General features: G+C 74.8%; 42 protein-coding genes and 3 pseudogenes (1 of these 45 running past the window's edge). 20 read left to right on the top strand and 25 right to left on the bottom strand.

The features are described 5' to 3' along the window. Window positions 1-518 precede the first annotated feature (518 nt). Complete coding sequence (locus ABZ923_RS11340) at window positions 519-821, bottom strand: DUF4235 domain-containing protein (protein ID WP_361469834.1); 303 nt, start codon at window positions 819-821, stop codon at window positions 519-521. Window positions 822-849: 28 nt separating this feature from the next. Continuing rightward, window positions 850-1,866, bottom strand: a complete 1,017-nt coding sequence (locus tag ABZ923_RS11345; protein WP_361469837.1) for a glutathione S-transferase C-terminal domain-containing protein — start codon at window positions 1,864-1,866, stop codon at window positions 850-852. Window positions 1,867-2,182: 316 nt separating this feature from the next. Between ABZ923_RS11345 and ABZ923_RS11350 the strand changes: the two genes are divergently transcribed. Further along, window positions 2,183-3,109 carry a cation diffusion facilitator family transporter gene (locus ABZ923_RS11350; protein ID WP_361469937.1) on the top strand — a complete coding sequence of 309 codons (927 nt, stop codon included), beginning with the start codon at window positions 2,183-2,185 and terminating at the stop codon, window positions 3,107-3,109. A 79-nt stretch (window positions 3,110-3,188) separates the two neighbouring features. Here ABZ923_RS11350 and ABZ923_RS11355 read toward each other — a convergent pair whose 3' ends face one another. Further along, window positions 3,189-3,638, bottom strand: coding sequence for a nitroreductase family deazaflavin-dependent oxidoreductase (locus tag ABZ923_RS11355; protein WP_361469840.1), 450 nt, complete (start codon window positions 3,636-3,638; stop codon window positions 3,189-3,191). A gap of 374 nt (window positions 3,639-4,012) precedes the next feature. Here ABZ923_RS11355 and ABZ923_RS11360 point away from each other — a divergent pair, with 374 nt between their 5' ends. After that, window positions 4,013-5,242, top strand: a complete 1,230-nt coding sequence (locus ABZ923_RS11360; RefSeq protein WP_361469843.1) for a cytochrome P450 — start codon at window positions 4,013-4,015, stop codon at window positions 5,240-5,242. A gap of 12 nt (window positions 5,243-5,254) precedes the next feature. Further along, a complete protein-coding gene (locus tag ABZ923_RS11365) occupies window positions 5,255-5,455 on the top strand; it encodes a ferredoxin (RefSeq protein WP_030344622.1) in 201 nt (66 codons plus the stop codon). A 75-nt stretch (window positions 5,456-5,530) separates the two neighbouring features. Here ABZ923_RS11365 and ABZ923_RS11370 read toward each other — a convergent pair whose 3' ends face one another. Continuing rightward, the gene (locus tag ABZ923_RS11370) at window positions 5,531-6,382 is read right to left on the bottom strand and encodes an endo alpha-1,4 polygalactosaminidase (protein ID WP_361469845.1); all 852 of its coding nucleotides are present in this window, start codon (window positions 6,380-6,382) and stop codon (window positions 5,531-5,533) included. Window positions 6,383-6,521: 139 nt separating this feature from the next. Here ABZ923_RS11370 and ABZ923_RS11375 point away from each other — a divergent pair, with 139 nt between their 5' ends. After that, window positions 6,522-7,490 carry an aldo/keto reductase gene (locus ABZ923_RS11375; protein WP_361469847.1) on the top strand — a complete coding sequence of 323 codons (969 nt, stop codon included), beginning with the start codon at window positions 6,522-6,524 and terminating at the stop codon, window positions 7,488-7,490. A gap of 44 nt (window positions 7,491-7,534) precedes the next feature. On the opposite strand, the pseudogene ABZ923_RS11380 reads toward ABZ923_RS11375, so the two are convergent. After that, window positions 7,535-7,612 (bottom strand): annotated as a pseudogene (locus tag ABZ923_RS11380) (phytanoyl-CoA dioxygenase family protein); the annotation flags it as partial. Window positions 7,613-7,664: 52 nt separating this feature from the next. On the opposite strand from ABZ923_RS11380, the pseudogene ABZ923_RS11385 reads away from it, so the two are divergent. Together ABZ923_RS11385 and ABZ923_RS11390 are read left to right on the top strand one after the other, a co-directional pair. Further along, a pseudogene (locus tag ABZ923_RS11385) lies at window positions 7,665-7,808 on the top strand (AraC family transcriptional regulator); the annotation flags it as partial. A 319-nt stretch (window positions 7,809-8,127) separates the two neighbouring features. Further along, on the top strand, window positions 8,128-10,122 hold the full coding sequence (locus ABZ923_RS11390; protein ID WP_361469848.1) for a ricin-type beta-trefoil lectin domain protein: 1,995 nt from the start codon (window positions 8,128-8,130) through the stop codon (window positions 10,120-10,122). A 2-nt stretch (window positions 10,123-10,124) separates the two neighbouring features. Here ABZ923_RS11390 and ABZ923_RS11395 read toward each other — a convergent pair whose 3' ends face one another. The 5 genes from ABZ923_RS11395 to ABZ923_RS11415 form a co-directional block, all read right to left on the bottom strand. After that, a complete protein-coding gene (locus ABZ923_RS11395) occupies window positions 10,125-10,616 on the bottom strand; it encodes a universal stress protein (protein ID WP_361469850.1) in 492 nt (163 codons plus the stop codon). A gap of 30 nt (window positions 10,617-10,646) precedes the next feature. Beyond that, the gene (locus tag ABZ923_RS11400) at window positions 10,647-11,939 is read right to left on the bottom strand and encodes an SLC13 family permease (protein WP_361469852.1); all 1,293 of its coding nucleotides are present in this window, start codon (window positions 11,937-11,939) and stop codon (window positions 10,647-10,649) included. 23 nt (window positions 11,940-11,962) lie between these two features. Then, entirely contained in the window at window positions 11,963-13,192 is a 1,230-nt protein-coding gene (locus ABZ923_RS11405; protein WP_361469854.1) for a hypothetical protein, read from the bottom strand. A gap of 260 nt (window positions 13,193-13,452) precedes the next feature. Then, entirely contained in the window at window positions 13,453-14,151 is a 699-nt protein-coding gene (locus tag ABZ923_RS11410) for a DUF4232 domain-containing protein (RefSeq protein ID WP_361469856.1), read from the bottom strand. Window positions 14,152-14,312: 161 nt separating this feature from the next. Continuing rightward, window positions 14,313-15,704 carry a serine/threonine-protein kinase gene (locus ABZ923_RS11415; RefSeq protein WP_361469857.1) on the bottom strand — a complete coding sequence of 464 codons (1,392 nt, stop codon included), beginning with the start codon at window positions 15,702-15,704 and terminating at the stop codon, window positions 14,313-14,315. Window positions 15,705-15,750: 46 nt separating this feature from the next. Here ABZ923_RS11415 and ABZ923_RS11420 point away from each other — a divergent pair, with 46 nt between their 5' ends. Beyond that, window positions 15,751-16,299, top strand: a complete 549-nt coding sequence (locus ABZ923_RS11420; RefSeq protein ID WP_361469859.1) for an RNA polymerase sigma factor — start codon at window positions 15,751-15,753, stop codon at window positions 16,297-16,299. Between the two features lie 15 nt (window positions 16,300-16,314). Here ABZ923_RS11420 and ABZ923_RS11425 read toward each other — a convergent pair whose 3' ends face one another. After that, entirely contained in the window at window positions 16,315-18,714 is a 2,400-nt protein-coding gene (locus ABZ923_RS11425; RefSeq protein ID WP_361469861.1) for a SpoIIE family protein phosphatase, read from the bottom strand. 102 nt (window positions 18,715-18,816) lie between these two features. Here ABZ923_RS11425 and ABZ923_RS11430 point away from each other — a divergent pair. Beyond that, window positions 18,817-19,053: pseudogene (locus ABZ923_RS11430) on the top strand (hypothetical protein); the annotation flags it as partial. A gap of 24 nt (window positions 19,054-19,077) precedes the next feature. Here the strand turns inward: ABZ923_RS11430 and ABZ923_RS11435 are convergent. Then, window positions 19,078-19,800: a 2OG-Fe(II) oxygenase gene (locus tag ABZ923_RS11435; RefSeq protein ID WP_361469863.1), complete on the bottom strand. Its 723-nt coding sequence runs from the start codon at window positions 19,798-19,800 to the stop codon at window positions 19,078-19,080. 175 nt (window positions 19,801-19,975) lie between these two features. On the opposite strand from ABZ923_RS11435, the gene ABZ923_RS11440 reads away from it, so the two are divergent. From ABZ923_RS11440 to ABZ923_RS11450, 3 genes are all read left to right on the top strand, one after another. Then, window positions 19,976-20,215 carry a hypothetical protein gene (locus tag ABZ923_RS11440; protein ID WP_030344647.1) on the top strand — a complete coding sequence of 80 codons (240 nt, stop codon included), beginning with the start codon at window positions 19,976-19,978 and terminating at the stop codon, window positions 20,213-20,215. A 3-nt stretch (window positions 20,216-20,218) separates the two neighbouring features. Next, complete coding sequence (locus ABZ923_RS11445; RefSeq protein WP_361469864.1) at window positions 20,219-20,596, top strand: toxin Doc; 378 nt, start codon at window positions 20,219-20,221, stop codon at window positions 20,594-20,596. Window positions 20,597-20,912: 316 nt separating this feature from the next. Continuing rightward, on the top strand, window positions 20,913-22,445 hold the full coding sequence (locus ABZ923_RS11450; protein ID WP_361469866.1) for an RICIN domain-containing protein: 1,533 nt from the start codon (window positions 20,913-20,915) through the stop codon (window positions 22,443-22,445). A 99-nt stretch (window positions 22,446-22,544) separates the two neighbouring features. On the opposite strand, the gene ABZ923_RS11455 is transcribed toward ABZ923_RS11450, so the two are convergent. After that, the gene (locus tag ABZ923_RS11455; RefSeq protein WP_361469868.1) at window positions 22,545-23,723 is read right to left on the bottom strand and encodes a lactate 2-monooxygenase; all 1,179 of its coding nucleotides are present in this window, start codon (window positions 23,721-23,723) and stop codon (window positions 22,545-22,547) included. Between the two features lie 355 nt (window positions 23,724-24,078). Here ABZ923_RS11455 and ABZ923_RS11460 point away from each other — a divergent pair, with 355 nt between their 5' ends. Beyond that, complete coding sequence (locus ABZ923_RS11460; protein ID WP_361469870.1) at window positions 24,079-24,513, top strand: protease inhibitor; 435 nt, start codon at window positions 24,079-24,081, stop codon at window positions 24,511-24,513. 209 nt (window positions 24,514-24,722) lie between these two features. Here ABZ923_RS11460 and ABZ923_RS11465 read toward each other — a convergent pair whose 3' ends face one another. The 5 genes from ABZ923_RS11465 to ABZ923_RS11485 all read right to left on the bottom strand — a co-directional run bounded on the left by ABZ923_RS11465 (window position 24,723) and on the right by ABZ923_RS11485 (window position 28,624). Next, window positions 24,723-24,887 carry a CDGSH iron-sulfur domain-containing protein gene (locus tag ABZ923_RS11465; protein ID WP_358641469.1) on the bottom strand — a complete coding sequence of 55 codons (165 nt, stop codon included), beginning with the start codon at window positions 24,885-24,887 and terminating at the stop codon, window positions 24,723-24,725. Between the two features lie 55 nt (window positions 24,888-24,942). Continuing rightward, window positions 24,943-25,584, bottom strand: coding sequence for a HemK2/MTQ2 family protein methyltransferase (locus ABZ923_RS11470; protein ID WP_361469872.1), 642 nt, complete (start codon window positions 25,582-25,584; stop codon window positions 24,943-24,945). 33 nt (window positions 25,585-25,617) lie between these two features. After that, window positions 25,618-26,670 carry an iron-containing redox enzyme family protein gene (locus ABZ923_RS11475; RefSeq protein WP_361469874.1) on the bottom strand — a complete coding sequence of 351 codons (1,053 nt, stop codon included), beginning with the start codon at window positions 26,668-26,670 and terminating at the stop codon, window positions 25,618-25,620. A 136-nt stretch (window positions 26,671-26,806) separates the two neighbouring features. Then, window positions 26,807-26,983 carry a hypothetical protein gene (locus tag ABZ923_RS11480; RefSeq protein ID WP_361469875.1) on the bottom strand — a complete coding sequence of 59 codons (177 nt, stop codon included), beginning with the start codon at window positions 26,981-26,983 and terminating at the stop codon, window positions 26,807-26,809. Between the two features lie 135 nt (window positions 26,984-27,118). Further along, window positions 27,119-28,624 (bottom strand): MFS transporter, encoded by a 1,506-nt coding sequence (locus ABZ923_RS11485; RefSeq protein WP_361469877.1) that lies wholly within the window; start codon window positions 28,622-28,624, stop codon window positions 27,119-27,121. 270 nt (window positions 28,625-28,894) lie between these two features. Between ABZ923_RS11485 and ABZ923_RS11490 the strand changes: the two genes are divergently transcribed. From ABZ923_RS11490 to ABZ923_RS11500, 3 genes are read left to right on the top strand one after another with little or no spacing between them, the layout of a single operon-like run. Next, window positions 28,895-29,737, top strand: coding sequence for an SDR family NAD(P)-dependent oxidoreductase (locus ABZ923_RS11490; protein WP_361469879.1), 843 nt, complete (start codon window positions 28,895-28,897; stop codon window positions 29,735-29,737). Window positions 29,738-29,742: 5 nt separating this feature from the next. Beyond that, complete coding sequence (locus ABZ923_RS11495) at window positions 29,743-30,666, top strand: DMT family transporter (RefSeq protein ID WP_361469881.1); 924 nt, start codon at window positions 29,743-29,745, stop codon at window positions 30,664-30,666. A gap of 7 nt (window positions 30,667-30,673) precedes the next feature. Beyond that, on the top strand, window positions 30,674-31,450 hold the full coding sequence (locus tag ABZ923_RS11500; RefSeq protein WP_361469883.1) for a polysaccharide deacetylase family protein: 777 nt from the start codon (window positions 30,674-30,676) through the stop codon (window positions 31,448-31,450). A gap of 320 nt (window positions 31,451-31,770) precedes the next feature. Here the strand turns inward: ABZ923_RS11500 and ABZ923_RS11505 are convergent, their stop codons facing one another. Then, complete coding sequence (locus ABZ923_RS11505; protein ID WP_361469885.1) at window positions 31,771-32,877, bottom strand: galactosyldiacylglycerol synthase; 1,107 nt, start codon at window positions 32,875-32,877, stop codon at window positions 31,771-31,773. A gap of 191 nt (window positions 32,878-33,068) precedes the next feature. On the opposite strand from ABZ923_RS11505, the gene ABZ923_RS11510 reads away from it, so the two are divergent. Next, window positions 33,069-33,902 carry a ribonuclease BN gene (locus ABZ923_RS11510; protein WP_361469887.1) on the top strand — a complete coding sequence of 278 codons (834 nt, stop codon included), beginning with the start codon at window positions 33,069-33,071 and terminating at the stop codon, window positions 33,900-33,902. Here the strand turns inward: ABZ923_RS11510 and ABZ923_RS11515 are convergent. The 5 genes from ABZ923_RS11515 to ABZ923_RS11535 form a co-directional block, all read right to left on the bottom strand. Further along, window positions 33,899-36,715: an NHLP bacteriocin export ABC transporter permease/ATPase subunit gene (locus tag ABZ923_RS11515; protein WP_361469888.1), complete on the bottom strand. Its 2,817-nt coding sequence runs from the start codon at window positions 36,713-36,715 to the stop codon at window positions 33,899-33,901. The genes ABZ923_RS11510 and ABZ923_RS11515 overlap by 4 nt on opposite strands. 1 nt (window position 36,716) lies before the next feature. Beyond that, window positions 36,717-38,939: an NHLP family bacteriocin export ABC transporter peptidase/permease/ATPase subunit gene (locus tag ABZ923_RS11520; protein WP_361469890.1), complete on the bottom strand. Its 2,223-nt coding sequence runs from the start codon at window positions 38,937-38,939 to the stop codon at window positions 36,717-36,719. Beyond that, window positions 38,936-39,742: an HlyD family efflux transporter periplasmic adaptor subunit gene (locus ABZ923_RS11525; protein WP_361469892.1), complete on the bottom strand. Its 807-nt coding sequence runs from the start codon at window positions 39,740-39,742 to the stop codon at window positions 38,936-38,938. Before ABZ923_RS11525 ends, ABZ923_RS11520 begins: the two co-directional genes overlap by 4 nt. Before the next feature lie 101 nt (window positions 39,743-39,843). Beyond that, a complete protein-coding gene (locus tag ABZ923_RS11530; protein ID WP_361469893.1) occupies window positions 39,844-40,062 on the bottom strand; it encodes a type A2 lantipeptide in 219 nt (72 codons plus the stop codon). 476 nt (window positions 40,063-40,538) lie between these two features. After that, window positions 40,539-40,952 (bottom strand): PaaI family thioesterase, encoded by a 414-nt coding sequence (locus ABZ923_RS11535; protein ID WP_361469895.1) that lies wholly within the window; start codon window positions 40,950-40,952, stop codon window positions 40,539-40,541. A 215-nt stretch (window positions 40,953-41,167) separates the two neighbouring features. Here ABZ923_RS11535 and ABZ923_RS11540 point away from each other — a divergent pair, with 215 nt between their 5' ends. Then, window positions 41,168-42,649 (top strand): S1 family peptidase, encoded by a 1,482-nt coding sequence (locus ABZ923_RS11540; protein WP_361469939.1) that lies wholly within the window; start codon window positions 41,168-41,170, stop codon window positions 42,647-42,649. A 106-nt stretch (window positions 42,650-42,755) separates the two neighbouring features. Here ABZ923_RS11540 and ABZ923_RS11545 read toward each other — a convergent pair whose 3' ends face one another. Continuing rightward, window positions 42,756-44,885, bottom strand: a complete 2,130-nt coding sequence (locus ABZ923_RS11545; protein ID WP_361469896.1) for a SpoIIE family protein phosphatase — start codon at window positions 44,883-44,885, stop codon at window positions 42,756-42,758. A 1,225-nt stretch (window positions 44,886-46,110) separates the two neighbouring features. Here ABZ923_RS11545 and ABZ923_RS11550 point away from each other — a divergent pair. From ABZ923_RS11550 to ABZ923_RS11560, 3 genes are all read left to right on the top strand, one after another. Continuing rightward, entirely contained in the window at window positions 46,111-47,319 is a 1,209-nt protein-coding gene (locus tag ABZ923_RS11550; RefSeq protein WP_361469898.1) for a cytochrome P450, read from the top strand. A gap of 98 nt (window positions 47,320-47,417) precedes the next feature. After that, entirely contained in the window at window positions 47,418-48,770 is a 1,353-nt protein-coding gene (locus ABZ923_RS11555; RefSeq protein ID WP_361469899.1) for a serine hydrolase domain-containing protein, read from the top strand. A gap of 295 nt (window positions 48,771-49,065) precedes the next feature. Continuing rightward, a protein-coding gene (locus tag ABZ923_RS11560; RefSeq protein WP_361469901.1) for a non-ribosomal peptide synthase/polyketide synthase crosses the window boundary here: on the top strand, window positions 49,066-57,671 show its 5' portion. It continues 10,099 nt past the right edge of the window; the window shows 8,606 of its 18,705 coding nt (coding positions 1-8,606); its start codon is at window positions 49,066-49,068; its stop codon lies off the right edge, out of view.

Consider the following 57,671-nt stretch of genomic DNA (forward strand, 5'->3'; position numbering starts at 1 on the left):
CCCTCCGCCTGGTACCGCCGACGGCACCCAAACAGGGCTGACGCGGCCCGGTGACACCGAGGCGGACCGGCGGAGGCACTCGGGCGGGGCCGCGCCCGGCGAGACCGTGACCAGGCCGGCCGACGGTACGGGGACGGCCCTGTCCGGTGGTACCGCGGCGGCCCTGCCCGGCGGCACTCGGCCGAGACCGCCTGGCTGCACCGGGGCGGGGTTGCCCGGTGGTGAGGGGACGGGCGTCCCCGGTGGTGCGGGGACGGGCGTGCTCGGTGGGGGCGAGGCGGACCCGCCCGGTGTCGCCGAGGCGGCCCTGCCCGGTGGCGCGGTGGCGGGCCCGGGCGGTGGTTCCGAGAGACCGGGCCGCCCGGTGGTATCGAGAGACCGCGCCGCCCGGTGGTTCCGAGAGACCGGTCGGCCCGGTGGTACCGCGAGACCGGGCCGCCCGGTGTACCGACAGACCGGGCGGCCCGGTGTCGCTGGGACGGGGCCGCCCGGTCGTGGGGAGGTGCGGATGGGCGGGGTCAGTCGCGGCCGCCCTTGTCGGTTGCCGGCCATACGCCCGTCGTGCGGGCGATGGCCTTGGCGCCGGTGCGGTCCACGGCGCTGCGTACGACCGCGAAGATCGCGCCCTGCACCGCCGCGGCCAGCAGGATCTCGCCCCAGCTGCGGTCCGGGTCCAGGGCGTCGGGCGCGTCCTCCTCGTGCCGGATCGCCGTCCACGCCTTGCGGAAGGCCATGCCGGCCAGTGCGCCACCCGCCCAGCTGAGCACGAATCCGACCGGCTGGTAGGCGAGAGGGAGCTTCTTCTTCTTGTTCTTGGCCATGTGTGACTACTTCCTCGTCAGCCGTCCCTCATGCGGGGCGTCCTTGCGGGGCCACTCGTTCGCCCGGGCGCACCGGCCCCGGCGGCGTCCCGTCCCCGAACGGCCGGCCACCCAGCTCCGCCCGGCCGTGCGGGCTCAGCCAGCCGGCGAGATCCGGGCCGAGCGGCACGATGCCGGTGGGGTTGATGCCGGAGTGCACCTGGTAGTAGTGCCGCTTGATGTGGTCGAAGTCGACCGTGTCGCCGAACCCCGGCGTCTGGAACAGGTCCCGGGCGTACGCCCAGAGCACCGGATGCTCCGCCAGCTTCCAGCGGTTGCACTTGAAGTGGCCGTGGTAGACCGCGTCGAACCGGACCAGCGTCGTGAACAGCCGGATGTCCGCTTCCGTGAGGGTGTCGCCGACCAGATACCGCTGCCCCGACAGCCGCTCACCGAGCAGTTCCAGCCGCCGGAAGACACCCGCGCACGCCTCCTCGTACTCCTGCTGGTGCGTGGCGAACCCGGCCCGGTACACCCCGTTGTTCACGTCCCGGTAGACCTCGGCCATCACCTGGTCGATCTCCGCGCGCCGCCCGTCCGGGTACAGGTCCGGCGCCCCGGCGCGGTGCAGCGCCGTCCACTCGGTGGCCAGGTCCAGGGTGAGCCGCTGGTAGTCGTTGGTGACCAGCCGCCCGCTGGGCACGTCCACCACCGCGGGCACGCTCACCCCGCCCGGGTAACCGGTCTCCCGCCGGTCGTAGGCCTCGCTCAGGAACCGGATGCCGAGCACCGGGTCCCGGCCGCCGGGATCCAGGGTGAACCGCCAGCTGCGGTCGTCCTGGATCGGGTCGGCCACCGCCATCGGCAGGGCCTCCTCCAGCCCCAGCAGCCGGCGGGAGATCACCGCCCGGCTCGCCCACGGGCAGGCGCGGGACACCACCAGCCGGTACCGGCCCGCCTCCACCGGCCAGCCGTCCCGGCCGTCGGCGGTGATCCGGTCCGTGAAGTGGCTCCTGGACCGGGTGAAGCCGCGGTGTCCGTAGGCGCGGTTGCCGTCGCCGCCCATGTCTCCTCCTCGCCGCCCGGGCCGTCCGGGACCTCCTCGCCCCGCGTTCCCCGTTTGGCGCGGACCGCACGGTGTGAGCGGTCCGGTCGAGGGCAGTCGGCGAAGGGTGAGTGAGACATCCTCGGAACGGGAGACGGCCGCACGGACGGCCGAGGACAGCGCGACAGGACCGGCGCACGCCGCGGGCCCGGGAACGGCACCGGCGCGCCAACCGGACAGCGGAGCCCGGACGGCCCGCGCCCCCGCGGGCGCCGACGGCGAGGGCCGGGGCGAGCCCGGCGGCCGGGCCGAGGCCGGGGCCGACCGGCACACCAAGATCACCGTCCTCGTGGCGCTCGCCGCCAACCTGGTGATCGCCGTCGCCAAGGCGGTCGGCGGTGTCCTCGCGGGCTCGCCCGCCCTGCTGTCGGAGGCCGCGCACTCGGTCGCGGACAGCCTCAACGAGGTCTTCCTGCTGGCCGCGCTGCGCCGCAGCCGCCGCCCCGCCGACACCCGGCACCCCTTCGGCTACGGCAAGGAACGCTTCTTCTGGTCGCTCCTCGCCGCCGTCGGCATCTTCGTCATGGGCGGCTGCTTCTCCTTCTTCCAGGGCTTCGAGGCCCTCCACAGCGGCGCCGAGGAGAAGTTCAGCGGCTATGTCGCGGGCCTGATCGTGCTGGGCGTGGCGCTGCTCGCCGAGGGCGCCTCGCTGCTGCGGGCCCTGCACCAGGTGCGCCGGCAGGGCGGGGGCCTCAGCGCGCTGCGCGATCCCGCGCTGCGCACGGTGGTCGCCGAGGACGGCACCGCGGTGCTCGGTGTGACCCTCGCGCTGGCCGGCATGGCCCTGCACATGGCGACCGGTCAGGTCGTGTGGGAGGCGTCCGCCTCGCTGGCGATCGGCGCGCTGCTGGTCTACGTCGCCTACCGGCTCGGCCGCGACGCCCGCACCCAGCTGATCGGGGAGGCCGCCGACCCGGAGCTGAGCGGCAGGATCCGGGCGCAGCTGGGGGCCCAGCCGGAGATCGACAGCGTGGAGGCGCTGTTCACCATGAAGATGGGCCTCGACTCCATGCTGGTGGCCGCCCGCGTCGACCTGGTGCCGGGCCTGGACAGCGAACGCGTCGAGGAGGTGGCCGTACGCATCAAGCGGACCCTCGCCCGGACGTTCCCGGAGGCCGACCAGATCTTCCTGGACGTCACCGACCGTCCGGCGGGCGAGGCACAGGAGAGCCCCGCCGCGACGGGGGAACGCGGCGGGGCCTGACGCACCAGTGCCCGCCCTCGGGCCGGTTCACACGCCCCCGGAACAGATTTTTCTGAAATGGAGCCGTGTCCGGCCTGAATCAGCTCTCGTCGAGCGGCTCCAGCACGAAGACCGGGATCTCCCGGGAGGTCTTCTCCTGGTAGTCGGCGTACGGCGGGTACGCGGCAACCGCCCGCTCCCACCACGCGGCCTTCTCCGCCCCGGTGACCTCCCGGGCCCGCATGTCCCGCTTCACCGGTCCGTCCTGCAGCTCGACATGCGGGTCGGACTTCACGTTGAAGTACCAGACGGGGTGCTTGGGCGCACCGCCGAGGGAGGCGACCGCCGCGTACCGGCCCCCGTGCTCCACCCGCATCAGCGGCGTCTTGCGGATCTTCCCGCTCTTCGCACCGCGGGTGGTCAGCACGATCACCGGCATCCCGGTGTCGCGCAGCGTCGTCCCCTCCTTCCCGCCGGACCTCTCGTACAGCTCGACCTGCTCGCGCACCCACTGCGTCGGGCTGGGCTCGTACTCGCCCTCAAGAGGCATGGGATCCGCTTCCTTTCGTCGGTCCACGGTCTGTCCGCCACCGGCGTCACCACCGGTGGCCGCCGGACCCATCCGTACCGCGCACGGCGACCGCCGACGCGGCGATCACCCCAGGGGTCATCGCGCCGCTCCGGCCCCGCACGGCACAGTGGTCCGCGTCCCGATCACTGCCCACCCGGGGAGGGAACGACCCCTGCCTACCTCTCGTCGGCTCCGTGGCACGGCACGGTGGCCGGTTCCCGCGCCCGGACCGCGCGTGCTTCGGCCAGATCACGAGCGTCACCGAAGTGGCCGAACTTGACGTCGCCCCATAGGTGCCTGGGGCATCTAATGAAGATCGGCACGACGCACTTCTTCGTCTGCGAGGTCTTTCCATGACGGAACTGACGGACACCACCGGCCCGGCTGCCCCGGCCGCACCCGTCGCCTTTCCCCAGGACCGCACCTGCCCCTACCACCCGCCCACCGGCTACGACCCGCTGCGCGACGGGCGACCCCTGTCCCGCGTCACCCTCTACGACGGCCGCGAGGTCTGGGTGGTCACCGCGCACTCCACCGCCCGCACCCTGCTCGCCGACCCCCGCCTGTCCACCGAGCGCCGCCGCCCCGGCTTCCCCGTGCCCACGGCCCGGTTCGAGGCCGCCCGCAACCGCAAGGTGGCCCTGCTCGGCCTGGACGACCCCGAGCACCACCAGCAGCGGCGGATGCTGATCCCGTCGTTCACCGTCAAACGCGCGGCGGCCCTGCGCCCCTGGATCCAGCGGATCGTGGACGACCTGCTGGACACCGTCATCGACCAGGGGCCGCCCGCCGAACTCGTCTCCGCCTTCGCGCTGCCCGTGCCGTCGATGGTGATCTGCGGGCTGCTCGGCGTGCCGTACGCCGACCACGAGTTCTTCGAGGAACAGTCCCGCCGGCTGCTGCGCGGCCCGACCGGCGCCGACACCGTGGACGCCCGCGAACGGCTGGAGGAGTACCTCGGCGGGCTGATCGACGCCAAGGCCGAGGAGGCCGAGCCCGGCGACGGCATCCTCGACGAGCTGGTCCACCAGCGGCTGCGCACGGGCGAGCTGGACCGCGCCGACGCCGTGTCGCTCGCCATCATCCTGCTGGTCGCCGGGCACGAGACCACCGCCAACATGATCTCCCTCGGCACCTACACCCTGCTCCAGCACCCCGACCGGCTGGCCGAGCTGCGCGCCGACCCCGCACTGCTGCCCGCCGTCGTGGAGGAGCTGATGCGGATGCTGTCCATCGCGGACGGGCTGCAGCGGGTGGCGCTGGAGGACATCGAGATCGCCGGCAGCACGATCCGGGCCGGCGACGGCGTGATCTTCGCGACCTCGGTGATCAACCGCGACACGACCTTGTACGACGACCCCGACGCCCTGGACTTCCACCGCTCCGAGCGCCACCACGTGGCCTTCGGCTTCGGTATCCACCAGTGCCTCGGCCAGAACCTGGCCCGGGCGGAGCTGGAGATCGCCCTGGGCAGCCTGTTCACGCGGCTGCCCGGGCTGCGGCTGGCCGCCCCGGCGGAGGAGATTCCGTTCAAACCGGGCGACACGGTCCAGGGGATGCTGGAACTCCCCGTGAGCTGGTAAGAGGCTCTGCTCATGCACATCGACATCGACAAGGACGTCTGTATCGGCGCCGGGCAGTGCGCGCTGGCCGCCCCGGGCGTCTTCACCCAGGACGACGACGGCTACAGCTCCCTCCTGCCCGGCAGCGAGGACGGCGCGGGCGACCCGATGGTCCGGGCGGCGGCCCGCGCCTGCCCGGTGAGCGCGATCACCGTACGGGACAGCACCGGCTGACCGCGGTCCGGCGGTACGGCGTCCCGGGCCGCCGTACCGCCGGACGGGCACCGTGCGAGTTGGACACGACAGGGCCTAGCGCACCCTGCGCACGTACCCGGCGCTGCCCGGGACGGACACGTCCCGGTCGCGGCGGACGATGCTCAGGCGGTCGCCCCAGCGGGCGCGGGCCGCGCGCAGGCCGCCGTCGGTGTACTCGATGTCCACCACCCGGTCGTCGAACGCCTTCGCGTACACCTCGCACTCGTCGTACTGCCCGCACTCCTCCGTCACCGCGAAGTCCAGCCCCGCCCGGCCGCGCCGCCCGGCCAGCTCGGCGGTGTTCTTCTGCCCGATCGCCAGGTGCCGGGCGTGCGCGTGCCGGGACAGCAGGCCCATGAACGCCGTCGCGTCGGACGCCGTGAGCAGCCCGTGGGAGCGGGTGTAGCTGTCGTAGTTGTCCGGCTCGACGGCGTCGTACCCCTTGTCCGCGCAGCCGTCGATCCACCGGTTCACCCGCCGCGCCACCCGTTCCCGCCTGGCCGGGGTGCCGATGTCGAGCAGCGGCTCGTTCCAGTCCTCGTCGACGACGACCCTGCCCCGCGCGTCGCGCAGCAGCAGCTCGGCCGGCCACGAGGAGCGCTCGGCGGGCTGCGCCTGGAACGCGTTGACGTAGCAGATGTTGTACAGCCCCGGCGCGGGGGAGTCGGACCGGTCGCGGCTGACGATCCGCACGCCCGCGGGCGGGCGGTAGGCGCCGCCGATCTGGTAGTCGAACCCGGCGTGCCGGGGCGGCAGCCGCAGCGCGGCGGCCGTCGGCCCGCCGCCCTCCTCCCGCTCGCCCGCGGTGCAGCCGGCCAGTGCCGACACCGCGACGACCAGTGCTGCCGCCAGCGCGCCCGGGGCCGTGCGCGACCCCGCGGCGCGGTGCACATCCGTGGGGGGCACGTCCGCTCCGTCCTGTGCGCGCCGGGCGGCGCGGCACGTCCCATGATCACATCCTCCGCACGGCGGAGGCGTCAAGTCGGTCCCCGGCCCCCGTCGTAGGCTCTGTCCTGACCATCGTCGGAAGGCGGGAGCAGCAACGATGCAGTACGTGAAGCTCGGTTCGACGGGCCTGGACGTCTCGCGGATCTGTCTGGGCTGCATGACCTACGGCCTGCCCGACCGTGGCGTCCACGAGTGGACCCTCGACGCGGAGGCGTCCCGTCCGCTGATCCGGCAGGCGCTGGAGGCGGGCATCAACTTCTTCGACACCGCGAACGTCTACTCCGACGGCACCAGCGAGGAGATCGTCGGCAAGGCCCTGCGGGACTTCGCGCACCGCGACGAGATCGTGCTGGCCACGAAGGTGAACGGCCGGATGCGGCCGGGGCCCAACGGGGCCGGGCTGTCCCGCAAGGCCATCATGAGCGAGATCGACCACAGCCTGCGCCGGCTCGGCACCGACTACGTCGACCTCTACCAGATCCACCGCTACGACCACGCGACTCCGATCGAGGAGACGATGGAGGCGCTGCACGACCTGGTCAAGGCGGGCAAGGTCCGCTACATCGGGGCGAGTTCGATGTACGCGTGGGAGTTCTCCAAGGCGCAGTACACCGCCGAGCGGCACGGCTGGACGAGGTTCGTGTCCATGCAGAACCACTACAACCTGCTCTACCGCGAGGAGGAGCGGGAGATGCTGCCGCTGTGCGCGGACCAGGGTGTCGGCGTGCTGCCCTGGAGCCCGCTCGCCCGCGGCCGGCTCACCCGGGACTGGGGCACGGTCACCGAGCGCAGCGCGAACGACGACTTCGGCAGCCGGCTGTACCTGGAGGGCGACCGCGCGATCGTCGAGGCCGTCGGCCGGATCGCGGGCGAGCGCGGCGTCCCGCGCGCCCGGGTGGCCCTCGCCTGGCTCCTGCACCAGGACACCGTGGCGGCCCCGATCGTCGGCGCCGCCAAGCCGCAGCACATCGAGGACGCGGTGGCGGCGGTCGAACTGGAACTGACCGACAAGGAGATCGAGGAGCTGGAGCAGCCGTACACCCCGCACGCGATCAGCGGCCACTGAACCGCGCACCCCAACGAGCGCGGGGAACCGCGGGACCCGTCACGGGTGCGCCGGAAGCGGTCGGCGCTGCGGTTGGGCCCCGAGCCGTGCACCAGGCTGCCGTTGGAGAACAGCACGTCCCCTCGTGGTGCTTCGCGAACGCCAGCAGGTTCGTCAGGTTGGACACCGGCGGCAGCAGCGACGCCGTCCCGCTTCGCGCACCTGCTCGCCCAGCGGGCCGGCCGGTCCCCGATGCGGGCAGTGCGCGAGGCCCGGCTGCTGGAGGTCACCGATCTGACCGTGGAACGGGTGGCGGCGGCCTCCGGATTCCCCAGCCCGGGGTGCCGCCCGGCGCCTACCGGGCGGGCGAACGGCAGTAAAGGGAGGAAAAGGCTGCCGTTGACGAGATGTCAATGAAGAAAACACGGCGGGGAATCCCGGACATCGGGAGATCTCTTGTTCGGACCTGTTCAGCTGTGTAAAAGTGTGCGCTGTCGGCGCGCAGGAAAATACATTCCCTCTGTATGCGCCAGGCCGCTCCCGTACACCCCCACGCTTCACAAGAGCCGCCTCAGGTGGACGTCCGAGCTGCCCATATGCCCTCGCCGTACCCATTGGTATGGACTAATTCCGGTAGTGCGTCGGGAGGAATTCGGCCGTGACCGAGGCAGGTCTGTCGGACGAGCAGCTGAGCGCCGAACTGAAAAAGTGGACGGGCGCGTCACCCGCCCTGCACCCCGTCGGCGAACTCCTCGACCGGCACTGGGCGGCGGCCTTCGCCTACGCCCGGCTGTGCACCGACGGGCCGCGCGCCGCCGGCATGCTCACGACGGCCGCGTTCACCCGGCTCTTCGGCGCGTCCCTCCGGCAGACCGGCCCGACCGCCGCCTGGCGGCCCCAGGTCCTGGTCGCCGTCCGCCGGATCGCGGCCGAGTGGGACACCGACGGCCGCCGGGAACTCCTCCATCCCGGCCTGCGCTCCGGCGACGGACCCGGCGAGCGCGCCGCGTTCCGGCTGCTGCCACCGCCCGAGCGGCGGTTGCTCGCCCGCGCGTTCCAGCGGATCCCCGAGACCTCCCGCGCCGTGCTGTGGCACGCCGAGGTCGAGGCCGAACCGCTGGCCGTGCCCGCCGCGCTGCTCGGCCTGGACGAGGAGGACACCCGCGTCGAACTGGGCCGCGCCCGCGAGCGGCTGCGCGAGGAATGCCTCCAGGTGCACCGCGAGCTGGCCCCCGAGGCCGAGTGCCGGCGCTATCTGCGCATGCTGGACGTGACGTTCCGGCGCGGCGGCACCGACATCGACCCGGACCTGCGACAGCACCTGTCCGGCTGCGCCCACTGCGAGCGGACCGCCGGCCAGCTCGCCGAGTTCAACGGGGACGGCCTGGGCCCGGGCCTCGCCGAGGCGGTCCTCGGCTGGGGCGCCCACGGCTACGTGGAGTCCCGGGCGGTCCGCGCCGAGGAGCCCGCCGCACCGGCCCCGGCCGCCGCAGCCGTCGTGCCCCAGGGCGGCGAGGCCTTCACCACCGAGGAGCCCGCCGCACCCAGGGGAACCACCGCACCCACCGCACCGGCCGAACCGGCCGCTCCCGCACCCACCGTGCCGGACCCGGGCACCGCTCGCCGCCGGGCGGCCGGCCGTGGCGCCGCGTCCGCCCGCCGCCGGGCGGCCGGCGCCCCTTCCCCCGCCCGGGGAACCACAGGCACCGGAGGAACCGAGGGCGGGCAGACCGCCGAGGGAACCGACACCGCCCCCGCCTCCCCCCGCTCCGCGCACCGCGCCGCCCGGCGGGCCCGGCGCCGCACCCTCGCGCTGGCCGTCGGCACCGCCGGCGGTCTCGTCGTCCTGCCCCTGGTGCTGTGGTCGGTGCTCGGCTCCGGCGACGGCCCGGCGCCCGGTGCCATCCGCACGCCCTCCCGCACCCCGGGCAAGGACGCGCCCTCCCCGGGCGCCTCCTGGGCCGGCCGCAACGCCCCGGGCCAGGGCGCCCTGCACGGCAGACTGCGCAACCTCGCCTCCGGCCTGTGCGTCGGCGTCGTCGGCGGGAAGGCGGTCGAGGGCGCCGAGACGGAACTCGCCGACTGCTCCGCCACCCCGGCCCAGCAGTGGACGTACGAGACCGACGGACTGCTGCGCAACGCCGCCGCCCCCGACCTGTGCCTGGACTCCCACCTCGGCTACTCCGTGCGCCTCGCCCCGTGCACGGCCACCGGCAAGGCGGCCCGCGACATCCGCTACGACTTCACGCTCCAGGGCGCCCTGGTGCCGCAGGCCGACCAGCAGCTCGCCCTCACCCCGGCCGCCACCGACGGCTCCGGCGCCCTCGTGCTCAAGATCCGCGCCGCGGGCACCGTCCAGCGCTGGTCCGTCGACACCGCCCACCCGGACCTGCGGATGGAGAACGTCAACTGGGACCGGGACAGCGCCCTGGCGACCACCCGGGCCGCACCGCCCACGACCGCCGAGCCGGTCGCCCCCACGCCGTACCGGACGGCCGGGCCGACGCCCACGCCGTCCGCGACGACTTCTGCGACGACCTCCGCCCCGGCACCGTCGCCGACCGCCACCGCAGACCCGTGCGCGAGGTACCCGCAGTACTGCGGCCGGGACGGCGGCGGCTGGGACGGGGACGGCGGCCGCCACCGCCGCTGACGTCAGGGGTGGTGCGGCGGCGGGGGCGGGATCGTCCCCAGGCCCGGGGCCGGTTCCGGCCACACCAGCAGCACCGGGCACGGCGCGTGGTCGACGGCGAACCGCACGGCCGGGCCCAGGCTCCTCGGGCCGAGCCGCGATCGGTCCCCGTCCCGGGCCAGCACCAGCAGTTCGGCCCCCTCGGCGGCGGCCACCACCTCCCGCTCGACCCGCCCCGACCGCTCCTCGCGCGCACAGGGCCGGCCCAGCCGCTCGGCCGCCGCGGCGAGCAGCGAGGCCGCCGACGTGCCGCCCAGCGCCTCCAGCCGGTCACCCGGGTCCGCCTCCCGGTGCCCGCGGCCCAGCAGGCCGGCGAAGGCCCCGTGCGCCACCGCCGGCACATCGGGCCCGCTCACATGGAGCAGCACCACCTCGGCGTCGTCCGGAGCATGGGCGCGCACCGCGTCCACGCAGGCGGGCCAGGTGCCCTCCACCAGCCAGGCGATCACCCGCATCCCTCGGCCTCCCTCGACGCACGAAACCCGTCACAGAACCTGCAGCGACCCCCACAGTGCCACCACCGCGACCGCGAGGGAGGACGGCACGGCCAGCAGACCGAGCCGGGTGAACTCCCCGAGGTCCACGTCGTGCTCGTGCTGGTGCACGATCCGCCGCCACAGCAGCGTGGCCAGCGACCCGGCGTAGGTGAGGTTCGGGCCGATGTTCACGCCCAGCAGCACGGCGAGCACCGCACCCGGCCCGGCGGGCGCCGCCAGCGGCAGCAGGACCAGCACCGCGGGCAGGTTGTTGATCAGGTTGGCCAGCAGCGCGGCCAGCGCGGCCGTCCCCAGCAGCGCGGGCAGCCCGGTGCCGCCCGGCAGCACGTGTCCGAGCACGTCCGCGAGCCCGTTGTCGACCACCGCCCGCACCACGATGCCCAGCGCCAGCACGAACGCGAGGAAGGCCGGGGCCGCCGACCGCACCACGGTCAGCGGGCTCGCCTGCCGCCGTACCAGCGCCCGCCCGGCCAGCACCAGCGCACCGGCCGCCGCCACCCAGGCGGGCTCCACGCCGAACGCCGACGCCACCACGAACCCGGCCAGCGTGCAGCCCACGGTCACCAGCGCGAACAGCGGCAGCGCGGGCGCCTCGCCGGTGTCCCGGCCCGCCGGGGCCGCCGCCGTGAGATCCCGGGCGAAGAACCGCCGGAACACCAGGTACTCGGCGCCGATCGCGGCCAGCCACGGCAGCGCCATCAGCCCCGCGAACCGGGTGAAGCTCAGCCCGCTCGCCGCGAACGCCAGCAGGTTCGTCAGGTTGGACACCGGCAGCAGCAGCGACGCCGTGTTCGACAGGTGCGTGCAGGCGTACACATGCGGTTTGGGCCGTACGCCCGTCCGCGCGGCCGTGGCGAAGACGACCGGGGTGAGCAGCACGATCGTCGCGTCCAGGCTGAGCACGGCGGTGATGGCCGAGGCCAGCGCGAAGACCGCCGTCAGCAGCCGCACCGGCCGGCCCGCCGCCCACCGGGCCATCCACGCCCCGCACGCCTGGAACAGCCCCTCCACATCGCAGAAATGGGCGAGCACCAGTACCGCGGCGAGGAACCCGACCACCGGGCCCAGCCGTTCGGCCTCGGCCCGGGCATGGCCGAGGGAGATCGCGCCGGTGGCGACCGCGACGGCGGCGGCGGGGACGGCCATGACCGCCTCCGGCCAGCCGAAGGGCCGTACGACGGCCCAGGCCAGCACGGCGACCAGCAGGACGGCGGACAGGGCCTCGGCGAGCGGGGTGTTCAGGGCGGTTCCTTCCGGAGTCGGGCACGGGGTCCCGCCCATGAAAACAGACCAGGTCGAACGCGCTACGACGACCGGCTGCCCGCCGCACCCAGGAACTCCGCCCAGCCGCCCGCCGGAGCCTGACCGGGCGGCAGGGTGCGCAGCCGGCGCAGCACCGCCTGGTCCTGCGCCTCCAGCCAGGCGACGAGCTGCTTGAAGGACACGAAGCGCACGTCGTCGTACGCGGCCATCTTGCCGATGGCCTCCTCCACGGCGTCCATGTAGATGCCGCCGTTCCAGCGTTCGAAGTGGTTGCCGATGAAGAAGGGGGCGCGGTTGGACTCGTAGGCCCGCCGGAAACCGGCCAGATAGGTGTCACGCGCCTGGGCCCGCCAGGTGTCGTACCGGCCGCGATCGCCGAGCGGGTTGCCGCCGGACTGGTTGAACATCAGGTTGTAGTCCATCGAGAGGACCTGGAAGGAGTGCCCGGCGAAGGGTATGGACTGCAGCGGGAAGTCCCACAGCTTGCCGCCCTGCACCTTTCCCGGCCAGACCTGCAGGCCGCCGGGGGAGCTGGCGTCGTACTTCCAGCCGAGCGCGGCGGCGGTCGGCAGCAGGTTGGCCTGGCCCTCCAGGCAGGGCGTACGGCCGCCGGTCAGCTCCTTGCGGTAGTCGAAGGGGAGCGGGTCGAGGTCGGTGAAGCCGGTGTTGGTCTTCCACTTCGTCACGAAGCCCACGGCTTGGTCGATCTCGCTGCGCCACTCGGCCGGGGACCAGTTGCGCACGCCGGTCGCGCCGCAGAAGTGCCCGTTGAAGTGGGTGCCGATCTCGTGGCCCTCCAGCCAGGCCGCGCGCACCTGCTGGAGCGTGGCGTGGATGTGCCGGTCGGCGAGGTAGCCGATCGCGGAGGCGCCGACCGGGTGCTGCGGCGGCCGGTAGAGGTGCTTCCTGGACTCGGGCAGCGTGTAGATGCCGCTCAGGAAGAACGTCATCTTGGCGCCGTGGTCGGCGGCCACCTTGCGGAACCGCGAGAACAGCCCGTTGCTCAGCTCGCCGGCCCCGTCCCAGGAGAACACCACGAACTGCGGCGGCTGCTGGCCCTCCTTCAGCCGGTCCGGCTTCGGCTGGTGCGGCTGGGCGCCGGTGTCGGCGGTGGAACCGTCGCCGATCGGCTTCACCGGCCGGGCCTGCGCCGTGCCCCGGCCGCCCGCCGGGCCCGGCCCGCCGCTGCCGGAGGAGCAGGCGGCCAGTGTTCCGAAGGCGCCCGCCGCCGCCCCAGCCGTCAGCACCCGCCTGCGTGAGATCCCGCTCATCGTCTCCCCGATTCCCTGGTCATGGCCCCCGCGGGGCCCGTTCGCCGTGCGGTCGACCGGGTTCGATGACCGCGGTCCGGGGAAAGATCGCGACCGACGGCGCCTGTTGCCGTCCTGTGACGGTTGTGGCGCCGCTATGACCAACGGGGGTTTCGCGGGGCGGTTTGGCGGACGGGCGCCCCACGGGGCCGGGCATGACGAACCCCGCTGCCTCGGGGGCCGGCAGCGGGGTTCGCGTGGAGGGGGTGGAGAGGGCGGGGTCAGGGACCGGTGCCCGGGGCGAGCACCGTCAGGCGGACGGACGAGGAGTTCCCGGAGACCGGCACCGGCCCGCCCGACCAGGCCGCCTTCAACGGGGCCCGCTCGTCCGGCGGAGTGACCAGCAGCGCGGCCGGCCTGGCCGTCTTCGCCCCGCTGATCTCCGGGTTGGAGAAGGTCAGTCCGGCCCAGGCGCTCCGCCCGGGCTTGAGCGTGACGGTCACCGGGGTGCCCGGCTCACGCCGGGGGTCCGGGCCGAGCTGGCGGCCGGAGGCGTCGACGAAGGCCGCACCCGGATAGCCGCGCACGGTGCAGGTCCGGGCGGACGTGTTGGTGAGCACCACCGGGAAGTTCTCCTGGCCCGCGCCCGGGTCGTTGCGGCCCACGGAGGCGCGCAGTTCGGAGGTGTGGCAGCGGGAGCTCGCCGCGGCCGGGGTGGTGGTGGCCGCGGGGCCGCCCGCGGTGCCCGTCGCCTTCGGCGCGGACGACGAGCCGGTGCCCGCGGGGGAGGAGGCCGTGGCCGTGGGGGACGCCGGGGGTGGTTCCGAGGTGTCCCGCGCGGGGGCGGCCGTACCGGAGACGGTGGCCGGGCCGGCGCTGTGCGCGCCGGAACCGTCACCACAGGCGGTCAGGAGGCCCAGCACGGCGACCGTGCCCACGAGCAGGGCACCGTGCCGCGCGGACCGGGGGGTGTACACCATGTCGCTCAAACTCCTGGAGGTCACGGCACGCGACCGGGACGCGTGCCTACGGCGCCGGGTGCGCCGTCCTCTCCGTCCGATGCACGGACCGCCGGAAAAGTTCGGGACGCGCCGGGTTCTGTCCGGTTCTCTTCCCCGCCGGGCCGCCCGGCAGGCCTCGGTCAGGTCACCCGCAGCGAACGGAGCACGCCGTCGGTCGCGTCGCCGCCGTCCCGCTGACGCAGCTGCACGTACACCTGCGGCCGCGCGGCGCCGTCCGCCGGGACCAGAGCGGACTCGGTGACCGAGCCGCCGTCGGGACAGCCCTTCCAGGACCGGACCAGCCCGTGCCAGTCGGCGTCCGTGAAGGCGCGGGCGCCCGCGTACCGGCAGCCGGAGTGCGCCAGCGCCTTCACCTTCGCGGTGACGTCCCCGTGCCCGCCGACCCCGACGAACACCCCGTCCACGGGGGCCTTCGGGTCGGACCAGTGGGACAGGTCGCCGGCCACCACGAGACCCGGCTGGTGCCCGGCGGCCAGCCCGAGCTCCCGCGGGTCCCAGCCGGAGTCGCGCAGCTCGCGGCCGAAGCCGTCCGGCACCCGCAGGCTCACCCGCCCGGTGGCGTCCGTGACCCGCACCTCCTCGTCCGCGGTGCCGTCCCGGTGGAGCGCCGCGGTCACCGTGACCGCGGCGGCCCCGGCGGCGAGGACCGCGGCGAGCACCAGCGTCAGGGGAGTGAGCCGGCCGCGCACCCCGTCCAGGCGCCGCGCGGACCGCACCGGCGGCGCCGCGGCCAGCCGGTCCAGCTCCGCAGCGAACGCCGGGGCGCCCGGCCAGCGTCGCGCCCGGTCCGGCTCGAGCGCGCGCAGCAGCGCCCGCTCCACGCCCGCGTCCAGCTCCGGCCGCAGCCGCCGGGGCGGTATCACATGCCCGGGCGGGCCCGGCACGGTCCCGGTGAGCAGTTCGTAGCCGACCGCGCCGAGGCTGTAGACGTCCGCGCGCTCGTCGATGCCGGCGCCGGGTTCGGCCTGCTCGGGCGGCCGGTAGCCCGCCGAACCCGCAGCCAGGGTCAGCACCGAGGCCTGCGCGAGGCTCTTGGCCAGCCCCAGGTCGGCGAGCAGCACCCGCCGGGTGCCGTCCGGGGCGGTGTGCAGCAGCACGTTGGTCGGCTTGATGTCGCGGTGCACGATGCCCGCCTCGTGCAGCGCGGCGGCGCCGCGCGCGGCCTCGGCCGTCAGCGCGAGCGCCTCCCGCACCGGCAGCGGACCGCCGGCCAGCAGATCGGCGAGGGTCCCACCGCCGGCGTACTCCATCACGAAGTACGGTCTGCCGTCCGGGAGTTCGCCGATGTCGTAGACCTGCACTACCCGGCTGGACCCGGCCCGGCGCAGCAGCCGCGCCTCGGACAGGAACCGCTCCCTGATGTCGAGCCGGTGCGCCCAGTTCTCGGCGAGCACCTTCACCGCCACCGGGGCGTGGAGCTCGGGGTCGTGGGCGAGCCACACCGTGGCGAAGGCGCCGCTGCCCAGCGGCCGTTCGAGGCGGTGGCGGCCGATCCGCTCCAGGGGGTGCATACGACTATCATGCCTGGCCTGAGATCTACTCGGAGGGGGGCCGTTCGTGCAGGACCAGGCGCTGACGGAGGAGTTCGCCCGGCGTGCCGCCGCCGGTGACGGCACGGCCCTGGACCGGCTGCTGACGGAGATACGGCCGGAGGTCGTGCGCCGCTGCGCGCGCTTCCTGCCCTGCCGGGAGGACGCCGAGGAGGCCGCCCAGGACGTGCTGCTCCAGGTGGCCCGGCACATCTCCGGCTTCGAGGGCCGCAGCCGCTTCGGGACCTGGCTGTACACCGTCGTCGCCAACTGCTGCCGGCAGAAGTACCGCGAGCTGAAGCGGCGGGCCGCCGAACAGCCCGCGGCCATCGAGCCGGGGCACGCCGTCGACCCGCGCACCACCAGCGTCATCGCCGGCTCCCGGGTGGATCTGCTGGAGGCCCTGGAGCGCCTGGAGCGGGAGCATCCGCACCTGGTCGCGCCGCTGGTCTACCGGGACATCTGCCAGCTCGACTACGCCGAGGCCGCCGAGCGCGCCGGCATTCCGCTCGGCACCCTCAAGTCCCGGCTGCACGAGGCTCGCAGGCAGGTACGGCCGTGGCTGACGGCCTCCTGAGAGCCGCGCCGGGGCCTATTCGTCCTCCTCGAACAGCGGCAGCTCCGCCCAGATCGTCTTGCCCTCCGGATGGTGCCGGCTGCCCCAGCGCTGGGTGAGCTGGGCGACCAGCAGCAGACCCCGGCCGCCCTCGTCGTAGGTCTTGGCCCGGCGCAGGTGCGGGGCGGTGGGGCTGGTGTCGGAGACCTCGCAGATCAGCGTGGCCGCGTCGTGGATCAGCCGGAGCCGGATCGGGTGCGCGCCGTACCGGATGGCGTTGGTGACCAGCTCGCTGACCACCAGCTCCGTCGTGAACGACGCCTCGCGCAGCGACCAGGTGTCCAGCTGCTCCACCACCTGCTTGCGGACCGGCGCGACCAGCGCCGGGTCGGCGGGGATGTCCCAGGTCGCCACCTGCCCGGCGGGCAGGCCCCGGGTGCGGGCCAGGAGCAGCGCCACGTCGTCGGGGGCGCCGCCGGACGGCAGCAGGGTGTGCAGGACGCGGTCGCAGGTCTCGTCCAGGGAGTCCGCGTACGCCCCGAGCGCCGCGTGCAGCATCTCCCGGCTCGCCTCCGGGTCGCGGTCCCGGGACCACACCAGCCCGTCGGTGTACAGCGCGAGGACGGTGCCCTCGGGCAGTTCCACCTCGGTCGACTCGAAGGGCAGCCCGCCCAGGCCGAGCGGGGGACCGGCGGGCACCTCCAGGGCGTGGGGCGTGCCGCCCGGCCGCAGGACCACGGGTGGCGGATGCCCGGCGCGGGCCAGGGTGCAGCGCCGGGACACCGGGTCGTAGACGGCGTACAGGCAGGTCGCGCCGACCTCGCCGGGGCTGCCGTCCTCGCCGGGGCTGACATCGCCGCCGGACTCCTCCGACAGCCGGACGACCAGGTCGTCGAGGTGGGTGAGCAGCTCGTCCGGGGCCAGGTCGATGTCGGCGAGGGTGCGTACGGCGGTGCGCAGCCGGCCCATGGTGGCCGAGGCCTGGATGCCGTGCCCGACGACGTCCCCGACGACCATCGCGACCCGCATCCCGGACAGCGGGATCACGTCGAACCAGTCCCCGCCCACGCCGGCCCGGGCGGCCGGCAGATAGCGGGAGGAGGCGTCCAGCGCGGCCGTGCGCGGCAGCGACCGGGGCAGCAGGCTGCGCTGGAGCGCGAGCGCGGTCTCCCGCTCGCGCGAGTAGCGGCGGGCGTTGTCGATGCAGACGGCGGCGCGTGCGGTGATCTCCTCGGCGAGCAGCACGTCGTCCGGGGTGAAGCCGTCCGGGCGGCGGTGCCGGGTGAGCACCGCGACGCCGAGGGTCAGCCCGCGCGCCTGGATCGGCACCGACATCGAGGAGTGGATGCCGAACTGCCGCACCCGCTTGCCGCGTTCCGCGTGCCAGGTCAGCCACTGGTCGATGTCGCCGGCGGCCACCGAGGTGGCGATCGTGCGGCCCGCGGTGAGCGAGTCGGCCTGCGGCGAGAAGTCCGGGTACTCCTCCGCCGTGCCGGGATCGACCACGGCCTCGGGCACGCCGGGCAGCACGGACCGGTGGGCGGTGCGGCGCAGCCGCACCGGGGCGGTGATGCGGGCGGGCGGCTCGCCGCCGTACTCCTCCGGGTCCAGCAGGTCGATGGTGACGAAGTCGGCGAGCGCGGGCACGCACACGTCCGCCAGCTCCTGCGCGGTCCGGGTGACGTCGAGCGTGCTCCCGATGCGCACGCTGGCCTCGTTGACCAGCTGCAGCCGCTGTCGGGCCCGCTGGTTGTCGGTGATGTCGTGCGCGGCCAGGCACACGCCCCGCACGCGGCCCGCCGTGTCCCGGACCGGTGCCATGCGGGCGAGCCAGGCGTGGTCCCGGTCGTCGCGGCCGGTGGGCGCGGAGGTCTGCACGTCCAGCGGGCGGCCCGTGGCCAGGACCCGGAGCATGCCCTGCTCCAGCTCCTCGGTCTGCCGTCTGCCGCTGATCTCCGCGAGCCGCAGCCCGCGCAGCCGCTGCTCCGGCAGCCCGACGACGTCGGCCATCGCCTCGTTCATCCGGTGCAGCCGCAGCCGGTCGTCGTACACCGCGATCGCGCACGGCGACTGGACCAGGCCCGCGGTGGTGAGCGGGTCGTCACCGGGCGGCGGGTCGTCGCCGGGGAGCGGGGTGACCACGAGCCAGTCGTCGGGGTGCTCGTCGTCCGGCGGGCGGCGGTGGGCGAGCAGCCACACGGCGACGGTACGGCCGTCCCGGTGGCGCAGTCCGACCGTGCCCGCCCAGCGGGTGCCGGCGGGCGGGGCCGGGGGGCCGGCGTCGGCGAGCAGCTCGGCGGCGGGGCGGCCCAGGACGGCGGCGGCCGGGTGGCCGAGCAGGCGGCGGGCGCCCTCGTTCCACTCCGTCAGCGTTCCGTCGGCGCCGATGACGGCCCGGGCCGTGGCCGCATCGTCGAACGGATAGACCCGGCTCATCCTCGCCGCTCCCAAGCGCACACTCACAGTGAACGGGTGGCTCCACCCGCTGGTCCAGCGTAGTGCTTCACGCCCGCCCGCGAACGACGGTCGAGGGGCCACCTGGCCGACACGGTCGACGCCGGCCACAGCCTGCCCGCCCGGGCCGAGGTGGCGGTGTGGGACGAGCACGCCTACGTCCCGGTGACCGGGGCGACGGTGGAGTGGGCCACCGCCTCCGACGCTCCCACCGTCATCACCTTCGACGCGGTGCGCGGCTCCCGGCTGCGGCTGACGCTCACCAGCGCCCACCCGGGCCGGCCCGAGGGAGCGGTGCGCATCAGCCGGCTGGACGCGTGAGGGTACGGGCACGGCCCGGGGCGGTCAGGCGGCGTCGTGGAAGACCAGGCCCAGCGTCCGCCGCCGCCCGGACCGCACGGTGCTCACCCCGTGCCGCATCGCCCCGGCGGACCAGCCGCGGCGCGTGCGCACGGGCCGGTCCCGGGTGGTGAACACCAGGCCGTGCCCCTGCCGCAGGACGCTCGCCGTCCCCCGGGACTGGGCGCGAGGGCGCTGTTCCACCATGAGGAACTCGCCGCCGGTGTAGTCGGTGCCGTACGCGTCCAGCGCCACCACCACCTGGAGCGGGAAGACCAGTTCGCCGAAGACGTCCCGGTGCAGGGCGTTCCAGTCGCCCGGCCCGTAGCGGAGCAGGATCTGCGCCGACCGGTCCTGGCCGGCCTCGTGGCAGCGGGCCAGCCATGCGTCGAGCGAGTCGGGCCAGGGGGCCGGGCGGCCCAGCCGGGCCGCCCAGTCCCGGGCGACGGGCAGCAGCCGGGGATAGAGCGCTGCCCGCAGCGCGGCCACCGGTGCGGGCAGGTCGTGGGTGAAGTAGCGGTACTCGCCGGAGCCGAACCGGTGCCGGCCCAGGTCGACCGTGGTGCGGAACAGCTCCGGCTCGTCGTACAGGGCGGCCAGGTCCGCGCACTCGGCCGGCGTCAGCAGCGGGCCGGTGGGCGCGCTGCCCTGCTCGTCCAGCTCGGCGGCGAGCGCGGCCCAGTCGGTGCGGGCCGCCCGGCGGCGGGCCTCGGCCCGGGTCGGCGTCATGCGTCCTCCTCTTCCCGCCCCTCCGGCTCGGTGCGTCGCTGTCGAGTCTGCCCCGCCGCGCGGTGCGCGACCGGCGGAAACCGGACACCGTCCTCGGAGTCTGCTGGTACCGCGATGATTCCGTGCTGACCTGCGCATATTTACGCGTGAGTACCCGCGCGGTACCGTGTGGCACATGCCAGCTCTCAACGTGGAGTTCAGCGAACGGGAACTCGAGGACCTGCGGCAGATCGCCAAGGAGCGCGGTACGTCGATGAAGGCCCTCGTCCGCGAGGCCGCCGCCGCCGACATAGCCCGGCACCGGGCCCTGCAGGAGGGCGCCGAGGCCTTCCGCCGCTTCTTCGCCGGCCACGCCGAGGAGTTCGCGGCGGCCTTCCCCGACGACGAGCGTCCCGCCAAGGGCGAGGCCGCCTGACCGATGCCCTCCGTCATCCATATCGACGTCCCGTGGCTGCTCCAGCGGCATGAGGAGGTCCTGCCCGACCAGCCCGCCGTGGACGACTTCTCCGCGCTGGTCGCCGCCGTCGCCCGGCACCGGGTGGACCCGCCCCGGCTCGGCGTGGACTCCGACCCGGCCTGGCGTGCCGCCGCGCTGCTGCACACCCTCGCCGTGCTCAAGCCGCTGCCCGCGGCCAACGCCCGCTTCGCCTGCGCCACCGCCGTGGCCTACATGTTCGTCAGCGGCGCCGGCATCGACCCGCCCTACGGCGCCCTGGTCGACCTGGCCCGCGACCTGATCTCCGGCAAGGCCGACGTGTACGGCGCCGCCGACCGGCTCCGCTCCTGGCAGATCTGACCCGCCCGGCCGGCGGGGGGAAGCCGCCGGGACCGCCGGCCGGGGACGGGCCGTCCGAGGAGGACCGGCTCCCAGTCCACTACCGGCCCGCGGGCTCCGGGAGCGTGCGCGCCCGGCCGGTGCGTGCGCACGCTTCACACGGGGCGCATCAGGAATCCGGCCGCTTTTCCGCCAAGGCCCGGTCGGCAGCCTGTTTCTGACTTTCTTTCAAACCGGCTGAAGTCGTACGTGCGCCTTGTTGCTCGTGTGGAAGTTGTGCAAGGGTTCAAACGCGGTGAATTTCCGCTCGCACCACGCGTCAAAAGGAATCCGCTCCGTGCTCACCCCCCACCCCCCTCGTCCTTCCTGGCCGCCGTCCGGCGCCGAACCCGGGGAATCCGACGAGTTCCTCGCGGGCCCGCTGCGGGCCGGCTCCGACGCCGAGGCCTCCCGGTCGGCCGCCCTGCTGATGGCCCGCCACTGGCAGCCGGCCCACGCGTACGCGGTCATCTGCCTGGCCGCCCCCGGCCCCCTCGCCCACATGGTCACCGCCACCGCCTTCCACCAGGTCCTGGGCCGGCTGGCGCTCGGCGAACCCGGCGACGCGCTGCGGCCCCGCCTGCTGGTGGCCGTCCGGGACACGGTCCTGAACTGGTCCGCCACGGACCGGATCACCGCCGTACTGCCCGAACTCGGAAAACCCGCCGGGGGCCGCGGGATGCGCACCGCGCCGGCCCTGATACCGGAGAACCGCGTCCTTTCCGACCACTCGTTCCACGCCCTTTCCCGACTGGAACAGGCACTGCTGTGGCACACCGAGGTCGAGGCGGAACCGCCCGCCGTGCCCGCCGGACTGCTCGGCTTGGACATACGGAGCGCGACGGCCGCGCTGGAACAGGCCCGGGAGAAATTCCGCGAGGGCCTGGTGCGCGCCCACCGGGAACTCGCGCCCGGCAAGGAGTGCCGTTACTACAACCGCCTGCTCGACGTGCCGATCCGCCGGGGCGGCACGCTGCTGCCCGACGTCCAGGACCACCTGGCCGGCTGCGCCTACTGCCGGCACGCGGCCGAGCAACTGGGCCATGTCGACGCCGCCCTGGGCGTCCTGCTCGCCGAGGCCGTCCTCGGCTGGGGCGCCCGCCGCTACCTCGACTCCCGCCCCGGCCGCCGCCAGGGTCCCGCCCGCGGCGGTTCCCGGCGCTCCGGGGGACGCCGGCGCGGCGGCGGGCGGCGCCGCGCCGGCGACGGCGGAGCCGGGTTGCCGGCCCGGATCCTCGCCGCCGTGTCCGCGCGCCGTTCGCCGGGCGCCTGGTCGTCCCGGACGCTGCTGACGGGCGTCGGCGTGGCCTCGGCCGGGCTGCTCGCGACGGTCCTCGCGGTCAGCGCGTGGCCGGACGGCGGCGACGGCACCGAGCCGGTCGCCACCAACGCGGTGCCCGGCGCGTCGGCTTCGCCGGGCGCCACGGGCCTGCCCGCCGCCGGCCGGCCGGGTCCGCTGCGCAACGCCGCCGGACGGTGCCTGGACGTCAAGGGCACGCCGGAGGCCGGGGCGAGTGCCGTGCTGGCCGCCTGCTCCGGCTCGGCCACGCAGCGGTGGACGTACGAGACGGACGGGCAGCTGCGCAGCGACGCCGACACCGGTCTGTGCCTGGACTCGCACGCCGACGCGGGCGTGGTGCTCCTCGGCCGCTGCGCCGGCGCCGGGTCGGAACGGGCCGACGACGTGCGCTACGACCTGACTCCCGAGGGCGAGTTGCTGCCGCGGTGGGACCGGACGCTCGCGCTCGCCGCCGGCGGTGACCAGGCGGGCGCCGATCTCGTCGTCAAGGTCCGGAACGGGTCCGCCGGTCAGCGGTGGACGGCGGCGTGACGCCCCCGGCCCCCAGGGCCTGTCGTTGGGATCACGCCGGGCTCACGGGCCCTGGCACCGGACCCCGCTCCCTGATCCGCCCTGACCCGGCGAAAGTCCCTAGCGGGTCGCGCCGCCGTCGTCCTCCAGGTCCGACCGCGTCACCGTGCCCGGCCGGGCGTGGCCCGACAGGGCCAGGGTGAGGTCGAACTCCGCCAGCACACAGCGGATGACGTGTTCGACGCCGGCCCGGCCGTCCAGGCCGAGGCCGTAGACGTACGGGCGGCCCAGCAGGACCGCCCGGGCGCCCAGGGCGAGGGCCTTGAAGACGTCGGCGCCGGTCCGCACGCCGCTGTCGAACAGGACCGTCAGCCGGTCGCCGACCGCGTCCGCGACGCGGGGCAGCGCGTCGGCCGCCGCGACCGAGCCGGCCACCTGCCGGCCGCCGTGGTTGGAGACCACCACGCCGTCCATGCCGGCGTCCGCGGCGAGCCGGGCGTCGTCCGGGTGCAGTACGCCCTTGAGGACGATCGGCCCGTCCCAGTGCGCGCGCAGGAAGGCCAGGTCGGGCCAGGTGTGACCGGCGTCCCCGAACAGGCCGAGGAAGTGCAGCACCGCCGCGTTCGGGTCCTCGTGCACCGGCTTGGCGAGCCCGGCCTGGAACGCGGGATCGGTGAAGTAGTTGGCGGTGCCCACGCCGTGCAGGAACGGCAGGTACGCCTGGTCCAGGTCGCGGGGCCGCCAGGCCAGCAGCGGGGTGTCCAGCGTGACGACCAGCACCGAGAAGCCGGCCGCCCGGGCGCGGGCGAGGAAACTCCGGGTCACCTCGCGGTCCTTGCCCCAGTACAGCTGGAACCACCGCTCGGCGTCGCCCATCGCCTCCGCCACCTGCTCCAGCGGCGTGCTCGACGCCGACGACAGGACGAACGGCACGCCCTGCGCGGCGGCGGCCCGGGCCGCGGCGGTCTCGGCGTCCGGATGCATGATGGACAGCACGCCGACGGGCGCCAGCGCGAGCGGCGCCGGCAGTGCGCGCCCGAGCACCTCGGTCGTGAGGTTCCGCTCGTGCACGTCCCGCAGCATGCGCGGCACGATCCGGCGCCGGTCGAGGGCCTCCCGGTTGGCGCGGGCCGTGCCGCCGTCGCCCGCGCTGCCGGCCACGTAGCCCACCGGGCCGGGGCCGAGCCGGTGCTCGGCCAGCTCCTCGAGCCGGGTCGGATCGGTGGGGAGCCGGGGCACCGCCCCGGTCATCCCGTTCAGATAGATCTCGTACTGGAAGTCCGCCCAGTGCTGTGCCATCCGTCAGCTCCCGCCTGTCGTCGGCCGCGCGCACCCGACGATACGTGATCACTTCATGAACACAAGGAGTCATGAAGGGACTTGTGGCGGGCTCAGCCGGAATGTTTCAGGACGATTAACGAACAGCTGATTTTCGGCCAGCTGGCCGCTTCGGCGACGGGGGAACGGCTCTGTTCCGCGGTCACGGCGTTCGATTTCCGTGACTTCACGCCACTGCTTCAACACGAAAGGTTACTGAAACCCGTGGGTTCGATGTGAGTTTCGCCGGTGGAGTCGGCAGAGTGGCGCTCGCCGCTCCGGCACCCGACCGGACCGGAGCCGGCACCTCGTCAGTTCGAGCGGAAGGATGCACACAATGCGGAACACCGCGCGCTGGGCAGCGGCCCTCGGCCTCACGGCCGCCGCCGTTTGCGGACCCCTGATCGGGGCCGCCGTCGCTGCACCGGGCGCCGCCCCGTCGTCGCTCTACGCCCCGTCGGCACTGGTGCTCACCACCGGCCACGGCAACGACGCGGCCACGGCCACACCGGAGCGCGCCGTCACCCTGAACTGCGCCCCCACGGCTTCGGGCACCCACCCGGCCGCCGCCCAGGCCTGCGCCGAACTGCGCGCCGTCGGCGGCGAGCTGGACGCCCTGAAGCCCGCCGGCGACGTGATGTGCACCAAGGTGTACGACCCCGTCGTCGTCACCGTCCAGGGCGTCTGGCAGGGCAAGCGCGTCTCCTACGAGCGCACCTTCGGCAACGCGTGCATGAGGGATGCCGCCGGCGGCAGCCTCTTCGCGTTCTAGGACCGGGATCGCAGGGGTGCCCCGTGGACACCGGATCAGGCTCGCAACTGGGGAGTGCGGCCCCTGGAGCGGGGAACCTGCGATCTCGCGCCGGGGCCGGCGGGCGGAGTGGGGCCGCCCGCCGGGCCCGGGCACACAGCCGCTCCCCGGGTCGGTCCGGGGGGGACCGCCCGGGGAGCGGCGAAAAACAATCTGTTTCAACGGCGTGCTCAGGCCTTGCGCCGGTGACTCGTGTCGCACCAGGGGTAGCGGCGACTGCGCCGGCAGGTACACAGAGCGACGCGGAACCGGTCCGAGAAGACCGTGCTCCCGTCCTCCAGTTCGATCTCCACGGGCCCTTCCACCAGGAGGGGCCCGCGCCGTTGCACGGTGATCCGGCGGGCCCGGCCGGCGTCGGGCGCCGGGCCGGCGGAGTCGTGCGCCGCGCTGTCAGATGGGTCGTTCGGCACGGATGACCACCAGTTCCTCCCTGTCCTCGGCCGGTGCGAGCAGCCCGCTCCGGCGCAGCCAGTCCTCCCGGGAGCGCAGCACCGGCCCGAAGGGGACCCAGCGGCGCCGCACCACCGCGGCCTTCAGACCGGCGTCCCGCAGCAGCTCCAGGGTGCGCTCGGGACCGCTCAGTGCCGAGTGCACGATCAGCAGCATGCCTCCGGGGCTCAGCAGGGCCGGCGCCTCCTCGCAGATCCGGTCCAGCAGCAGCCGCCCGTCGCGCCCCGCGTCCCAGGCCACGGCCCGGCCGCGCGGCCCGCGCCCGGTCTCGGGCGCCGGTACATAGGGCGGGTTCGCCAGGATGAGGTCGTACGTGCGGCCGCGCACCGGCGCGAACAGGTTGCCGCGCCGGGTGCGCACCGGCAGCCGGGACAGCCACGCGTTCAGCCGGGCCGTCCACACCGCCCGGCGGGACACGTCCACCGCGGTCACCTCGGCGCCCCGCCGGGCCGCCGCCAGGGCCAGCGCACCGCTGCCGGTGCCCACGTCCAGCACCCGGGTGCCGGGCGGCGGGGCCACCTCGTCGAGGGCCTCGGCCAGCAGCTCGGTGTCGTCCTGCGGGGCGTACACACCCGGAAGCATCACAGCGATCACACCGTCCGAATACCCGGGGACTCAGGATGTATGGGACAGCTGCTGTTCCAGGGGTGCCTGCGGGGACGGGGACGATCCCCGCAGTGCGAGGGGCGTCCGCAGGCAGGTCCGTCCCGCGCGCCAGGAGGCGAGCAGCCGCCGGCCCAGCCGCTCCTCCAGGTACTCGGTCGCGTCGATGCCGAAGGCGATGTCCGGCGCCAGCTCGGGCTCCTCCTCCAGCAGTCCGCCGATCACCTCGTGCCGGACGACCTGCTCGTGCACCGCGTCCGCCGTCACGTGCTCGTCGTAGAAGAACTCCGCCGCCGGTCCGGCGCCGGTGCGGCGCATCGCCTCGGCCAGCCGGCGGGAGCCGGGCGAGGAGGTGATCTCCACCTCGGCGAAGTGGCCGACCAGCGCGCCGCGCAGCTCGCGGTGCAGGCCGGACAGGGACATCAGGTTCACCACGGCGAGCATCTCGGCCGGGGCCGCGTCCAGGTACCGGCCGTACGTCGTGTCCAGGTCCAGGTCCCGCATCAGCTCGGCGAACAGGTGCGCGTGGACCCGTTCGGCCCGGCCGCCGCCGAACTCGTCGTACTCCACCGCGGCCATCGCCGCCTTGGCCCGGCCCCGCAGCCGCGGCAGCACCCAGGCGTGCGGGTCGGCCTCCTTCAGGTGGTACAGCGAGCGCACCGCCGCGTACTCGCGCAGCTGCCACAGCTCGCCCTCGGCGGACAGGAAGTGGGAGACGCCCGTGCCCTCGGCCGGCTCCACCAGGAGGGCGGCGAGCGCCTCGTCCAGGCTGTCGTGGACCGGGGTGTCGGCGCGCAGCGCGGACCGGAAGCGCTCCTCCAGCGCGGCCCGGACGCGCAGCAGCTCCGGGTCCCACTCCAGCTCCGGCGGGACGCCGGCGAAGCCGCGGTAGTGCAGCTCGTAGCACAGGTACAGGGCGAGCTGGAGGTCGTCGCCGTACGGGTCGGCGGCCGCGGCGTCCGCGGGGTGGGGGAGCGGGCCCGCGCCGCGCAGGCGGGCCGTGACCGCGGCGGAGAGCGGGCCGCGGGACGGGGGCAGCAGGGGGTCGCGCAGATCGTCGTTCATGCGGCTCGGGTACCCGGCTCGGACGAAAGCACTGGTGCGACCGGGTCACCTGCGACGAGAGCGGCGCCCACCAGCGGGCTCCGGGCGCCCCCGGTACGGGAACCGGGCCCGCCCCGGTGGGCGCGCGCCGCCCGGTTCAGTCGCCGTTCGCCTGCTCCTGTGCCCCGGTGTTCGGGGTGATGGCGTCCCCGGCCTCGCCCGGGGCGGACGTGTCCTCGTCGCGCTTCTCGGCCTCCTCGACCTCCCGGAGCACCTCCTCCAGGGCCGTCTCCGGCCGGTCCTCGTGGTCATTACGGTCGTTGCCGCCCGGCATGACGTCTCCTTCCGTCGGCGAGGTGATCTCCCCTGCGGGTTACCCGGCGGGGCCGTCCCAAGCGTCCCCCGGACAGGACGGGGGGCCGCCGTCTCCCTGCGGACGGCGGCCCCCACGGGCCCGGACCTGCGGCTGTCACATGTGGACGACGGGTGCGTCGCCCGCGTCCTGCTGCGGCACCCCGCGCCGGTAGAGGAGGAAGGCGAGCACCGCGCCCGCGCCGAAGAGGACCGCCGACCACCCGAAGGCGGTGGTGTAGCTCTCGATCGTGGCCTGGGCCCGCGCCGGCTCGCTGGTGGCGTCCCGGCCGGAGAGGTAGTCGGTGGCGGCGCTCGCCGCGAGGGTGTTCAGCAGGGCCGTGCCGATCGAGCCGCCCACCTGCTGCATGGCGTTGACGGTCGCGGAGGCCACGCCCGCGTCCTCGGCGGCGACCCCACCGGTGGCCAGCTGCATGGCCGGCGGCATGACCAGGCCGAGGCCGACACCGATCACGATCAGCTGCGGCAGCACCGCGCCGAGGTAGTGCGAGCCGAGGCCGATGCCGGTCAGCCAGGCCATGCCGGCCGTGGCGATCGCGAAGCCCAGCGGGATGACGGCCTTCGGGCCGAGCCGGGGGAGCAGCATCGTGGTGCCGGCCTGTGCGGTCACCATCAGCGCGCCGACCATCGGCAGGAACGCCACACCGGTCTTCGTGGGGCTGAAGCCGAGGTTCAGCTGGAGGTAGTAGGTCAGGAAGAGGAACACGCCGAACATGCCCGCGCCGGTGATCAGCACCGCGAGGAAGGAGGCCGCGCGGTCCCGGTCGAGCAGGATGCGCAGCGGCAGCAGCGGGTGCGCGGCCCGGGTCTGCCACCAGGCGAAGGCGGCCAGCAGCAGGCCGCCCGCGGCCAGGAAGCCCCAGGTCAGCGGCGAGTCCCAGTCGTGCGTCTCGGCGTTGGAGAAGCCGTAGACCAGGCCGAACAGACCGGCGGCGACCAGGATCGTGCCCGGCACGTCGAGCTTCGCGTTCGCCGCGTCGCGGTGGTTGCCCAGCAGCAGCCAGCCGCCCGCGAAGGCGACGACCGCGATGGCCACGTTCACGTACAGCGTCCAGCGCCAGTCCAGGGCGTCGGTCAGCACACCGCCGAGCAGCAGCCCGACCGCGCCGCCGGCGCCGGCGATCGCGCCGTACACGCTGAACGCGCGCGCCCGCTCCCGGGCGTCGGTGAACGTGGTGTTCAGCAGCGACAGCGCGGCGGGGGCGAGGAGTGCGCCGAAGGCGCCCTGCAGGGCGCGGGCGAGGACCAGCATGGTGAAGCCGTTCGCGGCGCCGCCGAGCGCGGAGGCCGCGGCGAAGCCGACGACGCCGACGAGGAAGGCGGGCTTGCGGCCGAACAGGTCGGCGATCCGGCCGCCGAGCAGCAGCAGGGAGGCGAAGGCCAGCGCGTAGGCGGTGACGATCCACTGCCGGTTGCCGTCGGAGAAGCCGAGGTCGGTCTGGGCGGACGGCAGGGCGATGTTCACGATGGTGGCGTCGAGGACCACCATCAGCTGGGCTATGGCGATCACCGCGAGGATCCACCACCGCTTGGGCGAGGCCTCGGCGTGCTCCGTGGCCGCCGCTCCCGCGCGGGAGCTGTCGGCCAGGGTCTTCTCGGGCATGCGGAACCACTCCAGGGAAGTCGTTCGGGTACGGGCACGGGCTGCGGCACGGCGGGCCGGAAGACGAACAGATCGTAAACGAAACTGTTTCGTACACTTCGACCTTAGGCCACTTCCAGCGAAACGGCAACGTTTCTTTTGTGGCGGGCAGGTACCCGGTCGGCGCTTCGCCGTGCGCGGTGTTTCAGTGTGTGGCGCCCTGGATACACCGCGAAGGTTCGGCCCCGGAGCTCGCGAACTCGTGCACGCCGTCGCAGTGAGGTCGTCACCATGTCCCACGCCCCGTCCCCCGCAGGACCGTCGAACCACACCCGGCCGGTCCCGGCCTCGGCCGGGCGGGCGGCCGACGCCCCGCCGCGTCCCGCCCGGGGCGGTACCGCCCTGGTGACGGGTGCCTCCTCGGGCATCGGTGCCGCGGTGGCCCGCCGGCTCGCCGCCGAGGGCGGCTGGCGGCTGGTGCTGAACGGACGTGACGTCACCCGACTGGAGCAGGTGGCCGCGCAGTCCGGAGCGCTCGCGCTGCCCGCGGACCTGACCCGGCCCGGCGCCGACCGCCGGCTCACCGGCCTCGCCCTGGACCACCTCGGCCGGCTGGACCTGCTGGTGGCGGGCGCCGGCGTCGGCTGGGCCGGGGAGTTCACCGGCATGCCCGCCGCACGCATCGACGAGATCGTGGGGCTCGACCTGCTGGCCACCGTGCACCTGGTGCGGACCGTGCTGCCGCACATGGTGGCGGCCGGATCCGGACGGATCGTGCTCATCGGGTCCCTCGCCGGCAGCGTCGGCGTGCGCGGCGAGGCCGTCTACTCCGCGGCGAAGGCCGCCCTGGCCACGTTCGCCGACTGCCTGCGCTACGAGCTGCGCGGCACCGGGGTGGGCGTCGGCCATGTCGTCCCCGGCGTGGTCGACACCCCCTTCTTCGACCGGCGGGGCACCCCCTACGCACGCTCCTGGCCGCGGCCGGTCCCCGTCGAGCGCGTGGCGGACGCGGTCTGCGCCGCCGCCCTGCACGGCCGCGACGAGGTGTACGTCCCCGGGTGGCTGCGCCTGCCCGCCCGGGTGCGCGGAGCCGCGCCCGGGCTCTACCGGCGGCTCGCCGCCCGCTTCGGGTGACCGCCATGACCGCCGTCACGGTACTGCTCGCACTCCTCGCGGCCCTGTCCAACGCGTCCGCCTCGGTGCTCCAGCGCCGTGCCGCCGTGCAGGAGCCGGACCACGGGGACGGGGCCGGGTCCGTCGTACGCCGGTTCACCCGCCTGCTGCGGCGCCCCTACTGGCTGGCGGGCGCCGGGCTGCTGGCGCTGTCCAGCCTGCTGCAGGCCGGGGCGCTGGCCGTGGGCAGCCTGTCGCTGGTCCAGCCGCTGCTCGCCGCCGAGCTGCTGTTCACCCTCGCCGTGGGCAGCGTCGTCTTCCGCAGCCGCCCGGACGGCCGGACCTGGCTGGCGTTCGTCGCCCTCGCCGGCGGGCTGGCCCTGTTCCTCCTCGCCGCCGCGCCCTCCGCCGGCCGGTCCACCGCGCGGCCGGGGGACTGGCTGCTGGGCGGCGGCGGGGTGCTCGGCGCGGTGGTGCTGCTCGTGGCGGCCGCGCGTCCGGTGCGGGGCGCCTCCCGGGCCGCGCTGCTCGGGCTCGCCTCCGCCGTGTCCTTCGCCGCCACCGCGGCGCTGCTCAAGGAGGCCGTGGGGCGGCTCGAACAGGGGCCGGCGGCGATGTTCGGGCACTGGTCGCTGTACGCCACGGGGGTTGCCGGGCTGGTCGCCTTCCTGTTGCTGCAGGGTGCGCTCGGCGCCGGCTCGCTGTCCGCCTCCCAGCCGGCCCTCACCCTCGGCGACGCGCTCACCAGCGTCGTGCTCGGCTGGGTGCTGTTCGCCGAGTCGATCCACCTGGGCCTGAGGCTGCTGCCCGAGGCCGTCGGTGTCGCGCTGATCGGCGCCGGCAGCATAGGCCTGGCCCACGCCGCGTCCGTCGGCGGGGAGTGGGACGCCACGGACCCCGAGGCGTCCGCCGGATCCACCGCCGCGCTGCCCCGCACCCCGAGGAGGTAGGTCACCGATGTCCCCCGTGTCCGGCCGCGCCTGGCGGACGGCCGCCGTCCTGCTGCCGGCCGGTGCCGCCGCGGCCCACATCGGCCCGGCGGCCACCTGGCTGCCGGGCGTACGGCTGCTGCTCTTCCCCGGGCTCGCCGGCCTCGGCCCCCGCCGGCACATCGCGCTCACCTTCGACGACGGGCCGGACCCGGTGTCCACCCCGCGCTTCCTCGACACGCTGGACGAACTCGGGGTGCGGGCCACCTTCTTCGTGGTCGGCGAGCACGCGGTCCGCCATCCCCGGCTGCTGCGGGAGACGGTACGGCGCGGGCACGAGCTGGGCGTGCACGGCTGGACCCACGACCGGCCCTGGCGGCCCGCGTTCGCCCGCGACGCCGCGGAGGTCGCCCGGACCGTCTGCGCGGTGCACGAGCTCACCGGCCGCCGCCCGCGGTGGTACCGCCCGCCGTACGGCATCCTCACCACGAGCCGCTGGCGGGCCGCCCGGCGCGCCGGACTGCGCACGGTGCTGTGGTCGGCGTGGGGCAGGGACTGGACGGCCGACGCCACGCCGGTGTCCGTACGGGCGCGGATCGCCGCGGACCTGCGGGGCGGCGGCACCGTCCTGCTCCACGACTCCGACCACCACTCGGCCCCCGGCTGCTGGCAGGCCACCCTGACCGCCCTCCCGGTCATCGTCCAGGACTGCCGGGACGCGGGCCTCACGATCGGCCCCCTCCACGACCACGAACCGGACGCCACCGGGGGCCGGGGCCGACCGCCCGCCCGGCCCACCCCGTGACCCCGCCCACCACCGCCCCGGCCGACCACCCCCCACGCCACCGCGCCCGGCGGCCGGGGCCGCAACGCCCGCCGTACAGGGCGGCCGAAGCTGCCCTGGCCTGCGGTCGTGGGGACGTCCCGGTCGGCCGACGGGTTCGTCGGTGGTTGCGGTGCGGGGCGGGTGGGCCGGTGTGCGGCGGTGGCCGGGCGGGGTGCGGTGTGCCGGCTCGGGGTCGCGCAGGCGTTGGGCGCGGTTCGCTGCTGGGCAGGGGGAGCGGGCCGGTGGGTGACGGGTGCCGGCCGCGGAACCGGACCCGGGCTCGGGGCTGCGGAGGCGGCTCACAGGTCTGTCAGGAAGTCCAGGGCATCCGCCTGGAACAGGGCGTGGCCGCGGGTCACCCGCGTCGTGCGGGTGGGGGAGTTGTCGTGGAGGCGGGTCAGGGCCGCCAGCAGGGCGGGGCCGTCGGGGGCCGGTTCGGACAGGCCCAGGTCGGCCATGCGGCGCACGCCCTCCGCGCCGTGGCCGGGCAGCGGGCGGTGGCCGATCACGGGCAGGCCCGTGGCGAGGGCCTGGACGGCGGTCTGGCCGGCGGCGTTGTCCACCAGGGCGTGGCAGGCGGCCAGCAGGCCGGGCATGTCGTCGACCCAGCCCAGGGCGAGCGCCGGCTCACGGGAGAGACGGGCGAGGAGCCGCTCGTCCCGGCCGCACAGCACCACCGGCAGGTAACCGCCCGCCGCCAGCAGCCGGGCGGTGGCGGCCGGGCGGGAGGCCGCGCCCCAGGCACCGGCGGACAGCAGCACCGGGGGCCGGCCGGGCGCCCGCCGGGCGAACCGCTCCCGCCACCGGGCCGCCCCCGGGGCCGGTGCCCGGAAGGCGGGCGCGACCACCGGCCCGGTCGTGACCACGGGCACGGCGAGATGGCGGCGCACCTCCGCCGCCGCCGCGTCCGTCAGGCACAGGTACCGGTCGTTGCCCGGATGCAGCCACTGCCGGTGCACCGCGAAGTCGAGCAGGAAGACGGCGCTCGGCACCCCCAGCCCGCCCCGGGCCCGCAGATGCCCGGTCAGCTGGGCGGCCAGATGGAACACGGACACCACCACGTCGGCGTCCAGCCGTTCCACCAGCTCCGTCAGCCGGTCCCCGGCCAGCCGGGCCAGCGGGACCCCGCTGGGCCGCCGCCCGGGCCCGCCGCGCAGGAACGCGCCGTAGACACCGGCGTACAGCCAGGGCAGGTGCCGTACCGACGCCCGGTAGCCGCGGCACAGCCCGGTGCCCAGGCCGTACGGCAGCAGCCGCAGCACGTCGGCCACCCGGGCGTCGTGGCCGCGGGCCGCGGCGCGGCGGGCGAGTTCGGCGGCCACGGTGTCGTGGCCGGCTCCCATGCTCGCGCTCAGGATCAGCAGGCGCCGCCGGCCGTCGCGCGCGGGGTGGTCCGTGGTGGGCATGAAGGCCGATTCTCCGCCGCAGAAGGGCTCGTACGGCGGACCCGGCCGACCGTGTCGCCGGACCGGACGGTCACCCGTGCGCACCAGCGCCCCCTGCCGCCACGCGCCCTCCGGCTGCGAGTCGCCCGGTGCGTGCCACGCTGGATGGATCGGCACGGGAGAGCGTGCGGGCGGCGAGCACGGGAGGAGCCGTGAGGCGGTTGCGGCGCGGCCTGCACCGCGCGTGGGAGTGGCTGCGCCTGCGGGCCCTGTTCGAGCACGGCAGCGAGCTGGAGCTGATGCACCGGGCCATGGGCTTCGCCACCCTGGCCCTGGTGACCCTGGCGCCGCTGCTGATCGTGGTCGCCGCGGCCGACCCCCTGGTGAGCGGCGGCTTCGCCTCCTGGCTCACCGACGGCATGGGGCTGTCCGGCCGGTCCGCCCATGTGATCACCGACGTCATCAGCCCCCCGCGCAAGGTCATCGGCACCACCAGCGTCTGGAGCGGCATCCTGCTCGCCGTGTTCGGCGTGTCGTTCGGCGGCAGCGTGCAGAACGCCTACGAGCGGATCTGGGGCCTGGCCTCCGGGCCCTGGCACCGGGTGTGGCGGCAGGCGACCTGGCTGATCGTGCTGACGGCGTACCTGTACCAGGAGGTGGCGACGAAGTCGACGCTGCACGGTTCGCAGCGGATCGTGCTGTCCACGCTCAGCGGCATCCTGTTCTTCTGGTGGGGGCAGCGCTTCCTGCTGGGCGGGCAGGTGCACTGGCGCTCGCTGCTGCCCGGCGCGCTGGCCACCGTCATCGGCCTGGCCGGCCTGCGCGTCTTCTCCTACCTGGTGTTCACCCCGCTCATCGTCACCAACGCCCTGAGCTACGGCGCCGTCGGCACCGTACTCGTCGTCGAGTCCTGGCTCATCGGCGTCGGGTTCGTCATCTACGGCGGCGCCATCTTCGGCCGCTGGTTCACCGAACACCACTGGATGCCGTCCCACCACCAGGACGAGCCGGCCGGCCCGGCCGACGAGGAGGAGCAGCCCGCCTAGGCCAGCTGGCGGCGCACCAGCTCGTGCAGCCGGCCCCCGGTGTCCGCGAGGAGTTCGGCCGGGGTGCCCTGCTGGACGACCTTGCCGTCCTCCATCACGACCACCCGGTCGGCGTCCAGTACGGTCGACAGGCGGTGGGCGATGACGATCCGGGTGGCGTTCAGCTTGCGGGTGCTGTCGATGACGATGCGCTGGGTGTCGTTGTCCAGGGCACTGGTCGCCTCGTCGAAGAAGAGGATCCGCGGCCGCCGGATGAGGGCCTGGGCGATCATCAGGCGCTGCCGCTGGCCGCCGGAGATCGCGCCGTTGCCCGCGACGATCGTGTGCAGCCCCATCGGCATCCGCTTGATGTCCTCGGCGAGCCCCGCCAGCTCGGCCGCCGCCATCGCCTCCTCCGGCGTGTACGGCTCGGCCCCGCAGATGACGTCCATGATCGAACCGGTGAAGGGCTGCGCGTGCTGGAGCACCACCCCGCACTGGCGGCGCACCGCCGACTGGTCGAGCGCCCCCAGGTCCTGGCCGTCGTACAGGACGCTGCCGGAGACCGGCCGGTCGAAGCCTATGAGCAGCCGCAGCAGTGTGGACTTGCCGCAGCCGCTGGGGCCGACGATCGCCACGAACTCGCCGGGCCGCGCGGCGAAGGACACGTCGTCCAGGACCAGCGGGCCGTCGTCCGCGTACCGGAAGGAGAGCCGGCGGGCCTCCACGGCGCCGGACAGCGGGCCGGGCCGGGTGCTCGCCGTGCGCACCTCGGGCGTGGCCTCCAGCACCGGCCTGATCTCCTCGAACAGCGGCAGCGCCGCCACCGCCGAGACGAACGCTCCGGTCAGCTGGGTGACCGAGGTCAGCACCATGGTCACCGACGTGTTGAAGGTCAGGAAGTCGGCCGCCGACATCGCGCCCTTGGCCGGGCCCGCCAGCAGCATGAACATCAGCAGGGTGCACACCGGCAGATAGACCGCGCCGAGGACCGTGGTGAGGTTCTTGATCCGGCCGACCCGCTGCTGGAGCTCCCGGCTGCGCGCGAACTCCCGTGCCCAGGCCGCGTACGCGTAGTTCTCGGCCGCGGCCACCCGCAGCTTGGGCAGCCCGCGCAGGGTCTGGAACGCCTGGTTGTTCAGCTTGTTGCCGAGCGTCACCAGCCGCCGCTGCCAGCGCACCTGCCACAGCCCGAGCCCGGTGAACACCGCCCCGATGACGACGAGCATCCCGATCGCGGCCGTCGCCATCGCCGGGCTGAACCAGAACAGCAGGGCCAGGTTCATCGCGCCGACGGTCACCGACTGGGCGACGACCGGGCCGACGCCCGCCAGCAGCCGGCGGATCGCGCTGATGCCCATGGCCGCGCTGGCCAGTTCACCGGTGGAGCGCTGGGTGAAGAAGCGGGTGGGCAACCGCAGCAGCCGGTCCCAGACGGCCGGCTGGAGCGCCGCCTCGATCCGGCCCTCCAGGCGCAGGATGGACAGGTTCTCCAGCAGCGTGAACGCCGCCGCGACCACCCCGCTCACCATCACCGCCAGGCAGACCTGGACGATCAGGCCCTCCTGGGCCCGCGGCACGTACTCGCCGAGCACCTTGCCCGTCGCGATCGGCACCAGCGCGCCGATCGCCACCGTCACCAGCCCCGCGAGGAGCAGGTGCAGCAGGTCGGTGCGGGTGCCGCGGAGGCTGAACCGGAGCAGCCCGAGCGGTCCGAGGCGCTTGTCGGGCAGCGGCCGGTAGAACATCACCGCGCGCGGCTCGAACTCCTCCGCGTTCGCCTTCTCCACGGGCGTCTCGCGCCCCGTCCCGGGGTGTACGGCCACGTAGCCGCCGCGCCGCCACAGCAGCGCGACCGGCGCCCCGGACAGCGCCCGGTGGCCGACCAGCGGGCCCACGTCCTCGCGCCACCAGCGCCCGTCCAGGCGGACGGCCCGGGTGCGCACCCGGGAGGCCAGCGCGACCCGTTCCACCGGGTCCAGCCGGTCGCTCTCGGTGCCGCTCTGCGCGGGCTCGGCGAGCCGGATGCCGGCCGCCCCGGCGACCAGCTTGCAGGCCGCGTAGGTGGCATCGGCGTCGGCCGGCGTGGTGCGGCGCGCGGAGCGCTTGCCGATGGAGGCCAGCAGGGTCCGGTCGGCCTGGGCGCGCACCGCCTCGCCGGCCTTGATCCCTTCGGCCGTGCGGTTCTCGTGGGTGCGCTCCAGCTGCTCGATCCACCGGTCCAGCGCGGTGAGCAGCCGGTACTGCTGGTCCACCAGGCTCTGCCACAGCGCCGGGTCCATCAGCAGATCGGCGGCGGCCTCCGCGCCGTACAGCGAGCCGTACTGCACGCTGCCCGGCGGCACCTGCATCCAGAAGACCTCGTCGTCGGCCGGGGCCGCCGCCCGCTCCTCGGCCAGCGGGGCCTGGAAGAGGACGGACAGGCCGCGGCCGACACCGAGGGCGAGCGCGTACTCCAGCGGGCTCGACGTCGGCGGCACGTACTGCGGGTTGCCGTACTCGTCGTACGACCAGGTCTGGGTCTGCGCCGGCTGGTACAGCTCGCGCAGGTTGACGCGGTGCACCACACAGTCCCGGACCGGGCGGGCCACCAGCGTGTGCTGGGGCCCGGCGACCGGGCCGAGCAGCAGGGTGCCCGCCTCCAGCCGGCCGAGGTGGTGCCAGTGGCCCTGCTGGGCGGCGTCCACCGCGAACAGGTCCAGCGCGCCGGCCGCGACCAGCCACAGCACCTGCGGGCCCTCCAGGTCCAGGCGGCCCAGGCCGGCGCAGTCCAGCCGCGTGCCCAGCGAGCCCAGCGCCCCGAGGACGAGGTCGCCTTCCGGTACGGACGTCATCTCACCGCTCCCTGACCAGCGCCGCGTACGCGCCGCCGCGCGCCACCAGCTCCTCGTGCCGCCCGCGTTCGACGACCGTGCCGTGCTGGAGGACGACGATCTCGTCGCTGTCGCGGACCGTGCTCAGCCGGTGCGCGATCACCACGCAGGCGCAGCCGCGCCGCCGCAGGTTGTCCATCACGACCTGTTCGGTCTCCGCGTCCAGCGCGCTGGTCACCTCGTCCAGCACCAGGATGCTCGGCCGGCGCACCAGCGCCCGCGCGATCTCCAGCCGCTGGCGCTGCCCGCCGGAGAAGTTGCGCCCGTCCTGCTCGACCCGGCTGTGGATGCCGCCGGGCCGGCGCATGACCACGTCGTACAGCGCCGCGTCCCGCAGCGCCTCCACCACGGCCTCGTCGGGGATCGACGGGTCCCACAGGGCCACGTTGTCGCGGACGGAGCCCTCGAAGAGGAAGACGTCCTGGTCGACGAAGGAGACGGAGGCGGCGAGCGCGCCGCGCGGGATGTCCTCCAGCCGGCGGCCGTCGATGCGGATCACCCCGTCCCACGGCGTGTACAGGCCCGAGATCAGCCGGGAGACCGTGGACTTGCCGCTGCCCGAGCCGCCGACCAGGGCCACCTGCTGACCGGGGCCGACGGTCAGGTCGAAACCGGTCAGCAGCGGCTGGTCCAGCGGGCTGTAGCCGAAGGTGACGTTCTCCAGTTCGACGTGCCCGTGCAGCCGCCGGGTGGACTCGCCGCCGCCGGGGCGGGCGTACAGCGGGTCGGCCTGGAAGTTCTCCACGTCCTTCAGCCGGGCCACGTCGGCCGCGAAGTCCTGGATGCGGCCCGCCACGCCGTTGAGCCGGGTCAGCGGCGCGGTGAAGCGGGTGACCAGCGCCTGGAACGCGACGAGCAGGCCGACGGAGATGTGCCCCTCGACCGCGCGCAGTCCGCCGATCCACAGGATGAGCGCGCTGTTGAAGGTGGCGAGCGTCGGCGCGACCACGCCGAGCCAGGCGCTCGGCACGCCGAGCCGCTGCTGCTCCTCCAGCGTGGTGGCGTGCTGTCCGGCCCACTTGCGGAAGTAGCCGTCCTCGCCGCCGGTCGCCTTCAGCGTCTCGATCAACTGCAGGCCGGTGTACGAGGTGTTGGTCAGCCGCGCGGTGTCCGCGCGCAGCTTCGCCGTCCGGGTCGCGCGCAGCCGCACGACGAGCCGCATGGCGACCACGTTCAGCAGGGCCACGGCGATGCCGACGAAGGTCAGCTGAGGGTCGTAGGTGTAGAGCAGGACCGCGTACAGGACGACCACGATCGCGTCGACGCCGGCCGCCGCGAGGTCGCGGGCCAGGGTCTCGGCCACCTGGTCGTTGGACTGCAGGCGCTGCACCAGGTCGGCGGGGGAGCGCTGGGCGAAGAACGTCACCGGCAGCCGCAGCAGGTGGCGCAGGAAGCGGGCGCTGGAGAGGGTGGAGGAGATGATCCGGCCGTGCAGCAGGTTGGCCTGCTGGAGCCAGGTCAGCACCAGTGTGAGCAGCACACAGGCGGCCATCGAGGTGAACAGCACGCCCAGCAGCGAGGTCTGCCCGCCGATGAGGAACATGTCGATGTACGTGCGGCTGAGCGCCGGTACGGCCGCGCCGACCGCGACCAGCAGCAGACTGGCCAGCACCGCCGCCGGGAGGGTGCCCGCGGTGCCGCGCAGCCGGGCCGGCATCGCGCCGAGCACACCGGGCCGGCGGCCGCCGGTGGTGAAGTCCTCGCCGGGCTCCAGCACCAGCACGACTCCGGTGAAGCTGCCGTCGAACTCCTCCATGGGCACGAAACGGCGGCCCTTGGCGGGGTCGTTGACGTACACCCCGCGCCGGCCGAAACGGCGGCCCATGCCGTCGTAGACGACGTAGTGGTTGAACTCCCAGAAGAGGATGGCCGGTGCCCGCACCTCGGCGAGGGCGGCCAGGTCCATCTGCATGCCCTTGGCCGTCAGACCGTAACTGCGGGCGGCCTTCAGCAGGTTGGAGGCGCGTGAGCCGTCCCGGGAGACACCGCAGGCGATGCGCAGCTCCTCCAGCGGGACGTGCCGTCCGTAGTGGCCGAGGACCATCGCGAGGGAGGCGGCACCGCACTCGACGGCCTCCATCTGGAGCACGGTGGGGGTACGGACCGTCCCGGTACGGGAGGTGGGGACCGGCCGCTTCGCGGGGGCCGCGCGTCTGCGGCCGCGGGTTTCCTGGGCGGTGGTCACGGGAGCAGCCAATCGACGGGACGCTGGTCGGCGAGCCGGACGGAGCCGGTGGCGAGGGTCATGGAGTCGAGCCGGAACGGCGGCCCGCCGGCGGTGGACCAGCGGTAACCGCTCTTCGCCGACGACGACTTGTCGAGTTCCACCAGGACGGCCACCGGGCGTCCCTTGCGGGTGAACTGCTCGCCGAGCTGGCTGTCGCCGAGGAACGCGGAGATCGACTGGGCGGACTGCGCGGTACGGTCCACCGACTTCACCTCGCCGCGCAGCACGCCGTACCGCTGCGTGGGTACGGAGGACACGCTCAGGTCGACGGAGGCGTGCGCCGGGATGGCGGCGGCGTTCTCGGCGGGTACGTACACGGTGGCGTACAGCGGGTCGGAGGCGTGGGCGACCTTCTCGACGGCGGCGACGTTGGTGCCGGTCTGGATGATCTGGCCGATGGTCGCGGCGAGCGTGGTGACGCGGCCCGCGGCGACGGTCCGGACCACCGTGTCGCCCTTGGCGGTACGGACCTTGAGGACCGGCGCGTTGGCGGGCAGCCGTTCGCCCTGCCGGGCGAGGACGGCCGTCACCTGCCCGGCCACCGGGCTCTGCAGCAGGTAACTGCCCTGCCCGTGGGTGAGGATGGCGGGGGCGCTCACCGTGGAGGCGACCGAGCCGGTCACCGCCCACACGGAGGCGGCGGCCATGACGACGACCGTGACGCCGAGCGCGAGCCAGCCCTGCGGGCGGGCGAGCCGCACCGGGAGGTCCAGCTCCTCCGGCGACTGGAGCTTGGCGAGGGCCTGTTGGCGGAACTGCACGGAACTTCCCTCACCTGTGGGAGAGACGCATGTGTGTCAGGGCACCGATGAGCCCCGGAGCCGTGGGACGGCTCCGGGACCGCGATGGCACCGAAGTGCGATCAGAGACCGGCGACCAGGCCGTTGACCGGCGCGGTGTTCAGGCCGGAGACGCCCTCGACGGTGCCGACGACCGTGTTGACCAGGCCGTTGACGCCCGGGGCGATCTCGTTCACGGTGCCGAGGGTGCTGTTGAGCGTGTTCACGGACAGACCGCCGGAGACGTTGTCCAGCTCGGCGTCCGAGATCTCGACGGTCTCAACGCGGGGGGTGGAGTTCATGGTGGAACTTCCCTTCGTATGGGTATTTCACAAGGGGGAGCGGCCCCCTCTGGGGGACAGACGGACGGCCGCGACCGCGGGCGCCGGGCACCCGTCTCCGGGGGCCCGCCGGACCCCGCGGTGCGATGGATCAAAGCACGCACGCGGCGCGCGCTTCCAATCAACCAGCGCTCTCACCTGGGCACTTGGCTCGCGAAGGGTTTCATCCGTGCAGGTCTGCGCACGCCTTGTCGGCGACTCCTTCACATGCCGCACGGCATCGTCGCGACGGCCGGCCCGTCCGCCGGGCGGCGAATCCGGCACTCCTCGCCAAAGGCGTGTCGGGGGGCGCGTGATTGTGCAGATAACCCGGTGCCGGTGAGGTGCCTGAGTGCGGGATGTGCAGATTCCCTGAAGGGGGGATTCCGCTTCGGCTTCGGAACTGAACGTTACCGACCGATAGCTGAGCGTGTCGGATCGATCGCCGACCGGGCCTGTCAGCCCAGAATCGCGTAGACCGTGTTCGCCCGGGCGGCGAGCGCACCCGAGGTGGCATCGCTCAACGTGACGTCCGCGAACGCCATCCGGCGGCCCAGCTTCGTCAGGACCGCTTCGATCAGGACATCCGCGCCCGCCACCGCCCGCTGGAACGAGGTCGACTGCTGCACCGTCGTCATCGGCACGAACCCGCCCCGCGCGGCCGACACCGCGATCACCGTCGCCGTGTCCGCGGCCGCCATCAGAGCCTGCCCCGACAGTCCGCCGCCCTCCCGGGCCAGCCGGTCCGACCAGGGCAGACGCAACACGGCGCGGTCCTCGCCCACCGCCTCGACGGTCAGCCCGAGATCGAGCACCCAGGGTGCGAAGTTGACGGAGAGGATCTTGTCGGCTTCGGCGGTGGTCATCGTCATATGGGGGATTGTTCCCGGCCTCCCGCCGCGCCACGCCGAGCGTGGCCGATTCGCCACCCCGGTACGGCCGTTCGGAACCGGAATTGAACACACCACGAGGCCGGTGCGTACCTACGGCCATCCAGGCGCCGCGATACCCACCCCCCCGATACGAACTGCCCGCGAGCGGCAGACCCCCCGTCCCCAGGAGGTCGAGAAGTTTGAGTCACAAGCGAATGCCGAAGCGCAAGGCCGCGATAGCGGTGGGCGGCGTCGCGGCGCTCGGAGCGGCGGCCCTCCTGCTCCCCAACGCCAACGCGTCCCAGGACAAGGACCAGGCGTCGGGCGCCACCGGCACCGCGAAGACCCTGAAGGCCACGGACGCCTCGGGCCTCGCCGCCCAGCTGCAGAAGATCCTCGGCGACGCCTTCGCCGGCTCGTACTACGACGGCGCCAAGCAGCAGCTCGTCGTCAACGTGGTCAACGGCGACGACAACCTCATCGTCCAGGCCAAGAAGGCGGGCGCGGTCGTCCGCCAGGTCGACAACAGCACCGCCGAACTCAAGGCCGCCGCGCAGACGCTGAAGACGAAGGCGACCATCCCCGGCACCTCCTGGGCCGTCGACCCGCGCACCAACAAGGTCCAGGTCACCGCCGACGCCACGGTCACCGGCGGCAAGTGGAACAGACTGCAGTCGACCGTGCGCAGCCTCGGCCCCGGCATGGCGACCCTGAAGAAGTCCTCCGGCACCTTCAAGACGTTCGTCTCGGGCGGCGACGCCATCTTCTCCCAGGTGCAGGGCGGCAACGTCCGCTGCTCCCTCGGCTTCAACGTCACCGCCTCCGACGGCAGCCCCGCCTTCCTGACGGCCGGTCACTGCGGAGTCGCCGCCAAGGAGTGGTCCGACTCCCAGAACGGGCAGCCCATCGCCACCGTCGACCAGGCCACCTTCCCGGGCGCCGGCGACTTCTCCCTCGTCAAGTACAACGACCCGGCGACCCAGGCGCCCAGCGAGGTCAACACCGGCAACGGCCAGACCGTGCAGATCAACCAGGCCGCCGACGCCACCGTGGGCGAGAACGTGTTCCGGATGGGCTCCACCACCGGGCTGCACGACGGCCAGGTCACCGGCCTCGACGCCACCGTCAACTTCCAGAGCGAGACCGACCCGAACGGCGTCGACACGGTCACCGGCCTCATCCAGACCAACGTCTGCGCCGAACCGGGCGACAGCGGCGGCTCGCTGTTCACCCAGGACGGCAGCGCCCTCGGCCTGACCTCCGGCGGCAGCGGCGACTGCACCAGCGGCGGCGAGACCTTCTTCCAGCCGGTCACCACCGCCCTCCAGGCCACCGGCGCGACGCTCGGCGCCGGCGGCGCGGGTGCCGGTGACCAGGCGGGTGCGGGCGACCAGGCGGGCGCCGGTGACCAGGCGGGCGCGGGCGACCAGGCGGGTGCCGGTGACCAGTCCGGTGCCGGTGCCGGTGACGAGTCCGGTGCGGGTGCGGGCGATCAGGCCGGTGCCGGTGACCAGTCGGGTGCCGGTGCCGGTGCCGGTGACGAGTCGGGCGCGGGTGCCGGTGACCAGGCCGGTGCCGGCGGTGACCAGATCGGCGGCAGCGCCGACCCGTCCGCACCGTCCGACGCCTCTGGCTCCGACGCCTCCGGCTCCGGCGCGGCGCACGACGGCTCGTCGTCCCTGACCGGCACGCGCTAGCGGCACGGCGCGTCCGCGAGGCTCCCCGGCCGGCCTCCCCCTCGGTATCGGCCGGCGAGCAGTGGTCCGGCCCTCCCGCGGGAGGGCCGGACCGCAGCCGTGCGCGTCAGCCGTCGCACGCCCGCAGCAACAGCACCGCCACGTCGTCCACCCGTTCCCGCGCGGCCGCACTGTGCCCGACCACCTCGTCCGCCAGGCTCTCCAGCGGCTGGTGGCCGACGTCCGCGAGCAGCGCGCCGAGATCGACCAGCGCGTCCTCGATGTCGATGCCGGGGGACTCCACCAGGCCGTCGGTGTAGAGCAGGAGCACCGAGCCGGGGGTCAGCGACACCTCGGTCGTCGGGTACACGGCCGCCGCGTCGATCCCGAGCAGCGGACCCCCGGCCAGGTCCAGCACCCGCACCCGCCCGTCCGGCCGGCGCAGCAGCGGCGGCGGATGACCCGCCCGGGCCATCACGGCCCGCCCGCGCGCCGGGTCCAGCCGCAGGTACAGACAGCTCGCGAACAGGTCGGTGCCGAGATCGATCAGCAGCCGGTTGGTGCTGCTCATCACCTCCTGCGGCGCCTGTCCCACCGTGGTGTACGCCCGCACACCCGTGCGGATCTGCCCCATCAGGCCCGCCGCGGTCACGTTGTGCCCCTGGACGTCCCCGATCACCGCCGCCGCCAGCGGACGGGTCGGCACCAGGTCGTAGAAGTCGCCGCCGATCTCCATGCCGTGGGTGGCCGGCAGATAGCGGGCCGCCGCCTCGATGCCGGGCGGTGGCGCCAGTGTGTGCGGCAGCAGCGCCTGTTGCAGACCGTGCGCCAGGCGGTGTTTCGCGTCGTAGAGCACGGCCCGCTCCAGGGCCTGCGCGATCAGCCCGCCGAGCGAGGTGAGCACCGCGCGCTCGTCGGCCGGGAAGGGGTGCGGCCGGGCGTAGGCCAGCACACACGTGCCGACCGGCCGTCCCGACGCGATCAGCGGCAGGTACGCCCAGGCCGCGAAGCCGTCCGGGGCCTCGTGGCGGTCCGGGTACAGCCGCTCCAGCTGCTCCCGTGAGTCGAAGAACGCGGGCACCCCGCTGTTCAGGGCGTGCGTGCCCGGGGTCCGTTCGGACAGCGGCAGCCCGTCGAACCGCTCCACGACGCGCGCGGACGGATAGCCGCGGTGTCCCAGCACGTGCAGCCGCCCGCCCTGCGCCCGCAGCAGCACCAGCGCCTGGCTGCCGACGGCCGGGGCCACCTCGTCCCACACCAGCTGCACCACGTCCTGCACCCCGACCGCCTCGGTCAGCGCGCCCGCCAGACTCAGCACCTGGGAGATGCTCACCAGCCGGGACGGCCCCGCACCCGCCTGCGCGGTGCCGCGCCCCACCTCCGCCACCGCCCGGGCCCGGCTGATGCGCATGCTCAGCCCGGTCGTGCTCGGGTACATCCGGAACGACAGCCACTCGCCGGGCGGGCGCAGCGCCACGAACGACGTCACCTGCTGGCTGATCAGCGCCGCCCGGTAGCGGTCCTCGTACATCGGGTCGTTCAGCCAGGACACCGACACCCAGGGCAGCGTGCCCAGCAGCTCCCCGGCCGGCCTGCCGAGCAGCTCGGCGGCGGCCGTGTTGGCGAATCCGATCCGGCCGTGCAGATCCAACGAGATCAGTCCGTACGGCAGCCGGGCCACCATCCGTGCCGCCTCGACCGAGCCCAGGGTGCCCGCCACGCCCGACAGCGGTGCCGCGAGCACGTCCGGCTCGTGGCCGACCGGCCGGTCCTCCCGCGCGGCCCGCTCCAGCCGCAGCGCCAGCCGCTCGCAGGCCGCCGTCAGGTGGGCGCGCTCCCAGTCCGACAGCTCCGGCGGATGCGCGCCCGGCCAGGTCACGAACACCGCGCCGTACACCGTGTGCTCCGTCGCCACGGGCGCCGCGGCCAGCGCGAAGGGGTACGGCAGCACCACCGAGATCCGCGGATAGCGGCGGGCCATCTCCTCCTCGCCGCCCACCCAGACGAGCCGTCGCTCGCGCGCCGCGTCCGCCACCGGGATCGGCGCGCTCAGCCCCACCCGCTCCCACGGCGCCGCGAACGCCCGGGGCATGCCCGCCATCACCGCCATCTCCAGGACCGGCTCGCCGGGCCTGAGCAGGTACACCGCTCCGGAGTGCGCGTGCACGTCCTCCAGCAGCGAGGCCAGCGCGAGCGACAGCACCGGCTGTCCGGCCGGCGCCCCCCGCGTCCCTGGCCCGTCGGACACGCCGACCACCTCCTCGTACGGCCGCGCGTCGCATCCCGGGCACAAGACTCCCGCGCGTCGGCGCCCCGCGCACGGCGAGCGATCGTCCGGCCCCGGGCACGCCCGCGCACGTCGGATGGCTCCGAATACCCCGGCGCGCCGTCTCCATGCGCCGGAGCCGAGGGGCGGGGCGGCCGGCAGGCGCCTGAACCGGCCCGGCCGGTGTCGGACCGGGGCCGTCGGCCGGGACGGCGCCCGGGGCAGGGGAGAGGCACAGGTGGTGTACGGGTTTCTCGTGTGCGCCCCCGCCGCGCCTGGTTGGCCGAATCCATGCGCAGGGGGCTCCTTTCTCGGCCCCCGCAGGGCGGCGGCCGGGCGGCGAGGCACACGGCGGCAGGGGCGGATCGGCGGTGGGCCGGGCGGTGCGCCGGGCGTGTCGCGGCCGTTCCCCGGCGGCGTATCCGGAGTGTCCGTCGGCCGAATCATCACCCCAGATCAGGGGCAGTCCGGCCAACCCGTCGAACGGCCGGGCGGAACGCCGGCCCGCGGCGGCCGGGCGGCCGACGGAACCGTCCGGCCGGACCCGGCGGCGGTCTTTTTCTCGCCTGGCCGGTTTGGGGGCGAGTCGCCGGGGCACACGCGCATCCGGCCGGGGTCCCGTGCGCGCACGGGGCCGCACCGGGTGGCTGGACAGTGACGCAAAAGCACCGTCAGAGTACTCTCCGTTCAACTTCAGGGGGTTGCTTGCGCGTGACTCACCGTGAAGACTGTGGCCGAGTTCCATCGAAACGAAGGTGTGACGGACTGCGCATCATGCCAATCGTGGGGCGGCACGCCGTGCGAATGCGTATTCTCACACCTCGTTCCGGACGGCCGGGGAGCGCCCCGTTGTTCGTCCACGAGCCGGGTGGGTCCCGCGCGATCGCCGCGCGGGAGGTGTCGCCGAGGGGATGGGTTATGTCGGGTTGGCGTGTCGCACGACCGGGCTCGCCGCGGGGCCGGGGCCGGCCGCGCGGCCGCCGCGTCCTGCACCGCATGTGTTGAGGGCCTGCGGCCCACCCCGCCGGCACACCGACCGCGGCTGACCGTCCCGCCGCGCACGAGGAAGCCGCACGGGCGTGCGTTCCTCCCGTCCCGACCACCCGGCAGCGGGGCACACCCGTGTCCCGACCGCCCGCGGCCCCGGCCGCGCCGGTCCGCGCACCGACCCCGTGCGTGACTCCGCCATGCCCGCACGCGCTAGCAAGGAGACAACGTGATCAGCAGGCAATCGACGGGCGAACGGCTCCTCCTGGAGGAGTTACCCGACCGCTGGCGGGGCTTACGCGCGGCCGGCCCGGTGCGGTACGACGAGACCCAGGGCGTCTGGCAGGTGGTGGACCACGAGACCGTCGCCGCCGTGCTCGCCGACCCGGCGACGTACTCCTCCGACATGTCCGCCCTCGCCCCCACCCAGCCCGACTTCGAGACCTTCACCCGGGGCAACTTCGTCGGCATGGACCCGCCGGAGCACCGCAAGCTCCGCACGCTGGTGAGCCAGGCGTTCACCCCGCGGGTCGTCCAGGGGCTCGGACCCCGCATCGAGGCCGTGTGCGCGCGGCTGCTGGACGAGGTCGCCGACCGCGACCGGTTCGACCTGGTCGACGCGCTGGCCTATCCGCTGCCCATCATCGTGATCGCCGAACTGCTCGGTATCCCCGCCGAGGAACACCGGCTCTTCCAGGAGTGGGCGAGCGTCCTGTTCGGCGGCGACCAGCTCGGCGAGGCTCCCGACATGGCCGACCTGGAACGGGCGCTGGAGGCCATCGCCCCCACCGTGCGCGAGATGAACGGCTACATGCTCGACCACATCCGCGCCCGCCGCGCCCGCCCCGGCGACGACCTCACCAGCAGACTCATCGCCGCCGAGGTGGACGGCGTCCGCCTCGCCGACCAGGAGATGGTCGGGTTCGTGGCCCTGCTGCTGGTCGCCGGGCACATCACCACGACCGCGCTGCTGGGCAACGCCGTCGTCACCTTCGACCGGCACCCCGGTACGGACGCCGCGCTGCGCGCCGACCCCACGGGGATCCCGGCCGCCGTCGAGGAGGTGCTGCGCTGGCTGCCGCCCTTCCCGGAACTCGGCCGCAGGGTCACCCGGCCCGTGGTCCTCGGCGGCCACGACATCCCGGCCGGCAGCCTGCTGATGGCGCATCTGGGCGCCGCGAACCGGGACCCCGCCCGGTTCGACACGCCCGACGTCCTGGACGTGACCCGGAACCCCAATCCCCATCTGACCTTCGGGCACGGCATCCACTTCTGTTTCGGCGCACCCCTGGCCCGGCTGGAGGCGCGGATCGCCCTTCACATGTTGCATGAACGATTCCGCATCCTGGCGATCCCCTCCTACGAGGACGTCGCCTACCAGAACCCGGCCGTCATCATCGGCGTACGGCAGCTGCCCGTCGAGGTCGGCAGACCGTAACCCGAGCGCGCACACCGCGCACCGGCCCGCCCCGTGCCGCTCACGGGCCGGACCGGCACACCCGCACATGAGACCCATCCAACGGGAGTCCCCTTCTCATGCCGTACACCTTCCCCACCGCTCCGGCCCTTTCCCGGACGCCGTCCCTGCTGCACCGGGAGCTGCAGGACCGTCTCGACGCCCTCGCCCGGACCCACCGGGTACCCGGCGCCCAACTCGCCCTCGACACCGGCGCGGACGTCATATCCGTGCACACCGGTACCGCCGACACCGCGACCGGAAGCCCCTTCACCGCCGACACCGCGGTCCCCCTCGGGTCGCTCACCAAGCCCTACACCGCCGCGCTCGTCATGCTCCTGGCCGACGACGGCGACCTCGACCCGGACGAGCCCGCCGCCTCACACCTCCCGGAGCTGGGCGACGTCCCCGAGGTGACCATCCGTCAGTTGCTGTCGCACACCGGCGGGTTACCCACCGGTCCCGACTCGGACACGGCCGCCACGACCACCGCCGCCCGCTATCTCGCGGCCGTCTGCACCGCCCGGGACACGCTGTTCCCGCCGGGGACCGACTTCTCCTACTCCAACGCCGGCTACGTCGCCGCCGGCCGGCTGGTGGAGACGGTCACCGGGATGCCGTGGTCCGAGGCGGTCCGGGCGCTGCTCCTCGAACCGCTCGGTGTCGTACCGGCGTTCATCGGCGAAGCCGTGCCCGCCCGTCCCGTGGCCGCCGGGCACGCCGTCAACACCGCGACGGGGCAGGCCCGTCCGGCCCGGCAGAACCTGGCGCCGCTGGAGGCGCCGGCCGGTGCGCTGCTCGCCGGTGCCCGGGACCTGGCCGCGTTCGGCAACGCGCTGATCGGCCGCGCGGACCTGCTGCCGCCCGCCGTCGCCAAGGAGATGCGCCGCGCCGAGCCGGCCGCCCGCCCGGGTGCGCTGGCCGACGGCTGGGGCGCCGGACTCGCCCTGTACCGGCGGGACGACCGCGTGTGGTGCGGCCACGACGGCAACGCCCAGGGCACGTCCTGTCATCTGCGGGTGGACCCGGAGAGCGGGGTGGTGGTCGCCTTCACCGGCAACGCCGGGGGCGCGACCGCCCTCTGGCGCGACCTCGCCGAGGAACTGGGCCGGCTGACCGGCATCCAGGTGCCCGTCGGCGCGCGGATCGCGGACCGGGGCCGTGCCGTCCCCCTGCCCGACTGCGCGGGCACCTATCGCAACGGCACCACGACGTACCGCGTCGCGCCGGGCCCGGACGGCTCCCCGGCCCTGTCCGTGGACGGCGACCTGCCCATCCCGCTGGTCTGCTACGCCGACCTCTCCTGCGACCTGCGCGATCCGGACACCGGGCGCCTCGAACCCGGGGGCCGCTTCCACCGCGATCCGGCCACCGGCAGGGTCGACCGGGTGCAGATCTCCGGCCGCACGGCCCGGCGCACGGCCGACGGCTGACCGTTCCGGGTACCGCCGAGGTCCGCTTCCCGGCCCCGGTCGACCGCCGGCACAGCAGCCGGCGCACCCGCCACGAACCGGTGCCCCCGTGCCGGGCGGGCGCCGGCACCCGCGGTCGTCACCGATCAGGTGGTCCCCCCTCGAACCGTCGGCACCGCCGGCCGGCACACCCCGGCCCCGGCCCGCACGCTCCGCAGCACCGTCGCGCACACCCGGTGGGCCACCCGGTCCAGCGCACCGCCCCCGGTGGCGGCCCCCGGCGCCGCATCGTCCCGCTCTCCAAAGGACTTCACCCATGACGGACCTGCACCACAAGCCCGCACCGGCGTCCTCCCTGCCGCGGCAGGCCGGCCCCGCCGCCGACACGCCGGAGAGCGGCGCGGCCCCGGCGTATCCGACGCTCGGCGAGCTGTTCGCCGCCTGGGTGGCCCGCACCCCGGACGCACCGGCCCTCACCGACGGCCGACGCACCTGGACCTACCGTGAACTGGCCGCCCGTGCCAACCGGTTGGCATTACACCTGACCCGGCGGGGAGCGGGCCCGGACCGGGTGGTCGCCCTCGTGCTGCCGCGCTCGATGGAGCTGATCGCGGCGGAGCTGGCCGTCGCCCGAGCGGGCGCCGCCTTCCTGCCCGTGGACCCCGCCTACCCCGCCGAGCGCCGCGCGCTGATGCTCGCCGACGCCGCGCCCACCGTCACCCTCGACGATCCGTCCGCGGTCGGCGAGCTGCTGGACACCGGGGACGGCGCGGAGCCCGGGGCCGGGACCCAGCCCGACGCCGACCACGCCGCCTACGTCATCTACACCTCCGGCTCCACCGGTACCCCGAAGGGCGTGACGGTCACCCACCGCGGCATCGGCGGCTTCACCACGGCCGCCGCCGAACGGTACGCGGTGGGCCCCGGCGACCGCGTCCTGCAGTTCTCCTCGCCGAGCTTCGACGCCTCGGTCCTGGAGCTGTGCGTCTCCGTGCTGTCCGGCGCCACGCTCGTCGTACCGCCGCACGGCCCCTGGCTGGGCGACGAACTCGCCGCGGTCCTGGACGAACACCGCATCACCCACGCCCTCATCCCGCCGGCCGCGCTGGCCACCCTGCCCGACCCCGCGCAGGGGACCGCCCGCCACCTGCGCACGCTGATCGTGGGCGCGGAGGCCTGCCCGGCCGGGCTCGTGGACCGCTGGGCACCCGGCCGCCGCATGATCAACTCCTACGGTCCGACCGAGGCCACCATCGTCGCCACGTGGACCGGGCCGCTCACCGCCGGCCAGGGCACCCCGACGATCGGCGGTGCCCTGCCGCACACCCGGGTGCACGTCCTCGACGCCGCGCTGCGTCCCGTACCGGCCGGTGCGGACGGCGAACTGTTCGTCGGCGGCGACGCGGTGGCCCGCGGCTACCTGGGCCGGCCGGGGCTGACCGCCGCCCGCTTCGTCGCCGACCCCTTCGGCCCGCCCGGCGCCCGGCTGTACCGCACCGGGGACCGGGTGCGCTGGACCGCCGACGGGGAACTGGAGTTCCTGGGCCGGCTGGACCGGCAGGTGAAGATCCGCGGCTTCCGCGTCGAGCCGGGCGAGATCGAGGCGGCCCTGCGCCGGGCCGGCGCCGGAACCCTCGGCGAGGCGGTCGTCGTGGTGCGCGAGGACACGCCGGGCCACCAGCGCCTCGTCGCCTACGTCACCCCGGCCGGAGCCCCGACGTCCGCCGACTCCCGGCCCGCCACCGCCGCTCCCGTCGGCACCGGCGACAGCCCGCAACCCCCCGAACACCCCCTCGATCCCGCCGCCTTGCGGGCCGCACTCGCCGCCGCGCTGCCCGCCCACATGGTGCCCTCGGCGATCGTCGTACTGGAGCGGATGCCGCTCACCCCGCAGCACAAGATCGACCGGCGGGCGCTGCCCGCTCCGGAGCGCTCGGCCGTGGCCGGGCACGTGGCCCCGCGGTCGCAGCGGGAGCGGGCTCTCGCGGCGATCTGGGAGCAGGTGCTGGGCGTCGCGGCGGTCGGGGTGACGGACGACTTCTTCGAGCTGGGCGGCGAATCGATCCTCGCCGCCCGCGTCCTGGCCCGGATCCGGGAGGAGCTGGGCGTCCGGCTGACGGTACGGGACGTGTTCACCGCGCGGACGATCGCCGCCCTGGCCGCGCTGCTGGACGACCCGTCGGCCGCGGCACCGTCCGAGCCGATCCCGCCGGCCCCCGACGAGGCCGTCCTGCCGCTGTCCAGCGCCCAGCGGCGGCTGTGGTACCTCGACGACCTCACCGCGGGCGGCACCGAGTACAACACCGGGGTGTCCCTGCGGCTGCGCGGCCCCCTGGACCCGGACGCGCTGCGCCGCTCCCTGCGCCGCCTCGCGGCCCGCCACGCCTCCCTGCGCACCACCTTCACCACCGTCGACGGCCAGGGCGCCCAGCGTGTCGCGGCGGAGCCGGAGCTGCCCCTCGCGACCGCCGACCTCACCGGCGTACCCGACGCCCGCCGCGCCGAGGCCGCCGAGGCGCTGCTCACCGAGGAGCTGCGTCGTCTCTACGACCTGGCGGCCGGACCGCTCACCCGGGCCCTGCTGGTCCGCCTGGCCGCCGAGGACCACCTGCTGCTCCTGGCCCAGCACCACATCGTCACCGACGGCTGGTCCGTGGGCATCCTCACCCGCGAACTCGCCGCCCTCTACCACGCGGAGACCACCGGCGAGCCCGACGGCCTGCCGCGGCCCTCCGTGCAGTACCCGGACTTCGCGGTCTGGGAGCGCCGGCAGCGGTCCGGCGACGCGGACACCGCCGACCTTGCCTACTGGAAGCGGCACCTGACCGGCCTCCAGCAGCTGGAGCTGCCCACCGACCGGCCGCGTCCCGCCGTGCGCACCACCGCCGGAGCCGCCCACCGGCACCCGCTCCCCGCCGAGTTGGTGACCCGGCTCCGGCAGCTGGCCGCGGGCCGCGGCACCACCGTGTTCACCCTGTTCGCGGGCGCCTCCGCGCTGCTGTTCTCCCGCTACTCCGGGCAGCGGGACGTCGCGTTCGGCACCGTCACCACCGGCCGCGGCCGGCGGGACCTGGAGGACGTGCCCGGCTTCTTCGCCAACACCGTGGTGCTGCGCGGCGAGGTGGACGAGCGGGCGACCGTGGACCGGTTCGTGGAGAGCATGCGCACGACCGTCCTGGACGCCTTCGCGCACGACGGGGTGCCGTTCGACCGGGTGGTCGAGGAGCTGGCCCCGCCGCGCGACCCGAGCCGCACCCCGCTGGTGCAGGCGCTCGTGGTGCAGCAGACCGCGCTGCCGGTGCCGCCGCTCTCCGGCGGGGTGCGGATCGCCGAGCATCCGCTGCCCCGCCCGGCCGCCCGCTTCGACCTGGTCCTGGAGTTCACCCCGGACGCGGACGGCGGCTGCGTGCTGACCGCCGAGTTCAACACGGACCTGTTCGAGGCGGCGACCGTGGCCCGCCTGACCGCCCATCTGCACCGCCTGCTGGAGGGCATGGCGGACGGCCCCGGCCGCCTGCTCGCCGAGCTGCCCATGCTGTCCGCCGAGGAGCAGCGCACGCTGGTGGACACCTGGAACCCGCCCGCCCGCCGGTCCCGGGACGGCCGGCACGCCACCCTGCCCGACCTGTTCCGCGCCCAGGCGGCCCGGACCCCCGACCGCACCGCCGTCGTCTGCGGCCCCGCCCGGCTGGACTACGCCGAGGTGGCCCGGCGCGCCAACCGGCTGGCCCGGCTGCTCCTCGCGCGCGGCGCGGGCCCGGAGACCCTGGTCGCGCTGTGCCTGCCGCGCACCGCCGACCTGGTGCCCGTGATGTGGGCCGTGCTCACCGCCGGCGCCGGCTACCTGCCCGTCGACCCCGCCTACCCCGCCGAACGCGTCCGCTTCATGCTCGCCGACGCCCGGCCCGCCCTGGTGATCGCCACCCGGGAGACCGCCGCCGCCCTGCCCGCGGACTGCGCACCGCTGCTCCTGGAGGACTGCGCCGACCCGGCCGTGCCCGACACGGACGTCACCGACGCCGACCGGCCCCGGCCGCTGCTGCCGGACCATCCCGCCTACGTCATCTACACCTCGGGTTCCACCGGCCGCCCCAAGGGGGTCGTGGTCACCCACCGCACGGTCGCCGCGCTGGCCGCGTGGGCGGCGGAGCGGTTCGGGGAGCAGGGGCTCGGCCATGTGATCGCCTCCACCTCCCTCAACTTCGACGTCTCCGTCTTCGAGCTGCTCTGCCCGACGACGGCGGGCGGCACCGTCGAGGTGGTCGCCGACCTGCCGGCCCTCACCGACGGCACGGGCCCTGGGCGGGCCGGGCTGCTGAGCGGGGTGCCGTCCGTCGTCTCCCGCCTGATCGCGGGGGGCACGGCACCCGTCACCGCGGACACCGTCGTGCTCGCCGGAGAGGCCCTGCCCGCGCAGACGCTGCACGATCTGCGCGCCGCGCTGCCCGGCTGCCGGATCGCCAACATCTACGGGCCCACCGAGGCCACCGTGTACGCCACCGCCTGGTTCGCCGGGGACCGGCTGCCGGAACAGGCGCCCCCCATCGGCGAACCCGTGGCGCTCACCCGCGCCTACGTCCTCGATCACGCGCTGCGCCCCCAACCGGTCGGCGTCACCGGCGAGTTGTACCTCGGTGGCGGCGGGCTGGCCCGCGGCTACCTGAACCGGGCAGGCCTGACCGCCGCGCGGTTCGTCGCCGATCCGTTCGGCGCGCCCGGGGAGCGCATGTACCGCACCGGCGACCTGGTGCGCCGCCGTGCCGACGGCGTGCTCGAATACGTGGGCCGCATCGACCAGCAGGTCAAGGTGCGCGGCTTCCGCATCGAACTGGGCGAGGTGGAGGAGGCGTTGCGTCGCTGCGCCGGCGTCGCCGAGGCCGCGGCCGCCACCACCACGGACAGCGACGGCCACCGGCGTCTGGCCGGCTACGTCGTCCCGGTCGCCGGCGAACGGGTGGAACCGGAGGCCGTACGCCGGGAACTGGGCCGCACGCTGCCCGCCTCCATGGTGCCCTCGGCCGTCGTCGTGCTGGACGCCCTGCCGCTGAACCCGAACGGCAAGCTCGACCGCGGCCGGCTCCCCGACCCGGGCCCCGCCGTCCGCGCCGTACGGCACGTCGCGCCCCGCACGCCCACCGAGCGCGCCCTCGCCGCGATCTGGGCCGAGGTGTTGCGCGCCGAACGCATCGGCGTCGACGACAACTTCTTCGAGCTCGGCGGCGACTCGATCCTCAGCATCCAGGTGGTCGCCCGCGCCCGGCAGGACGGCCTGCCGCTGAGCTCGCGAGACGTCTACCGGCACCAGACGGTCGCCGCCCTCGCCCGCTGCGCGGACGCCGCCCGGGGCCCGCGCGAGGCCGCCCCCGCACCGGAGGCGGCCACCGGCCCGGCCCCTCTGACCCCCATCCAGCACTGGCTGTTCGGCACGGCCGCCGGGCGCGCCGGCCACTTCGCGCAGGCACTGTCCGTCCAGGTGCCCGACGACGTGGACCCGGCGGCGCTGGAGGACGCGCTGAACGACCTGGTCGCCCACCACGACGCCCTGCGCTCCCGCTTCGTCCCCGGCGACGCCGCCACCGGGATCCGCTGGCACATCGAGGACCGGGCGCCCCGCGTGCGCCTGGCCCGGCACACCGGCCCGGACCCGGACACCCCGCACTTCGGCCCCTTCGACCTCGCCCGGGGGCCGCTGCTGCGGGCCGTCCTGCACGACCGGGGAGCCGGCCGGCCCCGCGTCCTGCACCTGGCCGTGCACCACCTGGTGGTCGACGGGGTGTCCTGGCGGCTGCTGCTGGACGACCTGGACCGCGCCTACCGGGCCCGCCGCGCCGGCGAGGACGGCCCTGCCGCGCTGCCCCCGAAGTCCTCGCCGCTGCGCGCGTGGGCCCGCAGACTGAACGCCCACGCGGCCGACGGCGGCTTCGCCGACGAGCGGGAGTACTGGGCCCGGGAGGTGCCCGGCGCCGAACCCGCCCTCCCCGCCGACCTGCCGGGCGGCACCAACACCTACGCCTCGCAGCGCGCGGTCACCGTGCGGCTGAGCCCCGAGGACACCGCGGCCCTGCTGCGCACCCTGCCCGACACCTACCGCACCCAGGCCAACGACGTCCTGCTGAGCGCCCTCGGCCGGGCGCTGTGCGCCGGGACCGGCCGGGACCGGGTGGTCGTCGACGTCGAGGGGCACGGGCGCGAGGAACTCTTCCCCGAGCTGGACACCAGCCGCACGGTCGGCTGGTTCACCACCCGCCACCCCGTCGCCCTCGCCGTCCCGGAGGACGCCGGCTGGGACACCGTACTGAAGCAGGTCAAGGAGCAGCTCCGCGCCGTACCCCGGCACGGCCTGGGCCATGACGCGCTGCGGTACCTCGCCGGGCCGGGGGAGGCGGCGCACACCGCGGCCGCGCAGATCAGCTTCAACTACCTGGGCCGGATGGGCCTGCCGGAGGACGGGGACGGCCTCTACCGGGGCACCGTACGCCCGCTGGAGCTGGACGCCGATCCGGCGGCCGAGCGCCCGCACGCCCTGGAGGTCGTCGGACACCTCGACGGTGACGCCCTGGAGTTCACCTGGTTCTACTCGGACCGGCTGCACCGCCGGGACACGGTCACGGACCTCGCCCGGCGCTTCGCCGACGCGCTGGCCGGACTGGCCCGGCACGCCACCCGGCCGGGAACCGCCGGGCGCACCCCGTCCGACTTCCCGCTGGCCCGGCTCGACCAGGCCGCCGTCGACCGGATCACGGGCGCGGACCCGGCGGCGGTGGCGGACGTCCACCCGCTCACGCCCACCCAGGCGGGCATGCTCTTCCACGGCCTGTCGCAGGACGACCGCGGGGTCTACTTCCAGCAGCTGACGTTCGACCTGGACGGCGTGCCCGACCCGGCGGCACTCGCCGCCGCCTGGCAGCACGTCACCGACCGCACCGAGGTGCTGCGCGGCCGCGTCGTCTGGCAGGACGTACCCGAGCCGCTGCTGGTGGTGCAGCGCCACGCGACCGTGCCCGTCACCCACCTGGACTGGCGGGACCTGACGGAGCGGGAGCGCCGTGCCCGGCTGGACGACGTGCTGGCCCGGGACCGTGCGGAGGGCCTCGACCTCGGCCGGGCCCCGCTCCAGCGGCTGCTCCTCGCCCGCGTCTCCGACACCTCGGTGCGCGTGGTGTGGTCCTTCCACCACCTGCTGCTGGACGGCTGGAGCCTGTTCCAGGTGCTCTCGGACGTCTTCGCCCGGCACGCGGGGACCGGCGCCGACGCCCTCCCGGACCGGCCCCCGTTCGCCGACTACGTGGCCTGGCTGCGGCAGCGCGACCCGGCCGCCGCCGAACGGCACTGGCGGCACCGCCTGACCGGCCTGGCCGAGGCCACCCCGCTGCCGTACGACCGTGAGCCGCGCGAGGCCCACCGCGCCGAGTCCACCCACGCGGTCAGGTCCACGCTGCCCGCGGCCGCCACCCGGGCCCTGGAGGAGCTGGCGCGCGCCTCCGGCCTGACCCTGAACACCCTGGTGCAAGGCGCCTGGGCGCTGCTGCTGGCCCGGCAGGCCGGCCGGGACGAGGTGGTGTTCGGCACCACCGTGTCCGGCCGGCCGCCCGAGCTGCCCGGCGCCGACGCCATGACCGGCCTGTTCATCACCACCCTGCCCACCCGGGTCCCGGTCCCCGCCGAGGGCACCCTGACCGACTGGCTGCGCGCGCTCCAGCACGACCAGAGCGAGGACCGGCGCTTCGACCACCTGCCGCTCACCCGGATGCGCACCTTCACCGAACTCCCCGAACAGGTCGGCCTGTTCGACAGCATCGTCGTCTTCGAGAACTACCCGGTGGACGACGACCTCGCCGCCGCCCACGGACTGCGCCTGAGCGGCCTGGAGGGCGTCGAGACCACCAACTACCCGCTCAGCCTCACCGCCTACCCGGGGCCCGAGCTGACCCTGCGCCTCGGCTACGACCCCGACCTGTTCGACGCCGGCACCGCCGAGCGGATGGCCGAGTACCTGACCGTGCTGCTCACCCACCTGCCCGCCGGCGCCGGTCGTCCGCCCGCCCGGCTCCCGCTGCTCGCCCCGGACCGCCGCGAGCAGGTGCTGCGCGCCTGGAACGACACCGGCACGGACCTCCCGGACACCACCGTCGCCGACCTGTTCGCCGCGCAGGTCCGCCGTACCCCCGACGCCGTGGCCCTGGAGGCCGGCGACCGGCACCTCACCTACCGCGAACTCGACGCGCGGGCCGGCACGCTGGCGGCGCGCCTGGCCGGGCTCGGGGTACGGCCGGAACGGCCCGTCGGCGTGCTCATGGACCGGTCCGTGGAGCTGGTCGTCACGCAGCTGGCCCTCGTCCGCACCGGCGGGGTGTACGTGCCGCTGGACGGCAGGGCACCGGCCGAGCGGCTGCGCCGGACGCTGGCCGAGGCCGGCGCCGGGCTGCTGCTCACCGACGCCGGCTGGGCGGACACGGCCCGGGAGCTGCTGCCCGGTGACGGTGTGCTGCGCGTCGACGACACCACCGGCGCGGACGGCCCCGCGCCCGTCCACACCGTGCACCCCGACAACGTCCAGTACCTGATGTTCACCTCGGGCTCCACCGGCACCCCCAAGGGTGTCGCCGTGCGCCAGCGGGACGTCGTCGCCCTCGCCCTGGACCGGTCCTTCACCGGGCACGACCGGGTCCTCGTGCACTCACCGCACGCCTTCGACGCCGCCACCTACGAGGTGTGGGTGCCGCTGCTGCGCGGCGGCACCGCGGTGCTCGCCCCGCCGGCCGACCTGGACGCCGCCCAGGTCCGCCGCGCCGTCACGGAACAAGGCGTGACCTGCCTGTGGCTGACCGCCGGGCTGTTCCGCCTGCTGGCCCAGGAGGATCCCGGCTGCCTGCGCGGCGCCCGCGAGGTGTGGACCGGCGGCGAGGCCGTGCCGGGCGCCGC

This window comes from Streptomyces sp. NPDC046881 (assembly GCF_040645015.1).
Taxonomy (GTDB): Bacteria; Actinomycetota; Actinomycetes; order Streptomycetales; family Streptomycetaceae; genus Streptomyces.

What these genes read in the sequence shown, in the direction of transcription:
- ABZ923_RS11440 (WP_030344647.1), top strand. Translation starts at nt 19,976, where the DNA reads ATGCCAGCTCTCAACGTGGAGTTCAGCGAACGGGAACTCGAGGACCTG.
- ABZ923_RS11340 (WP_361469834.1), bottom strand. Translation starts at nt 821, where the DNA reads ATGGCCAAGAACAAGAAGAAGAAGCTCCCTCTCGCCTACCAGCCGGTC.
- ABZ923_RS11425 (WP_361469861.1), bottom strand. Translation starts at nt 18,714, where the DNA reads ATGAGCCGGGTCTATCCGTTCGACGATGCGGCCACGGCCCGGGCCGTC.
- ABZ923_RS11490 (WP_361469879.1), top strand. Translation starts at nt 28,895, where the DNA reads ATGTCCCACGCCCCGTCCCCCGCAGGACCGTCGAACCACACCCGGCCG.
- ABZ923_RS11375 (WP_361469847.1), top strand. Translation starts at nt 6,522, where the DNA reads ATGCAGTACGTGAAGCTCGGTTCGACGGGCCTGGACGTCTCGCGGATC.
- ABZ923_RS11475 (WP_361469874.1), bottom strand. Translation starts at nt 26,670, where the DNA reads ATGAACGACGATCTGCGCGACCCCCTGCTGCCCCCGTCCCGCGGCCCG.
- ABZ923_RS11445 (WP_361469864.1), top strand. Translation starts at nt 20,219, where the DNA reads ATGCCCTCCGTCATCCATATCGACGTCCCGTGGCTGCTCCAGCGGCAT.
- ABZ923_RS11495 (WP_361469881.1), top strand. Translation starts at nt 29,743, where the DNA reads ATGACCGCCGTCACGGTACTGCTCGCACTCCTCGCGGCCCTGTCCAAC.
- ABZ923_RS11455 (WP_361469868.1), bottom strand. Translation starts at nt 23,723, where the DNA reads ATGGCACAGCACTGGGCGGACTTCCAGTACGAGATCTATCTGAACGGG.
- ABZ923_RS11540 (WP_361469939.1), top strand. Translation starts at nt 41,168, where the DNA reads ATGCCGAAGCGCAAGGCCGCGATAGCGGTGGGCGGCGTCGCGGCGCTC.
- ABZ923_RS11410 (WP_361469856.1), bottom strand. Translation starts at nt 14,151, where the DNA reads ATGGTGTACACCCCCCGGTCCGCGCGGCACGGTGCCCTGCTCGTGGGC.
- ABZ923_RS11395 (WP_361469850.1), bottom strand. Translation starts at nt 10,616, where the DNA reads ATGCGGGTGATCGCCTGGCTGGTGGAGGGCACCTGGCCCGCCTGCGTG.
- ABZ923_RS11360 (WP_361469843.1), top strand. Translation starts at nt 4,013, where the DNA reads ATGACGGAACTGACGGACACCACCGGCCCGGCTGCCCCGGCCGCACCC.
- ABZ923_RS11415 (WP_361469857.1), bottom strand. Translation starts at nt 15,704, where the DNA reads ATGCACCCCCTGGAGCGGATCGGCCGCCACCGCCTCGAACGGCCGCTG.
- ABZ923_RS11535 (WP_361469895.1), bottom strand. Translation starts at nt 40,952, where the DNA reads ATGACGATGACCACCGCCGAAGCCGACAAGATCCTCTCCGTCAACTTC.
- ABZ923_RS11470 (WP_361469872.1), bottom strand. Translation starts at nt 25,584, where the DNA reads ATGCTTCCGGGTGTGTACGCCCCGCAGGACGACACCGAGCTGCTGGCC.
- ABZ923_RS11365 (WP_030344622.1), top strand. Translation starts at nt 5,255, where the DNA reads ATGCACATCGACATCGACAAGGACGTCTGTATCGGCGCCGGGCAGTGC.
- ABZ923_RS11460 (WP_361469870.1), top strand. Translation starts at nt 24,079, where the DNA reads ATGCGGAACACCGCGCGCTGGGCAGCGGCCCTCGGCCTCACGGCCGCC.
- ABZ923_RS11480 (WP_361469875.1), bottom strand. Translation starts at nt 26,983, where the DNA reads ATGCCGGGCGGCAACGACCGTAATGACCACGAGGACCGGCCGGAGACG.
- ABZ923_RS11505 (WP_361469885.1), bottom strand. Translation starts at nt 32,877, where the DNA reads ATGCCCACCACGGACCACCCCGCGCGCGACGGCCGGCGGCGCCTGCTG.
- ABZ923_RS11500 (WP_361469883.1), top strand. Translation starts at nt 30,674, where the DNA reads ATGTCCCCCGTGTCCGGCCGCGCCTGGCGGACGGCCGCCGTCCTGCTG.
- ABZ923_RS11485 (WP_361469877.1), bottom strand. Translation starts at nt 28,624, where the DNA reads ATGCCCGAGAAGACCCTGGCCGACAGCTCCCGCGCGGGAGCGGCGGCC.
- ABZ923_RS11530 (WP_361469893.1), bottom strand. Translation starts at nt 40,062, where the DNA reads ATGAACTCCACCCCCCGCGTTGAGACCGTCGAGATCTCGGACGCCGAG.
- ABZ923_RS11405 (WP_361469854.1), bottom strand. Translation starts at nt 13,192, where the DNA reads ATGAGCGGGATCTCACGCAGGCGGGTGCTGACGGCTGGGGCGGCGGCG.
- ABZ923_RS11355 (WP_361469840.1), bottom strand. Translation starts at nt 3,638, where the DNA reads ATGCCTCTTGAGGGCGAGTACGAGCCCAGCCCGACGCAGTGGGTGCGC.
- ABZ923_RS11345 (WP_361469837.1), bottom strand. Translation starts at nt 1,866, where the DNA reads ATGGGCGGCGACGGCAACCGCGCCTACGGACACCGCGGCTTCACCCGG.
- ABZ923_RS11400 (WP_361469852.1), bottom strand. Translation starts at nt 11,939, where the DNA reads ATGGGCGGGACCCCGTGCCCGACTCCGGAAGGAACCGCCCTGAACACC.
- ABZ923_RS11555 (WP_361469899.1), top strand. Translation starts at nt 47,418, where the DNA reads ATGCCGTACACCTTCCCCACCGCTCCGGCCCTTTCCCGGACGCCGTCC.
- ABZ923_RS11435 (WP_361469863.1), bottom strand. Translation starts at nt 19,800, where the DNA reads ATGACGCCGACCCGGGCCGAGGCCCGCCGCCGGGCGGCCCGCACCGAC.
- ABZ923_RS11515 (WP_361469888.1), bottom strand. Translation starts at nt 36,715, where the DNA reads ATGACGTCCGTACCGGAAGGCGACCTCGTCCTCGGGGCGCTGGGCTCG.